General features: G+C 73.6%; 31 protein-coding genes. 6 read left to right on the top strand and 25 right to left on the bottom strand.

From position 1 onward, the window contains the following. Positions 1-257: 257 nt before the first annotated feature. From ADK60_RS33745 to eccD, 9 genes are all read right to left on the bottom strand, one after another. Positions 258-1,943, bottom strand: a complete 1,686-nt coding sequence (locus ADK60_RS33745; protein ID WP_045941327.1) for a ribonuclease J — start codon at positions 1,941-1,943, stop codon at positions 258-260. A gap of 171 nt (positions 1,944-2,114) precedes the next feature. Beyond that, complete coding sequence (gene dapA, locus ADK60_RS33740; RefSeq protein WP_045941328.1) at positions 2,115-3,014, bottom strand: 4-hydroxy-tetrahydrodipicolinate synthase; 900 nt, start codon at positions 3,012-3,014, stop codon at positions 2,115-2,117. A gap of 260 nt (positions 3,015-3,274) precedes the next feature. Beyond that, positions 3,275-4,006, bottom strand: coding sequence for an FAD-dependent thymidylate synthase (gene thyX, locus ADK60_RS33735; RefSeq protein WP_045941329.1), 732 nt, complete (start codon positions 4,004-4,006; stop codon positions 3,275-3,277). Continuing rightward, positions 4,003-4,506, bottom strand: a complete 504-nt coding sequence (locus tag ADK60_RS33730; RefSeq protein ID WP_053650726.1) for a hypothetical protein — start codon at positions 4,504-4,506, stop codon at positions 4,003-4,005. The genes thyX and ADK60_RS33730 overlap by 4 nt, the downstream gene beginning before the upstream one ends. A gap of 7 nt (positions 4,507-4,513) precedes the next feature. Then, on the bottom strand, positions 4,514-5,260 hold the full coding sequence (gene dapB, locus ADK60_RS33725) for a 4-hydroxy-tetrahydrodipicolinate reductase (RefSeq protein ID WP_053650725.1): 747 nt from the start codon (positions 5,258-5,260) through the stop codon (positions 4,514-4,516). A 14-nt stretch (positions 5,261-5,274) separates the two neighbouring features. Then, the gene (locus tag ADK60_RS33720) at positions 5,275-6,663 is read right to left on the bottom strand and encodes a M16 family metallopeptidase (protein WP_079008913.1); all 1,389 of its coding nucleotides are present in this window, start codon (positions 6,661-6,663) and stop codon (positions 5,275-5,277) included. A 69-nt stretch (positions 6,664-6,732) separates the two neighbouring features. Next, positions 6,733-8,940, bottom strand: coding sequence for a polyribonucleotide nucleotidyltransferase (locus tag ADK60_RS33715; protein ID WP_030397712.1), 2,208 nt, complete (start codon positions 8,938-8,940; stop codon positions 6,733-6,735). Between the two features lie 464 nt (positions 8,941-9,404). Then, positions 9,405-9,695, bottom strand: coding sequence for a 30S ribosomal protein S15 (rpsO, locus tag ADK60_RS33710; RefSeq protein WP_030397713.1), 291 nt, complete (start codon positions 9,693-9,695; stop codon positions 9,405-9,407). Between the two features lie 186 nt (positions 9,696-9,881). Continuing rightward, on the bottom strand, positions 9,882-11,345 hold the full coding sequence (gene eccD / locus ADK60_RS33705) for a type VII secretion integral membrane protein EccD (RefSeq protein ID WP_053650723.1): 1,464 nt from the start codon (positions 11,343-11,345) through the stop codon (positions 9,882-9,884). A gap of 435 nt (positions 11,346-11,780) precedes the next feature. Here eccD and ADK60_RS33700 point away from each other — a divergent pair, with 435 nt between their 5' ends. Further along, the gene (locus ADK60_RS33700) at positions 11,781-15,728 is read left to right on the top strand and encodes a type VII secretion protein EccC (RefSeq protein ID WP_045941333.1); all 3,948 of its coding nucleotides are present in this window, start codon (positions 11,781-11,783) and stop codon (positions 15,726-15,728) included. A gap of 472 nt (positions 15,729-16,200) precedes the next feature. Further along, positions 16,201-17,613 (top strand): APC family permease, encoded by a 1,413-nt coding sequence (locus ADK60_RS33695; protein ID WP_045941334.1) that lies wholly within the window; start codon positions 16,201-16,203, stop codon positions 17,611-17,613. Between the two features lie 79 nt (positions 17,614-17,692). On the opposite strand, the gene ADK60_RS33690 is transcribed toward ADK60_RS33695, so the two are convergent. From ADK60_RS33690 to ADK60_RS33665, 6 genes are all read right to left on the bottom strand, one after another. Continuing rightward, on the bottom strand, positions 17,693-18,976 hold the full coding sequence (locus tag ADK60_RS33690) for a nucleotidyl transferase family protein (protein WP_053650722.1): 1,284 nt from the start codon (positions 18,974-18,976) through the stop codon (positions 17,693-17,695). A gap of 77 nt (positions 18,977-19,053) precedes the next feature. After that, positions 19,054-19,596 carry a SigE family RNA polymerase sigma factor gene (locus ADK60_RS33685; RefSeq protein ID WP_078896698.1) on the bottom strand — a complete coding sequence of 181 codons (543 nt, stop codon included), beginning with the start codon at positions 19,594-19,596 and terminating at the stop codon, positions 19,054-19,056. 132 nt (positions 19,597-19,728) lie between these two features. Beyond that, positions 19,729-20,964, bottom strand: coding sequence for a type VII secretion-associated serine protease mycosin (gene mycP, locus ADK60_RS33680; RefSeq protein ID WP_053650721.1), 1,236 nt, complete (start codon positions 20,962-20,964; stop codon positions 19,729-19,731). A gap of 89 nt (positions 20,965-21,053) precedes the next feature. Beyond that, positions 21,054-21,347, bottom strand: a complete 294-nt coding sequence (locus tag ADK60_RS33675) for a WXG100 family type VII secretion target (protein ID WP_053650720.1) — start codon at positions 21,345-21,347, stop codon at positions 21,054-21,056. 77 nt (positions 21,348-21,424) lie between these two features. Further along, the gene (locus ADK60_RS33670) at positions 21,425-21,727 is read right to left on the bottom strand and encodes a WXG100 family type VII secretion target (RefSeq protein WP_045941337.1); all 303 of its coding nucleotides are present in this window, start codon (positions 21,725-21,727) and stop codon (positions 21,425-21,427) included. A 206-nt stretch (positions 21,728-21,933) separates the two neighbouring features. Beyond that, entirely contained in the window at positions 21,934-23,622 is a 1,689-nt protein-coding gene (locus ADK60_RS33665; protein WP_053650719.1) for a type VII secretion protein EccB, read from the bottom strand. A gap of 169 nt (positions 23,623-23,791) precedes the next feature. Between ADK60_RS33665 and eccE the strand changes: the two genes are divergently transcribed. From eccE to ADK60_RS33650, 3 genes are all read left to right on the top strand, one after another. Continuing rightward, positions 23,792-25,189 carry a type VII secretion protein EccE gene (gene eccE, locus ADK60_RS33660; protein ID WP_079008912.1) on the top strand — a complete coding sequence of 466 codons (1,398 nt, stop codon included), beginning with the start codon at positions 23,792-23,794 and terminating at the stop codon, positions 25,187-25,189. Next, the gene (locus ADK60_RS33655; protein ID WP_078896700.1) at positions 25,189-25,962 is read left to right on the top strand and encodes a hypothetical protein; all 774 of its coding nucleotides are present in this window, start codon (positions 25,189-25,191) and stop codon (positions 25,960-25,962) included. The genes eccE and ADK60_RS33655 overlap by 1 nt, the downstream gene beginning before the upstream one ends. 173 nt (positions 25,963-26,135) lie before the next feature. Beyond that, positions 26,136-28,469 carry a MinD/ParA family ATP-binding protein gene (locus ADK60_RS33650; RefSeq protein ID WP_053650718.1) on the top strand — a complete coding sequence of 778 codons (2,334 nt, stop codon included), beginning with the start codon at positions 26,136-26,138 and terminating at the stop codon, positions 28,467-28,469. 82 nt (positions 28,470-28,551) lie between these two features. Here ADK60_RS33650 and ADK60_RS33645 read toward each other — a convergent pair whose 3' ends face one another. The 10 genes from ADK60_RS33645 to rimP all read right to left on the bottom strand — a co-directional run bounded on the left by ADK60_RS33645 (position 28,552) and on the right by rimP (position 42,110). Then, positions 28,552-29,496, bottom strand: a complete 945-nt coding sequence (locus tag ADK60_RS33645) for a bifunctional riboflavin kinase/FAD synthetase (protein ID WP_079008911.1) — start codon at positions 29,494-29,496, stop codon at positions 28,552-28,554. 65 nt (positions 29,497-29,561) lie between these two features. Further along, on the bottom strand, positions 29,562-33,326 hold the full coding sequence (locus ADK60_RS33640) for a hypothetical protein (protein WP_053650717.1): 3,765 nt from the start codon (positions 33,324-33,326) through the stop codon (positions 29,562-29,564). Positions 33,327-33,549: 223 nt separating this feature from the next. Next, entirely contained in the window at positions 33,550-34,479 is a 930-nt protein-coding gene (gene truB / locus ADK60_RS33635) for a tRNA pseudouridine(55) synthase TruB (RefSeq protein ID WP_045940975.1), read from the bottom strand. Positions 34,480-34,606: 127 nt separating this feature from the next. After that, the gene (locus ADK60_RS33630) at positions 34,607-35,719 is read right to left on the bottom strand and encodes a DHH family phosphoesterase (RefSeq protein ID WP_079008910.1); all 1,113 of its coding nucleotides are present in this window, start codon (positions 35,717-35,719) and stop codon (positions 34,607-34,609) included. 2 nt (positions 35,720-35,721) lie between these two features. Continuing rightward, complete coding sequence (gene rbfA / locus ADK60_RS33625; RefSeq protein WP_045940974.1) at positions 35,722-36,165, bottom strand: 30S ribosome-binding factor RbfA; 444 nt, start codon at positions 36,163-36,165, stop codon at positions 35,722-35,724. 153 nt (positions 36,166-36,318) lie between these two features. Further along, the gene (locus ADK60_RS33620; protein WP_045940973.1) at positions 36,319-36,615 is read right to left on the bottom strand and encodes a DUF503 domain-containing protein; all 297 of its coding nucleotides are present in this window, start codon (positions 36,613-36,615) and stop codon (positions 36,319-36,321) included. A 136-nt stretch (positions 36,616-36,751) separates the two neighbouring features. After that, positions 36,752-39,937, bottom strand: coding sequence for a translation initiation factor IF-2 (gene infB, locus ADK60_RS42635; RefSeq protein ID WP_079008909.1), 3,186 nt, complete (start codon positions 39,935-39,937; stop codon positions 36,752-36,754). A gap of 211 nt (positions 39,938-40,148) precedes the next feature. Continuing rightward, positions 40,149-40,394 carry a YlxR family protein gene (locus tag ADK60_RS33605; protein ID WP_045940966.1) on the bottom strand — a complete coding sequence of 82 codons (246 nt, stop codon included), beginning with the start codon at positions 40,392-40,394 and terminating at the stop codon, positions 40,149-40,151. 126 nt (positions 40,395-40,520) lie between these two features. Continuing rightward, positions 40,521-41,522: a transcription termination factor NusA gene (gene nusA, locus ADK60_RS33600; RefSeq protein WP_030397733.1), complete on the bottom strand. Its 1,002-nt coding sequence runs from the start codon at positions 41,520-41,522 to the stop codon at positions 40,521-40,523. Between the two features lie 57 nt (positions 41,523-41,579). Then, positions 41,580-42,110, bottom strand: a complete 531-nt coding sequence (rimP, locus tag ADK60_RS33595) for a ribosome maturation factor RimP (RefSeq protein ID WP_045940965.1) — start codon at positions 42,108-42,110, stop codon at positions 41,580-41,582. Between the two features lie 297 nt (positions 42,111-42,407). Between rimP and ADK60_RS47915 the strand changes: the two genes are divergently transcribed. Continuing rightward, a partial coding sequence (locus ADK60_RS47915; protein WP_053650714.1) for a ferritin-like domain-containing protein occupies positions 42,408-43,406 on the top strand: 999 nt, incomplete at its 3' end.

Raw genomic sequence — 43,406 nt, 5'->3', positions numbered from 1 at the left:
TCCTTCAGGCGGCTTTCACACCGGCCCTCCGGGCGCTTCGTTCTTTCGTGTTTCAAGCTTATCAGATGTTTTCCGCTCCGTTTTCCGGAGTTTCATTCATCGAATTTGCTTGGGCCTTTCGGCGCTCCCGAACTCTATCAGAGTTTCTCGGGCCGTTTTCCCGCTCCGTGCTCGAATTTCATTTCGAGGACTTCGACTGGGGGCCGTCCCGTGGGGCAACCCGGAGAACATTACGCACCGGGTTGCCCCACGTCAAATCACACCTCGACGACGACCGGCAGGATCATCGGGCGGCGGCGGTAGTTGTCCGCCACCCACTTGCCGAGGGTCCGGCGCACCAGCTGCTGGACCTGACGGATCTCCAGAACGCCGTCGCCCGCCGAGCGGTCGAGCGCCTCCTGGAGCTTGGCCGCCACCGGGACGAACGCGGCGTCGTCGATGCCGGAACCCCGGGCCTGGATGCTCGGGCCACCGACGATCTTGCCGTTGGTGGAGTCCACCACGACGAAGCAGGAGATGAAGCCCTCCTCGCCGAGGATCCTGCGGTCCTTGAGCGAGGCCTCGGTGATGTCGCCGACCGAGGAGCCGTCCACGTAGACGTAGCCGGCCTGCACCTTGCCGACGATGCGGGCGACGCCCTTCTCCAGGTCGACGCAGACGCCGTCCTCGGCGATGACGACGCGGTTGCGCGGGACGCCGGTGGCGATGCCGAGGTCGGCCGCCGCCCGCAGGTGGCGCCACTCGCCGTGCACCGGCATGAGGTTGCGCGGCTTGCAGATGTTGAAGAAGTACAGCAGCTCGCCGGCCGAGGCGTGGCCCGAGACGTGCACCTTGGCGTTGCCCTTGTGGACGACCTTGGCGCCCCAGCGGGTCAGGCCGTTGATCACCCGGTAGACGGCGTTCTCGTTGCCGGGGATCAGCGAGGAGGCGAGCACGACGGTGTCGCCCTCGACGATGCGGATCTGGTGGTCGCGGTTGGCCATCCGGGACAGCGCGGCCATCGGCTCGCCCTGCGAACCGGTACAGATCAGCACGACCTCCTTGTCCGGCAGGTCGTCGAGCTGCTTGACGTCGACGACCATGTTGCCGGGCACCTTGAGGTAGCCGAGGTCGCGGGCGATGCCCATGTTGCGGACCATCGAGCGGCCGACGAAGGCGACCTTGCGCTTGTACTCGTGCGCGGCGTCCAGCACCTGCTGGATGCGGTGCACGTGGCTGGCGAAGGAGGCCACGATGATGCGCTTGTCCGCGTTGGCGAAGACATTGCGCAGCGCCGCGGAGATGTCCCGCTCGGACGGGATGAAGCCGGGGACCTCGGCGTTGGTGGAGTCCACCAGCAGCAGGTCCATGCCCTCCTCCGCCAGCTTGGCGAAGGTCGGCAGGTCGGTCAGCCGGCCGTCGAGCGGCAGCTGGTCCATCTTGAAGTCACCGGTGGCGACGACCATGCCGGCGGGCGTGCGCACGGCGACGGCCAGCGCGTCCGGGATGGAGTGGTTGACCGCGATGAACTGGCAGTCGAAGGGGCCGATCCGCTCGCGGTCGCCCTCGGCGACCTCCAGCACGTACGGGCGGATGCGGTGCTCGGCGAGCTTGGCCTCGATGAGCGCCAGGGTGAGCTTCGACCCGATCAGCGGGATGTCCGGGTTCTCCCGGAGCAGGAACGGGACGGCGCCGATGTGGTCCTCGTGGCCGTGCGTGAGGACGATGCCGTCGATCTTGTCCAGACGGTCCCGGATGTAGGTGAAGTCCGGGAGGATCAGGTCGACGCCGGGCTGCTCGTCCTCGGGGAAGAGGACGCCGCAGTCGACGATGAGAATGCGGTCCCCGTATTCGAAGACCGTCATGTTGCGGCCGATCTCACCGAGACCGCCGAGCGGGGTGATGCGCAGGGCGCCCGCCTTGAGGGCCGGCGGCGTGCCGAGTTCGGGATGCGGGTGGCTCAAAAGACTCTCCTCACGACGCACGCCATATGTCCGGGGTCCTCCCCCGTGAGACATATGGCGTGCGTTCTCCGTGTCGGTTTTCCTACCAGGTCTGTGCTCTCGCGCCTTCGGTCCGGTCCAGCGGCGGGCCCGTGAGGGTCCGGCGAGCCGGGGCGCGCACGTCTTTGTCTGTTACAGGTCTACCCCGCCGTCGGCGAGATCCTTCTTCAGTTGCGCGATCTCCTCCGGAGTCGCGCCGATCAGGGGCAGTCGCAGCGGGCCGGCCGGCAGACCCTGGAGGTCCAGCGCGGCCTTGGCGAGAATGACACCCTGGGTGCGGAAGATACCGGTGAAGACCGGCAGCAGGCGCTGGTGGACGGCCGTGGCCTTGGCCACATCCCCGGCCAGGTGGGCCTCGACCATGGCCCGCAGCTCGCCGGCCACCACGTGCCCGACCACGCTCACCACACCCACGGCCCCGACCGACAGCAGCGGCAGGTTGAGGATGTCGTCCCCGGAGTACCAGGCGAGGCCGGAGCGGGCGATCGCCCAGGACGCGGCACCGAGGTCGCCCTTGGCGTCCTTGTTGGCGACGATCCGCGGGTGCTCGCCCAGCCGGACCAGCGTCTCGTGGCTCAGCGCGACACCGCTGCGGCCCGGGATGTCGTACAGCATGACAGGAAGTTCGGTGGCGTCGGCGATCCGCACCGTGTGCCGGTACAGGCCCTCCTGCGGGGGCTTGCTGTAGTACGGCGTGACCGACAGCAGGCCGTGCGCGCCGGCGGCCGCGGCCTGCCGGGCCAGCTCGACGCTGTGGTGCGTGTCGTTGGTGCCGACGCCGGCCACCACGTGGGCCCGGTCGCCGACCGCCTCCACCACGGCGCGGACGAGCTGGGCCTTCTCGGCGTCACTGGTGGTCGGGGACTCGCCGGTGGTGCCGTTGACGACGAGGCCGTCGTTGCCGGAGTCGACGAGGTGCGCGGCGAGGCGCTGGGCGCCGTCGAGGTCGAGGCCGCCGTCGGCGGTGAACGGTGTCACCATCGCGGTCAGGACCCGGCCGAAGGGCGTCTGGGGGGTGGAGGTCGGAGCCATGTGTCCAAAACTACTCGTAGGCGGTGGGGCGACACCCAGGCCGGTCCAGTGTTCGGACGGCCGTGCCTCCGGAACGGTCCCGGATCGTCCCGGTACGGCCCCCGCGGAACCGGTGCCAGCAGCGGAAACATGGGATTCCGGTGCTGCGTGCTCGGGGGTTCAAGCAGCACCGGAATCCGTGTTCACGAGCGTAGGGAGAGGTCAGAAATGCCGCAATCCAGACATGCCCGGCACTGCCCCCGGATGCTCGTCGTCGCAGGTCAGGGCGCGACCCGGCCGTGCTTCTCGAAGGCCGCATGGGTGAGCGGCATGAGCTCCGCCCACTGCTCCTCCATCCGCTCGGCGACCATCTCGATCTCGCGCTGCGGGAACGACGGTACCGCCGCGTACTCCCGCTTGGTGCGCAGTGACAGGAAGTGCATCAGCGAGCGGGCGTTGCAGGTCGCGTACATCGAGGAGAACAGCCCGACCGGCAGCACCGCGCGGGCGACCTCGCGGGCCACGCCCGCCGCCAGCATCTCCTGGTAGCGCTCGTAGGCCTCGCGGTAGGCGGCCTCCATCGAGGCCGTGACGGTCCGGTGCTGCTCCGGGGTGCCGTCGACGAACTCGTAGCGCCCCGGCCGGCCCTGCTGGACCAGCTTGCGGTCCTCGGCGGGCACGTAGAAGACCGGCTGCAGCTCGCGGTACCGGCCGGACTCCTCGTTGTAGGACCAGCCGCTGCGGTGGCGGTGGAACTCGCGGAAGACGAAGATCGGCGCGCTGATGAAGAAGGTCATCGAGTTGTGCTCGAACGGCGTGCCGTGCCGGTCGCGCATCAGGAAGTTGATCAGGCCAGCGGACTTGTCCGGGTCCTGCTGGAGGGCCTCCAGGGACTGTTCCCCCGCCGTCGAGACCCGGGCCGCCCAGATGACGTCCGAGTCGGCGGCGGCGGCGCGGACCAGGTCTGCGGTGATGTCGCTGCGGAACCGGGGGGCGGTCGTGTCCTCGCTCAAGCGTTGCTCCTCGCGGGCTTGCCGATGGTGCTGCCGGCGCCTCCCGTGGCGGGGTCGGCGCCGGTGGTGCGGTGCAGCCGGATCGCGTGCTGCATGGTCCTGCGGGCGCGCGGCACGTCGCCGGCGTCGGCGTAGGCCACCGCGAGCCGGAAGAAGACCCGCCAGTCGCCCGGGGCGGCCTCGGCCTCGGCCTTGCGGCGGGCGAACACCGCGTCGGCCGAGGCGCGGTCGATCCGGCCGCCGTCGGTGCGCTCCAGCTCGTCGACCGGCAGACCGCCCTCGGCCTCCAGCTCGCGGGCGAGCCGCTCGCTGTCCCGTCCGAAGCGGACCGTCTGGCGCAGGAACCAGAAACCGACGACCGGGATGACGAAGGCGCACAGGCCCAGGCCGATGCCCAGCGGCTTGCCGGTGGCGACCAGTTGGACGCCCTCGCCGACGCAGATCAGCGCGACCAGGGCCAGGACTCCGGAGAGGACGAAGAAGCCGGTACGGGAGGTCATGCCGGGCTCACAGGTCCAGGAAGTGTTCGAGGCCCAGGGTGAGCCCGGGCGTCTCCACGACCTTGCGCACACCGAGCAGGATGCCCGGCATGAAGCTGCTGTGGTGCAGCGAGTCGTGCCGGAGGGTGAGGGTCTCGCCCTCGTCGCCGAACATCACCTGCTGGTGGGCGAGCAGACCGCGCAGCCGGACCGAGTGCACCGGCACCCCGTCGACGTCGGCGCCGCGGGCGCCGGGCAGGCCGTGGGTGGTCGGGTCCTGCTGCGGCGCGCGGCCGGCCTCCGCGCGGGCGGCGGCGATCAGCTGGGCGGTGCGGGTGGCGGTGCCGCTGGGGGCGTCCGCCTTGTGGTCGTGGTGCAGCTCGACGACCTCGACCGACTCGAAGTACTTGGCCGCGGCCTGCGCGAACTTCATGCCGAGCACGGCGCCGATGGAGAAGTTCGGCGCGATCAGCAGACCCAGCTCCGGCGCGGCGGCGAGCAGCCCCCGGACGGTGGCGAGCCGCTCCTCCGTCCAGCCGGTGGTGCCGGTGACCACGTGGATGCCGTGCGACAGGCAGTGGTCGAGGTTGCCCATCACCGAGTCGGGGTGGGTCAGTTCGACCGCGACCTGCACCCCGGCGTCGGTCAGCTCGGAGAGCGCCGAGCCCCGGCCGAGGGTGGCGACCAGTTCCAGGTCCGGGGCGGCCCCGACGGCCTTGACGGCCTCCGAGCCGATCCGGCCCCGGGCGCCGATCACAGCGACTCGCAGCGTCATGGTGAGTAGTCCCTTCAGGCCAGCAGGTCGGCCAGCTTGGCGGCCCGCTTGTCGGTGATCGGGCCGATCAGCGCGAGCGAGGGCCGGTACGCCCCCAGCACATCACGGGCGACCTCGTGCACGTCGTCCAGGGTCACCGCGGCTATCCGCGCCAGCATGTCGTCCACCGACAGGTGGTGGCCGTAGCTCAGTTCGGCCTTGCCGATCCGGTTCATCAGCGAGCCGGTGTCCTCCATGCCGAGCACGGTGGAGCCGGAGATCTGGCCGATCGCCCGCCGCAGCTCCTCCTCGGTGATGCCCTCGGCGACCACCTTGGCGAGCTCCTCGCGGCAGATCCGCAGCACCTCCTCGACCCGCTTGGGCTGGCAGCCGGCGTAGATGCCGAACAGGCCGCTGTCCGCGTACGAGGAGGAGTACGAGTACACCGAGTACGCCAGGCCGCGCTTCTCCCGCACCTCCTGGAACAGCCGCGAGCTCATCCCGCCGCCGAGGGCCGCGTTGAGCACGCCCATCGCCCAGCGGCGCTCGTCGTGCCGGGGCACCCCGGGCACGCCCAGCACCAGGTGGGCCTGCTCGGTGGAGCGGTTGAGCACCTCGACCCGGCCGGCGGTGCGCAGCGCCTTGACGCCGCGGCGGGCCTCGGTGGGGGCGGCCTCGGACTTGGCGAGCAGCGGTGCGAAGGCCCGCTCGACCTGCCGGACGACCTTGCGGTGGTCCAGGTTGCCGGCCGCGGCGACGACGAGGTGCTCGGGCCGGTAGCGGCGGTGGAAGAAGTTCGCGATCTGGTCGCGGGTGAGCGACCTGACGGTCTCCTGGGTGCCGAGGATCGGGCGGCCGAGCGGGCCGTTGCCGAAGATCACCTTGGCGAAGAGGTCGTGGACGACGTCACCCGGGTCGTCCTCGGCCATCGCCATCTCCTCGAGGATGACGCCGCGTTCGGCCTCGACGTCCTCCGGGCGGATCAGCGAGCCGGTGAGCATGTCGCAGACCACGTCGATGGCCAGCGGCAGGTCGGTGTCGAGCACCCGCGCGTAGTAGCAGGTGTTCTCCTTGGCGGTGAAGGCGTTCATCTCGCCGCCGACCGCGTCCAGGGCGGCCGAGATGTCCAGCGCGCTGCGCCGCTCGGTGCCCTTGAAGAGCAGGTGCTCCAGGTAGTGCGTGGCGCCGTTGAGCTGGGGGGTCTCGTCACGAGAACCGACCCCGACCCAGATGCCGAAGGTCGCGGAGCGCACCGTCGGCAGGGTCTCGGTGACGACGCGCAGGCCGCCGGGAAGGACGGTGCGGCGCACGATTCCGGCACCGTCCGCGCCCTTCAGCAGGGTTCGGGTCGTGCCGGGGCGCTGCGTCGCCGCCGAGGCCAGAGCCACGGGGGTACCTCCGTAGAAAGCAATCCGTCGAAGCATGGGGGGACAACAGGGTGCGGCCCGCACGCCGCTGGGGGCGTGCGGGCCGCGGGATCAGCTAGCGGCGCTTCACTCGGAAGCGGCCTCGCCGTTCTCCTCGCCCTCGACGACCGGGATCAGCGAGAGCTTGCCGCGCGGGTCGATCTCGGCGATCTCGACCTGCACCTTGGCGCCGACGCCGAGGATGTCCTCGACGTTCTCCACGCGCTTGCCGCCGGCCAGCTTGCGGATCTGCGAGATGTGCAGCAGACCGTCCTTGCCCGGCATGAGCGAGACGAAGGCACCGAAGGTCGTGGTCTTGACCACGGTGCCCAGGTAGCGCTCGCCGACCTCCGGCATGGTCGGGTTGGCGATCTGGTTGATCGTGGTGCGGGCGGCCTCGGCGGCCGGGCCGTCGGCGGCACCGATGTAGATGGTGCCGTCGTCCTCGATCGTGATCTCGGCGCCGGTGTCCTCCTGGATCTGGTTGATCATCTTGCCCTTGGGGCCGATGACCTCACCGATCTTGTCCACCGGGATCTTGATGGTGATGATGCGCGGCGCGTTCGGGGACATCTCGTCCGGGGAGTCGATGGCCTCGTTCATCACGTCGAGGATGTGCAGACGGGCGTCGCGGGCCTGCTTCAGCGCGGCGGCGAGCACCGACGCCGGGATGCCGTTGAGCTTGGTGTCCAGCTGCAGCGCGGTGATGAAGTTGCGGGTACCGGCGACCTTGAAGTCCATGTCGCCGTACGCGTCCTCGGCACCGAGGATGTCGGTGAGGGTCACGTAGTGGGTCTCACCGTCGATCTCCTGGGAGATCAGGCCCATGGCGATACCGGCGACGGCGGCCTTCAGCGGCACACCGGCGTTCAGCAGCGACATGGTCGAGGCGCAGACCGAGCCCATCGAGGTGGAGCCGTTGGAGCTCAGCGCCTCGGAGACCTGGCGGATCGCGTACGGGAAGTCCTCGCGGGACGGCAGCACCGGCAGGATCGCCCGCTCGGCGAGCGCGCCGTGGCCGATCTCGCGGCGCTTCGGCGAACCGACGCGGCCGGTCTCGCCGACCGAGTACGGCGGGAAGTTGTAGTTGTGCATGTAGCGGCGACGGGTCTCCGGGGAGAGCGTGTCCAGCTGCTGCTCCATGCGGAGCATGTTCAGCGTGGTGACACCCAGGATCTGGGTCTCGCCGCGCTCGAACAGGGCCGAGCCGTGCACCCGCGGGATGGCCTCGACCTCGGCGGCCAGGGTGCGGATGTCGGTGACACCGCGGCCGTCGATGCGGACCTTGTCCTTGATGACGCGCTCGCGGACGGTCTTCTTGGTCAGCGCGTTGTAGGCGGCGCTGATCTCCTTCTCGCGGCCCTCGAACTCGGGCAGCAGCTTCTCGGCGGCCAGCGCCTTGACGCGGTCCAGCTCGTTGTTGCGCTCCTGCTTGCCCGCGATGGTGAGGGCCTGCGCCAGCTCGTCCTTGACGGCGGCGGTCAGCGCGGCGAGCACGTCGTCCTGGTAGTCCAGGAAGACCGGGAACTCGCCGGTCGGCTTCGCGGCCTGGGCGGCCAGCTGGGCCTGGGCGGCGCAGAGGACCTTGATGAACGGCTTGGCGGCGTCCAGACCGGCGGCGACGATCTCCTCGGTCGGCGCCTCGGCGCCGCCCTCGACCAGCTTGATGGTCTTGTCGGTGGCCTCGGCCTCGACCATCATGATCGCGACGTCGCCGTCCGGCAGGGTCCGGCCGGCCACGACCATGTCGAAGACGGCCGACTCCAGCTCGCTGTGGGTCGGGAAGGCCACCCACTGGCCGTTGATCAGCGCGACGCGGACGCCACCGATCGGGCCGGAGAACGGCAGGCCCGCCAGCTGGGTGGAGGCGGAGGCGGCGTTGATGGCCACCACGTCGTACAGGTGGTCCGGGTTGAGCGCCATCACGGTGACGACGACCTGGATCTCGTTGCGCAGGCCCTTGACGAAGGACGGGCGCAGCGGGCGGTCGATCAGGCGGCAGGTGAGGATCGCGTCCTCGGAGGGCCGGCCCTCGCGACGGAAGAACGAGCCGGGGATCCGGCCCGCGGCGTACATCCGCTCCTCGACGTCCACGGTCAGCGGGAAGAAGTCGAAGTGCTCCTTCGGCTGCTTGGACGCGCTGGTGGCCGACAGCACCATGGTGTCGTCGTCCAGGTAGGCCACGGCGGAGCCGGCGGCCTGACGGGCCAGACGGCCGGTCTCGAAGCGGATGGTACGGGTGCCGAAGGAACCGTTGTCGATCACGGCTTCGGCGTAGAACACGTTCTCTTCCACCTGGAAGATCTCCTCTTTCGTACGTCTCCGGGAGAGCGTCCCCGCGTAATCGCCTGCGTGCTGACCCTGGACGGTCCGGGCCGGTCTTCGATCGAAGCCTCCGGCGGTCCCCGCTTCGGTCTGCGGGGCCTCCGGCGGCCACTACCGAGGACCGGCGCCTCTCGGCCGGCCGGGTTTCGGACGGGCGGTCCGCGTCTGGACGCTCTCTCGGATGCGGGCGGCTTCCGTTTGAAGCCTTCGTCCCGCGGGGGGTCGGGTCCTGCTGCCCGGTGGCGCGCTTTCGGCGCCATCACCCGGCATTCCCACAACCCTACGGTGCAATCCTCGGCCACCTGGGGAGGTGCGCGCGAGTTGTTATCCCCGGCCGGTGGGCGCGGGCGCCGTGGTGGGCACCCGGGTCACCGGTCGCGGCATACGCGCGAGGGGCGGCTCCCCGGTGTGGGGAGCCGCCCCGAGCGGCGTTCTCAGCGGGCGCCGCCGGCGGCACCGCGGCGGATGCCCAGGCGGTCGACGAGCGTACGGAAGCGCTCGATGTCCTTCTTGGCCAGGTACTGCAGCAGACGGCGACGCTGGCCGACCAGGATCAGCAGGCCACGACGCGAGTGGTGGTCGTGCTTGTGGGCCTTGAGGTGCTCGGTCAGGTCCGAGATGCGGCGGGAAAGCATGGCGACCTGGACCTCGGGGGAGCCGGTGTCGCCCTCCTTCTGGCCGAACTCGGCGAAAATCTGCTTCTTGACGTCAGAGGCGAGAGCCACTGCAACTCCTTCGAGGTGATACCGAGCGTTCCTGGTCTACGGCACAGGACTCTGCGAGAACTCGGTGTCGTGTGACGGGCGCGGCCGACGGGCGGCGTCCCACCCGGGGACGGACACACGGCTGCGCTCGGATGCCAAGCGTACCAGTGCCGCCGACGCCGACGGTCGGCGGCCCCGGTGCGCGGATCAGCCGGTGGCGCCGCGGACCAGCCGGTAGACGTCGAGGACGGCCAGCACCAGCGGGACCAGTGACATCAGGGTGAGGCTGTCGACCAGGTCCAGGATGCGCCCCCAGAACGGGGAGACCCCGAGCCGCGGCACCACCAGGGCGATCGCGGTGAGCACGGCGGCACCGAAGGCGATCGAGGCGGTCAGCCAGACGGTGCGCAGATCGGCGTCGGTGGAGCCGAGGCCGACCCGCAGCACGAACTGCGGGGTGTGCAGGGAGAGTCCGACGATCAGCAGCGACAGGCCGAGCAGCCCGGCGACGGTGAGCGCGAAGACCTGGGCGCTGTAGCGGAACAGCCGGGCCCGGAGCATGGCGGCCAGTCCGAGGACGAGGGCCAGCAGCTCGGGGAAGGTCCGGTCGGTGAAGCCGAGCACCGCGCAGGAGCCGACGACCACCGCGGCGCAGCCGCCGACCAGGCCGACCAGCACCTCGTGGCCGCGGCGGGCCTGGTGGGCGATCCGCTCGTACTGGACCAGCTCGGCGCGGGCGGCGTCCTCGTCGTGGTCGCGGCCCCGGGCGCGGGTCTGGCCGGGGGCGCTGTAGCCGACCGGCAGCCGGGCGAAGCGGGCGGACAGGCCGGGCAGGAAGCCGATCACGGCGATGGCGGCGACGCCGGTGACGGCCGCGATGTGGTGGGCCGGGGTGCCGGGCAGCAGGACGGCGGCGAAGGTGGCGAGCGCGCCGGCCGCGGCCAGGAAGGCGGCGGCCACGAACAGGGAGTCCTTCTCCGGCAGCAGGCCGACCAGCAGGACCGCGACCACCAGGACGGCGACGCAGCCGGTCAGGAACTGGAGCCGGCCGGGGCCGTCCAGCGGGCCGCCGGTCGGCGCGAGGAGGCCGCTGCCGGCGATCAGGGCGTGCGGCAGGGCGCCGAGGCCGAGCGCGAGGCCGGCCCAGGCGTCCCGGTAGACCCGGGCGCGGACGCCGGCGAGGGCGGTGAGCACCACCGCGACGACGCCGGAGAGCACTCCGGGCAGGCCGTGCATGTCGTGGCGCAGGTCGGCGAACCAGAGCGCGAAGCCGAGCAGGGTGAGCAGCACGCCGGCGCCGACGAGGCCGAAGGCGCGCATCAGCTCGGGGCTCCAGAACCGGCGGTCGGTCTCGCCGGCGGTGGCGATCGCGTCGGCGACGTCGTCGTAGACGGCGGGCGGCAGCGACTCGGCGAACGGGCGCAGGTTGAGCAGGTCGCCGTCGCGCACCTGCTGGGCGGCGAGCGAGCGGCCGCCGTCGAGCACGGTGCCGTCGCGGCGGACCAGGTGGAAGCCGGTGGGGACGCCTTCGGGCTGGGTCTGGCCGGACAGTCGCAGCACCTCGGGGTACACGTCCGCGAGCGGGACGTCCTCGGGCAGGGCGACGTCGATCCGGCTGTCCGGCGCGACGACGGTGACCCGGCAGAAGCCGGTGGTCGCGGGCGTCGTCATGCCCGCACCTCGTTCGCTCGACGCACTGGGCGCTCCCCCTTGATGACGGTGTTCGGTGACGGGTGCTCGGCGCCGGCGCGCGGTGCCGCCGCCCCCACGGTGCCGGCTCGGCACCGGCGGTCGGCCGGTCCGGCCCCCGCGCGGGCGCCGTCCGGCGGAACCGGCCGGGCGCGGCCACGAGTTGGCGCGGCGTTACCCTACCCGCTCGGTTCGTGCCCGGCCCCGCGGAGGGCGGGCGGGGCCGCGGGCGCGGGCCCCAGTAGGATCGGCCCCTGCGCAGGGCGGCGGGGGCGGTGCGCTCCTCCCCGGATGCCTGCGGTCGGCGGAGCGGGGGCGGCGTCACACGGGGCGTCCTCACCCGTACGGATCCTGTTGCGTGAGGGCTGATGCCGTAGTGATCTTGCGAAGCGTTCGTGGTCGGGGGGTGGGACGCGTATGGGCGTGATCATGGTCAAGCGGCCGCCCCGGGCCTATCCGCCCGCGGTGCCGGACGAGCCGGTGGAGCTGGTGACCCCACCCGAGCTGCCCCGGTCGGGCGGCGAGGACTGGGTGATGAGCATCCTGCCGATGCTCGGCATGGGCGGTTCGGCGGTGTTCTTCTTCGCCCCCGGTGCCCAGGCCCCGATGAAGATCATGGGCGGTCTGATGATCGTCTCGACGGTCGGCATGGCGCTCGCCCAGATCGTCCGGGCCCGCAAGGGCGGCTCCACGGCCACCGCGGACGAGCGGCGCGACTACCTCAAGTACCTCCAGCAGATGCGCCGCCAGGTACGCCGGACCGCCGAGCGCCAGCGCGGCGCGCAGCTGTTCCTCAATCCCGAGCCGGACCAGCTCTGGTCGATCGTCGCCGACGGCCGGCGGCTGTGGGAGCGCCGGGCCGCCGACGCCGACTTCGCGCAGATCAGGGTCGGCCGCGGACCGGTCCAGCTGTCCACCCCGCTGGTCGCGCCGCAGACCGCGCCGATGGACGAGCTGGAGCCGCTCTCGGCGGCCGCGATGCAGACCTTCCTGAACGCCCACGGCACCCTGCAGGACCTGCCGTTGGCGATCTCGCTGCGCGCCTTCTACCACATCACGGTCTGCGGCGACCCGGACACCGTGTACGGGAACGTCCGGGCGATGATCGCCCAGCTGACCACCCTGCACTCGCCGGACGACCTGCTGATCACGGTCGCCGCGGCACCCGGCGCGGTGGACGAGTGGGAGTGGACCAAGTGGCTCCCGCACAACCAGCACCGCAAGGAGAACGACGGCGCCGGCTCCCGCCGGCTGATCGCCACCGGGCTCGGCGACCTGGAGCTGCTGCTCCAGGACGAGCTGGCCGGCCGGCAGCGGTTCGTCCGGGACGCGGCCCCGGCCGCCGACCAGCCGCACATCGTGGTCGTCATGGACGGCGCCTCGGTGCCGCACGACTCGCTGCTGGCCGGCGCCGAGGGCGTGCACGGGGTGACCATCGTCGAGGTGGTCCCGGGCGACCTGGACGAGCCGAGCGGGCACCTGGTCGTCACCGTCTCGCCGGACGCCCTGGTGCTGCGCTCCGCCTCGGGCGCCACCTACACCGGCAAGCCGGACACCCTCGGCGCCTGGCAGTCCGAGGCGCTGGCCCGGCAGCTGGCGCCGTACCGGGCCTCGGCCGGCGGCGACGACGAGCCGCTGCTGTCCAACCTGGACTTCACCGATCTGATGAACTCCGGCGACCCGGGCTCCTTCGACGTGACCCGCAGCTGGCGGCAGCGGGCGCAGCACGAGCGGCTGCGGGTGCCGATCGGCGTCGGGGCCGGCGGCGAGCACGTGTACCTGGACCTCAAGGAGGCCGCGCTGGAGGGCATGGGCCCGCACGGCCTGTGCGTCGGCGCGACCGGCTCCGGCAAGTCCGAGCTGCTGCGCACCCTGGTGCTGGCGCTGGCGATGACGCACTCCTCGGAGACGCTGAACTTCGTGCTCGCCGACTTCAAGGGCGGCGCGACCTTCGCGGGCATGGCGGACATGCCGCACACCTCGGCGGTGATCACCAACCTGGAGGGCCAGCTCACCCTGGTCGACCGGATGCGGGACGCCATCGAGGGCGAGCTCAACCGGCGCCAGGAGCTGCTGCACCGGGCGGGCAACTACGCGAACATCCACGAGTACGAGCGGGCCCGGGCGGCCGGCGCGGCGCTGGACCCGCTGCCCTCGCTGGTGCTGATCATCGACGAGTTCTCCGAACTCCTCACCGCCAAGCCCGACTTCATCGACATGTTCATCCAGATCGGCCGGATCGGCCGGTCCCTCGGGGTGCATCTGCTGCTGGCCTCGCAGCGCCTGGAGGAGGGCAAGCTGCGCGGCCTGGACACCTATCTCTCCTACCGGATCGGTCTGCGCACCTTCTCGGCGGCCGAGTCACGGGCGGCGATCGGTGTCCCGGACGCCTACCACCTGCCGCCGGTGCCGGGTGTCGGCTACCTGAAGTTCGGCACCGATGTGATGGAGCGGTTCAAGGCCGCCTACGTCTCCGGGGCCTACCGGGCGCCGGGGCAGCAGCGGTCGACCGGCGGCCGGCTGGTGTCCGCGCGTCCGGTGCGGTTCACTGCGGCCGAGGTGCCGGTGACCGAGCCGCTGGTGCAGGAGGTCGAGCCGCTGGTCGAGGAGCAGGACGACGCCCTGGCGGACACCGTGCTGGACGTGTTCGTGCAGCGGATGGCGGGCCAGGGCCCGGCCGCGCACCAGGTGTGGCTGCCGCCGCTGGACGCGCCGCCGAGCGTGGACCAGCTGCTGCCGCCGCTGCAGGCGACCGCCGAGCGCGGGCTGACCGCGCCGCAGTCCGGCACACTGGGCCGGCTGCGGGTGCCGGTCGGCATCGTCGACAAGCCGCGCGACCAGAAGCGCGACATCCTCGAGCAGGACTACGCGGGCGCGGCCGGCCACGGTCTGGTGGTCGGCGGCCCGCGCTCCGGCAAGTCGACCATGATCCGCACCACGGTGGCCTCGTTCGCGCTCACCCACACCCCGCTGGAGACGCAGTTCTACCTGCTGGACTTCGGCGGCGGCGGCTTCCAGTCGCTCCAGGACCTGCCGCACGTCGGCGGGGTGGCCGGGCGGCTGGACGCGGAGAAGGTGCGCCGGATGGTCTCCGAGGTGCACGGGGTGCTCAACCGGCGCGAGGAGCTCTTCCGCAGCACCGGGATCGACTCCATCGGCACCTACCGGGCCCGCCGGGCCGCCGGCGCGCTGCCGGACGAGCGGTTCGGCGACGTCTTCCTGATCGTCGACGGCTGGAACACCTTCAAGCAGGAGTTCGAGGCACTGGAGCCGGTCATCGGCGACATCGCCCAGCGCGGCCTCGGCTACGGCGTCCACCTGATCGTCACCGCGACCCGGTACGCCGAGGTCCGCCCGGCGCTCAAGGACCTGCTGCAGAACCGGACCGAGCTGAAGCTCGGCGACGCGATGGAGTCCGAGGTGGACCGCCGGGTGGCGCAGGCCGTGCCGGCCGTGCCGGGCCGGGGCGTCACCGTGGACCGGCTGCACTTCCTCACCGGCCTGCCCCGGCTGGACGGCTCCGACTCGGTGGAGGACCTGCAGAACGGTGTGGCCGGGCTGGTCCAGGCGGTCGCCGGGGCCTGGACCGGTCCGCGCGCGCCTCAGGTGCGGATGCTGCCGACGGTGCTGGACGGGCAGTCGCTGCCGAAGGGCTTCGAGCACCCGGAGCGGGGTGTCGCCTTCGGCGTGGACGAGGCGGAGCTGGCGCCGGCCTTCGTCAACTTCGAGACCGACCCGCTGTTCATCGTGTTCGGCGACACCGAGTCCGGGAAGTCCGCGCTGCTGCGGATGCTGGTCAAGCAGATCACCGAGCGGTACACCCCGGACCAGGCGGGGATCGTGGTCGGCGACTACCGGCGCGCGCTGCTCGGCGTAGTCCCGCCGGAGTACCTGGTCGAGTACGCCGCCGCGCAGCCGGCCATGAGCTCCGTGGTCGAGATGCTGCGCGGGGCCTGCTCGCGCCGGCTGCCCGGTCCCGACGTGACCGCGGAGCAGCTGCGCAACCGCAGCTGGTACAGCGGCAAGGACATGTTCGTGGTGGTGGACGACTACGAGCTGGTGGCGACCTCCTCGGGCAACCCGCTGGCCGCGCTGGCGGAGTTCCTGCCGTTCGCGCGCGACATCGGGCTGCGGGTGATCGTCGCGCGCAGCGCCGGCGGCGCCGGGCGTTCGCTGTACGAGCCGTTCATGCAGCGGATGCGGGAGCTGGGCGGGCAGGGCGTCCTGCTGTCCGGCAACCGGGACGAGGGTCCGCTGCTGGGCAACGTCAAGCCGCAGGCGCTGCCGCCGGGCCGGGGCGTGTTCGTCTCGCGCCGGGTGACCAGCGGGCAGATGGTGCAGACGGGCTGGCTGCCGGCGCCGTAGCGGCGACGGGCCGGTCGTCACGGAGCGTAGTGGAAGGGGTCGGATCCCAGGGTCCGACCCCTTCCGGCGTCCCGAGTGCCGAAACGTTACCTAGATCTTTCCGCCGGAGGGCTGCGGTTCCCGTACCCGGCCGGGGGCGGGCCGCACGAGCCGGGAGCTTCCGGACGACCTGCCTCCGCATTCGGCCGCAACCTTGGATTGAGGCGCGCAACACCACGTTCACCTTGGATTCAAGTGCGATGTGGCGAAAGTAACAAGTCGGACATGCATAGTGATGACGATAAGTGATCATCAGATCGCATGTCTGTACGCACAGCGACAACGGATTCCGAAGCAATTCCAGCATTGACGCGATCGATACGGCCAAGGTTCCATGGCGGCCCGGGAGCGACAGGACCAGAACCGAGCAGACAGCCAGCGGAGGCGATACCGCTCCCTCTCCAGGACCGCACAGAGCCGATCGGATGCCCCGATGACCGACACGCTTCGCCCACCGACCGCCGCAGCCCCCACCTCGGCCGTCGCGGGCGCCCCCGCCGCCCCGCAGACGCTCAAGCGTTCGATCGGCGTCGTGGGCGGCACACTGCTCACGCTGTCCTGCGTCACACCGGCCTCCACGCTCTTCGTGATCGTCCCGGAGCTGTTCTCCAGCATCGGCAGCGCCACCGCGCTGGCCATCGCGATCGGCTCGGTGCTGTGTATCGCGGTCGCCTTCTGCTACTCCGAGCTCGGCACCCTGATCCCCAGCGCCGGCGGCGAGTACGCCATGGTCGGCACCCTGGCCGGACGGCTGGCCGGCTGGCTGGTGTTCGTGCTCTCGCTGATCGTGGTGATGATCGTCCCCTCGGTCATCGCCCTCGGCACCGCCGACTACCTGGCCCCCGTCCTGCACGTGGACAAGCCGCTGGCCGGCGCCGCGGTGATGCTCGCCGCCACCCTGGCCGGCCTGCTGGACCTGCGCGCCAACGCCTGGATCACCGGCGTCTTCCTGGTGCTGGAGGTCGTCGCGGCCGGTGTGGTGTCGGTGCTCGGCTTCGCCCACGCCAACAGCGGCGCGCCCAGCATGCTGCACGGCGTGGTCACCGGCGAGGACGGCGTCACCACCACGGTGAGCATCGGCGCGATCATCGGCGCCCTCGGCATCGCGCTCTTCATCACCCAGGGCTTCTCCACCGCCGTCTACCTCTCCGAGGAGCTGGAGAACCCGCGCCGCAACGTGTCCCGCACCGTGCTGTGGACGCTGGCGATCTCCGCCGCCGTCATCCTGGTCCCGGTCGCCGCCATCACCATGGGCGCCCCCGACCTCGCCACCCTGAGCTCCGGCGACATCTCCGGCATGGTCACCGCCTGGAGCAACTCGGCCGTCGGCACCTTCATCAGCCTCTGCGTCGCGCTGGCCATCATCAACGCCGGCATCGTCATGGTCATCCAGAACTCCCGGGTGCTGTTCGCCTCGGCCCGCGACAAGGCGTGGCCCGGCCCGGTCAACAAGGCCTTCGGCACCCTGGGCCGGTTCGGCTCCCCGTGGGTCGCCACCCTGGCCGTCGGCCTCCCCGGCGCCGCGCTCTGCTTCGTCAAGGGCGAGCTGCTGAGCGAGATCACCGGCGTCGCCGTCACCGGGATGTACCTGCTGGTCGCGATCGCCGCACTGCTCTCCCGCCGCAACCACCACAAGCACGCCGCCGCCTGGCGGATGCCGCTGTGGCCGGCCGTCCCGGCGGTGCTGATCGTGGTGCTGGTCTACGTGATCACCCAGCTGGACACCGTGCCGCTGCTGTGGACCGGCGGCATCACCGCCGTCGCCACCCTCTACTGGCTGCTCTACCTGCGCCCCCGGCAGGACACCCGCTGGGTGATCACCATTCCCGAGGACCAGCAGGCCTGAGCCCCCACGACCCCCACCCCTCCCCCACACGGCAGTGCCCCGGGCTCCCCCTGGCCCGGGGCACTGCCGCGTCCGCGTGCTACTTCCTGAGCTTCCAGTCCGGGGCGAGCGCGATCGTCCGCAGCTGCTCGACCGTGAGCGCCGGGTTCGTCCGGGTGGCCGCGGTCACCTGGCTGCCGCTGTTGAAGGCGCTGACCACCACCCGCAGGCCGGCCGGGCGCAGGGTGTCGACCGTCCACCTCACCAGCTTGCCGGGCTGCTTGCGCACGACCACCCGGGTGCCGTCGGGGAGCGTCTCGGCGCCGCCGAAGATCCCGCCGCCCGACGGGTCCTTGCTCCAGTCCTGCACATTGATCTCCACCAGGGACTTGCCCCTGCCGTCGTTCACCACGAAGTCGGCGAAGCCCGGCTGGCCGCCGGTCTCGGTCTGCTTGAGCCCGGCCGGGAGCAGGCCGGCGGTGATCGCCAGGATCTCCTCCTGGGTGTACTCCTTGCCGGCGCCACCGGGCCGGACCGGGACCGGCTCCGCGAGGGCCGTGACCACCCGGTCCCAGGCCGTGTCGACGACGACCGCCCTCAACTGCTCGGGGGTCAGCGGCGGAGTGGCCCGGGAGACCGGGCCGCCCTTCTGCGACACGGCGTTCCACTCGTTCAGCTCGATCAACCGGCCGTCCTTGCCGAGGAGGGTGGCGAACCACCGCTTGGTGGCGACCCGGCGGTCCGGGTACTCGTAGCCCTGGAACACGGTCAGCCGGCCGCCGTCCGGCAGCGTGCTCTCGGTGCAGGCGTCGTACGGGACGTACTTCTTGTCCGGGCAGCCGGCGTCCTTCCGGCGCGGGTCGTCCTCGGCGAGCCTGGCGATCGAGATCGTGATGTGGGCCCCGCCCCTGCCGTCGTCCAGGACCAGCGCGGCACCCGGCGACCCACCGCCGCCCGGACGGTCCTGGAAATCGGTTCCGGCCGCCGACGCGTTACTGACCCGGCCCTCGGGCAGCAACGCCCGGAACGCGGCCAGCACCTCTTCCCCGCTGACCCCCGCAGCGCGGGCGGGGCCGGCGGAGGTGCTCGGGGACGAGCCCGGCGTGGGCGAGGCCGTGCCGCCGGAGTCCGGGGCGCCGCTGGCCGCCGGGGCCGGCCGGGAGGCGGCCGGGGAGCCGTCGGTCAGGTACACCGCGCCGGTGCCGACCAGGGCCAGCGCGGCCGCGCCGCCCACCGCGGCGGCGGCCGAACGGCGGCGCCAGCGGCGGCGGCCGCGGGCCAGTCCTCGGGCCGCCAGTCCGGCCGGGCCGTGCGGGCCGAAGCCCTCGCCCGTACGCGCCATGGCGTGCAGCAGATCATCCTCGAAGCCGTCCGGTGCGGACATGCGTGATCACCGTTTCCTTCGGTCACGGGACGGGGGCCGGTGGCGGCACCCCGTGGGAGGCGGTCGGGCGGACCGGGTCAGCGGAAGGCCAGCTCGGCCAGCGAGTCGCCGAGCTGTTCGCGCAGTCGCGCCAGCGCCCGGGTGCTGCGGGTCCGGACCGCGCCCGAGGACAGCCGCAGCACCTCGGCGGTCTGCTCGACGCTGCGGTCCTCCCAGTAGCGCAGCACCAGCACCGCGCGGTCCTTGGCGGGCAGCCCGCCGAGCGCGTCGAGCAGGGTGAGGCGCAGCGCGCCGTCCGGCTCCCGGCCCTCGATGTCGGGCAGCCGGTCGGTGGGGTGCTCGCCGCTGGAGCGGCGGCGCTTCTGGGCGAGGAAGACCCGCACCATCACGGTGTGGGTGTACGCGCCCGGGTTGTCGACCCGGTGCCGTCCACCTGTCCAGGCGCTGCGGCGCCAGAGCACGTACATCCGGCCCAGGGCCTCCTGGACGAGGTCCTCCGCCTGGTGGGTGTCACCGCCGGTGAGCAGACAGGCCGAGCGGTACAGCCGCCCGGTGTGCCCCGACACGAGTTCCAGGAACTCCGCGTCCTTCGCCTCGCGCGCGGCCCCGATCCGCACCATCCCCCACACCCCTCCGGCTCACCGCTGTCGACACCTTCTTGATGCGGTGAGCGGGAGGGGATGTTACAGCGGGCACGAAGAAGTTCCGGACGGCGCCGCCGGGTTCGGCGGCGGCGGTTCAGGGACTGCGGTTCAGGGGCGGCGGCGGTGGTCGCGGAGGACGATGCCGCCGCCGATCAGCAGGGCGACCAGCAGCGCCCCCACGCCCAGGACATAGGTCGCGGTCCGGCCGTCGCGGTCGGCCTGGGTCTCGCCGAGGCCGAGCGGGCGGGGCACGATCGGGGCGGACGCCAGCTGCACCGGCGGGTCCTCGGCCGGCTTGTCCGGCGGCGCCGCGGGCGCGGTGGTGACGGCCTTCACCGGGTCGACCACGCCCCAGCCGATGTACTCGTTCGCCTTGTGGTCGGTGCGCTGCGCGGTCTGCTCGATCCAGGCGCGCACCTGGCTCGGCTTCCAGTCCTTGTGCGCGCCGACCAGCAGCGCGGCCAGCCCGGCCACGTAGGGCGCGGCGAAGCTGGTGCCGTTGTCCACGCACTGCCCGCCGCGCGGGACGGTGGAGAGCATGTCGACGCCGGGGGCCGCGACGTCCACGAAATCGCCGTACTGGGAGAAGTAGGTGCGCTCGTTGTTGCGGTCGGAGGCGCCGACGGCGAGCACGGTGCGGAAGGCCGCCGGGAAGGTGTCGCCCTTCTTGCCGTCGTTGCCGGAGGAGGCGACCACCACCACGCCCCGGCTCTCCGCGTTGTCGACCGCGGCCTTCAGCTCCTCGTAGCCGACGAAGCGGGTGTCGGCCGCGCCGCGCACGTCCTGCGAGATGTTGATGACCTTGGCGCCCTGGGCCACGGCCGAGTTGACGGCCTCCACCAGCGAGTGCACATCGCCGTTGCCCTCGGCGTCGTTCTGCCGGATGGACAGCACGGTGGCGCCCGGGGCGATGCCGACGAAGCCGGTCCGGTCGCTGCGGGAGGCCGCGATGATGCCGGCCACCTTGGTGCCGTGGCCGACCAGGTCGTCCTTGCCGCCGCCCTCGACCCGCTTGCCCTCCTTGTCCTTGAGCAGCGAACCGCCGTCGAGGACCTTGTCGGCCAGCTGCGGGTTCTGGTCGTCCACCCCGGTGTCGATGACCGCGACCAGGACGCCCGCACCGGTGGTCGCGCCGCCCTGCCAGAGCTCGTCCAGCACCATCCGCTGGAGCGACCACGGCACGGCCTGCACGTTCTGCGCGTTCTTGCCGCACTCCCCCGACGCCGAGACGCCCGGCCCCTCGGCCGCCGCCGGCACCGTCAGCGGGCCGCCGAGCAGCGTGAGTGCGGCCACCGCCGCGGCCGCCGTCCGGTACCTGACCACCGGCACCCTGCCACCCCTCATGTCGTCCACCTGGTCGTGCGGTCGCGCCAAAGGCGGGTGCCCGCCCGGGGCACCCGCCCTTCGGCGCGTGGTACTGGGGCCGTGAACCGTCAGCCCGTCCAGAGGGTGGCGTTGCGGTTCTCGGTGCTCTGGTAGCTGGAGGCCGCGCTGTCCAGGGACTTGGCGATCGACTCCAGCACCTGCTGGAGGTGCTCGGCGCGCTGGTCCCACTTGGCCTGGTGGGCCTGGTAGCCCTGCTGCGCGGCACCCTCCCAGCTACCGGAGATCTTGGTGACGCCGGCCTTCAGCTCCTCGAGCTGGGCCTTGATGGTCCCCGCGGTCCGGCGGACCTCCGAGCTGGCGTTCTTGATGGTCTCGAAGTTGACCAGAATGTGTTCGGCCACGATGTCTCCTAGTCGAGGCTGCGAAGCACCCCATCACCCGAGGGGTGCTTCGCCGGGTGAACGGACAGAGCTGAGGATCAGGACGCGGCGGCGGAACCGAAGATCGCCTGCTGGTCGGCGTCCGCCTGCGAGTACTTCTGGGTCGTGAGCTCGATCGCGTCCTTGATGGCGCGCAGCGACTTGTTCAGCTCCTGGGCGTCGGTGTTGAACTGACCCTGGAGGTTGGTGTACGCCTGCGCGGCCTGGCCCTGCCAACCACCGGTGATCGAACCCACCAGGTTGTTGAGACCGTTGATCTCGGTGTTGATCTGGTTGATGACCTCGTCCATGTGCTTGGCGAAAGCCAGCATCTCCTGAGCGGTCGTCTTGAACTGACCCATGCTCTACCGTCCCCCATGAGACAGACCTTGAGTCCGGAGGGATCGTTTCCGGCCCCCCGGGCACCACCGGTGTGATGTCCTGCAGCACTGTAGTCGGCACACGCAGCTCGCCCAACACCGGGCGACGGTCGGTTACCAAGCCATGACATCGTGGCCAATTCCTTTGCAAGCAGCGGTGGGAGGCCCGGGAAGGCCGCCGCGCTGTGCTAGGCGTTCTGCTGCTGGGCCGCACTCCTGGCGTTGAGCGCCGGGCCGACCGGCACCAGGTTCGACCACTGCTGCGGCACCGGCGCCGGCTGCAGCCCCTGGTAGCCCAGCCGGGCCTGGTTGCCGCCCAGCTCCTCGGGCTGCGGCGGGCCGGACGGGGTGGCCGGCTGTCCGGACGGCCCCTTCGCCGCGCCGGGCTGGGCGGGCGCCGGGACGGACGGCTGGCCGGGCTGGGCGGGGGGCGTGGTCTGGCCGCCCTTGCCGCCCTCGCTGCTGGCCGGCACCGCGTAGCGCAGACCGGTCTCGGTGATGAGGAAGTCCGTGCCGGAGCCGTCCGTTGCGTTGTCCAGCGCGCGGTAGAACAGGCCGTGACCCGGGGTCACGTGCGCGGTCGACGTGCCGTTGCCGTACCGCACCGGGTACTCGGTCCCGGCCCAGACGCTGCGCCGCGGCGTCCGGCCGTCCTCCGCGACCCCGTCGAAGGTGCTGCAGACCACCGCCCGGGCGTCCTTCGGCGCCTGCCAGGAGTTGGCCGGCGCGCCCGTCCGGGTGGGCCAGTCCGCGGCGCCCTCGGCCATCAGCGGCACACTGCTGTTGACGGTGGCGTGCTCGGCCGGGGTGAGGTCGTCGATCCGCGGGCTCTTGTTGGCGTCCTGGTTGTACAGCGGCTGAAGCAGCGGGTTCTGCCGGACGAGCTCCGCCTGGAACTGGCTGACCAGCAGCAGCTGGCTCTTCCCCACCACGTAGTACTTCTCGCCGAACCGCACCAGCCGGCCGACCTTGCGGTCCTCCGGGTTCTGCAGCGGCACCGAGGAGTTGGCCGTCCTGGTGTCCGGGACCAGCCCGTCGATCCGCGGGAAGACGATGTCACTGCCCGGCGCCAGGGTGTCCAGCCAGTCCTTCTTCACCTTCTGCGGGACGGCCGTCGACCCGAAGACGGCCCACATCAGCTGCGAGCGGGTGGTGTCGGAGTCCTCCGGTCCGCCGATCGCGTGCCGGCGGCCCTTGCTGTCCACCAGGAACACCCGCAGCTTCCCCTGGCCCGCGGCCGGACCGGAGGCGGTCACCTGGGGGTCGTCCGCCTGCTGCACCAGCAGCGCCTGGCCGACGTCCAGCATCCGGTCCTTCGCCCCGAGCACGTCCGCGTCGGCGCCGCCCGCCACGAACACCGCCTGGTCGACGGTGCTCCCCTGCTCGTCGCCCGGCCGGTCGCAGACCGACCACTTCATCGGCCGGCTCGCGTTCTCCTTGCTCGGCAGCTTGTCCGGCGCGTACGGGATGCCGATCGTCGGGCCGTGGTTGGGATAGCGGTCGAGCACGCCGTCGTCGACCACCACCACCTTGCTGTCGACCGGCAGCACCAGCCGCGCCGAGGCCATGTTCAGCACCTGGTGCAGCCGCTTGGTCTTCCCGTCCGGGTCGACCAGCACCACGTAGCGGGTGGTGCTCTGCTTGCCCTGGACGATGTACTTGCCCTCGTCCCAACCCACCGGCGCGCTCGGCTTGAACACCCCCCACAGGCCGAAGCCGCCGATCACCAGCGCCCCCACCACCACGCTCGGCAGGATCGCCTTCACCGGACGCGGCGCGTCCTCGTCGCTCCCCCCGCCGCCGGGCAGCAGAAAGGCCCCGACCGTGCGCTTGCGGGCGAAGGTGTAGGCGTTCAGCTCGTCCCGGCGCGATGCCATGCTCGTCGTCTCCCCTGTCGGACCCTGCTCCCCGTGGCCTGCCACCCCCCGGGCGAGAACGGGCTCGAACCCTCTACGATGCGGCAGCAGACGGTGAGTACGGTACGGGTACGGTTCACGCACCGGCCAGCCGGGCCGCGACAACCGACCAGAGAGGGGCACTCGGGGGATGCCGAACCAGACCGTTCCGGGGCGCCGGAGCACGTCACGGGGCAGTGGTTCGCGCCGCTCCGCGCGGCGCGACGGGACCGACACCGCGGGCTCCCCGGCCCCGGGACGCGCCGACGGACCCCAGGGGCCCGTCGCGGTCCGCGTCCACCCCCGGCCCGGGCTGCTCGGCAGCCGGCTGAGGCTCCAGCAACTCGTGCTGGTCGAGGTCGCGGTGGCCCTGGTCGCGGTCGGCTGGACGATCAGCAGGCCGGTCGCCGCCGGCTTCGGCGCGGTCGCCCTCGCCCTGGTCGCGCTGGCGCTGGTGCCGCTGCGCGGCCGCACCCTCCCCGAGGCGCTGCGGGTGCGCGCCGCGCTCAAGGCCCGCCGCAAGCGGGCCCGCGCCCACCTCCCGCCGCCCGGCACCGACCCGGCGCTCGCGCCCGCCCTGGAACTCGAACCCGCGCTGCGCACCTGCACCCACGCGACCGAGGCCGACCTCGGCGGCCGCCCGGTGCGCCGGGAGACCGGCATGGTCGGCGACGGCACCTTCCTCAGCGCCGTCCTGCTCGTCCAGGCCAAGGACCTGCCGCTGCGTCCGGACCGCACCGCCCGGCCGCTGCCGCTGGACGTGGTCTGCTCGGCGCTGCGGGTCGACGACATCGCCCTGGAGTCGGTCCAGCTCGTCCAGCACACCCAGCCGGCGCCCGCGCCGCACCTGCCCGAGCAATCGCTGGCCGCCCGCGCCTACCGGGAGCTCGCCGACGGCACCGCCACCCCCGCGCTGCGGCTCACCTGGGTCGCGCTCAAGCTCGACCCTGAGCGGGCCGCCACCGCGGTGCGCGCCCGGGGCGGCGGCGAGGCGGGCGCCCGCAAGGCGCTCCAGCGGGTCACCGACCAGCTGGCCGGGCGGCTGAACAGCGCCGGGTTCGACGTCACCGTGCTCGACGAGCGCGAGCTGATCGCCGCCCTCGCCATCTCCACCTGCGTCAACCCGCTGGCCACGGCGGTCCGGCAGGGCACCGGCAGCGGCGGCGGCAGCGGACGGCGCACCCAGGAGACCAACCGGTTCTGGCGGGTCGACGACCGCTGGCACAGCACCTACTGGATCTCCCGCTGGCCGCAGCTGGGCCGCCCCGGCGGCGCCCCCGGCCGGATCGCCGTCCCCGACCTGGTGAACCTGGTCACCGGCGCGCCCGCGCTGGCGAGCACCTTCAGCCTGACCGCCGGTCACGGCACCGGCGGCTCGGTCACCCTCAGCGGCCACGTCCGGGTCACCGGGCGCAGCGAGAGCGAGGCCGTCGAACTCGGCCGACAGCTGGAGGCCCGGGCCCAGAGCGCCGGGCTCGGCCTGGTCCGGCTCGACCTGGAGCAGGCGCCCGGCGTGCTCGCCACCCTGCCGCTGGGAGGTGCGTCCTGATGACGCAGCAGTCCTATCCCGCCCCCGCCCCACGGGCCGGCGCGGAGCCGCCGCCCCGGACCGGGCGCCGGCTGCTGCCCGGCTTCGGGCTGCGCGGACCGCGCCGGGAGAAGCACGTGCTCACCCTCGCCGAGCTCGACGCGCTGTCCTTCCCGGTCGGCGACGACGGCGTGCTGATCGGCGAGGACGTGCACCGCGCCCGACCCGCCGTGCTCGGCCTGTTCCGGCCCAGCTCCTACGACCTGGTGCTGGTCGGCGGCCTCTGGACGGCGCAGGTCATCGCGCTGCGGGCGGCCGCCACCGGCGCGCGGATCGCCGTCGAGACCGCCCGCGGCCACCTCTGGGGGCCGATGGCGCAGGCCGCCGGCGGCGGACAGCCGTGCGTGACGGTCCACCAGCCCGGCCGGCTCGGCCCGCAGGGCGCCTCGGTCACCTCGCCGGTGCTCGTGGTGCGCGACCTCGGTGCCCGCCCGCCGCGCAGCCGGCTCTCCGCCACGCCCTGGCAGACGGTCCTGACGGTGGTGCCGCACCTGGGGCCGAACGCCTCCCGGGTGCTCAACGCGGCCGACCTGGTCGGGGTGCAGCGGGTGATGCCGGAGGAGGCCGAGCTGATCGGCCGGGTGCTCTCGCTCGGACCGGCCGAGACCGCCGCCCTGCCGTCGCTCCCGGACGACCTGACGCTGTGGACGACCCGGATGAGCCGTCAGTACGTCCGGGTGGTCACCGGGCAGGCCGAACGGCAGGTCCTGGGCGGCCCGCGCCGGCTCGACTGACCCGCGGGGGTCCGGTCGGGACCAGGTTGGGACCCGGTCGGGGCCTGTGTGCGGCCCGTGTGCGGCCCGGTCGGAGATGAGACACCGCCTTCAGCCGGGGGTGGCTCACGGCCTAGGCTGTGGGACGGCAACGGCACCGCGAACTTGCGGCGGCGAACACGAGGGAGCCCTAGGTGAGCAGCGATCGGGACGGCGTCTACGTCGGCGACAACGCGGCGGAGGACGACGACGACTGGTCCGACGCGCCCGACTACACTCCCCCGTCCTGGTACGTGCAGACGGACGCCGCGGGTGCTCCGGCGGCCGCGCCGGGTGTCGGGGTGACGCCGACGCCGGACGGTGCAGCCGCACCGGCGGCGGTGCCCGCCCCCGCGCCTGCGGCCGCGGCCGTACCTGCGCCCGCCCCGGCCCCTGCACCCGTTCCCGCGCCGGACGCCGTGGCGCCGCAGGTCGCGGCCCAGCCGCACGCGCAGCCGCTCGCGCCGTCGCAGCCCCAGGCGCCGGTGCAGCCCTCGACGTACCCGCAGCCGCAGCCGCAGCCGCAGCCGGGCGAGGCTGCCGCCCGGGGGGCAGCCCGGGCCCGGCCCCCGGCCCCGGCACCGGCTCCGGTCCGGGGGGCCCCCGCCGAGCCCTTCGCGGTGCCGCCGACCGCCCCGGCACCGGCCCCCGCACCCGCCCCGGCCCCCCTGCCCGGCTGGCCGCCGGCCGACCCGTCCGCCGCCGCCGCCGCGCAGCCCGGCCCCGCCCAGCCGCCGGCCGCCGCCCCGGCGCCCCAGCCGTACCCGGCCGCTCCGCAGCAGCCCTTCGCAGCGGCACCGGGCCAGCCCCAGCCGTTCGCCCAGGAGCCGCAGGCCTTCCCGCCGGACCCCCAGCCCTTCGCGCAGGACCCGCAGGCCGCCGCGTGGGCGGCCGCCCAGCAGGCCCAGGCCGGCCAGCCCCAGCCCCACCCCGGCCAGCCCCAGCAGGCCGCGCCGCAGCAGGCCCAGCCCCAGCAGCCGCAGCCGCAGCCACAGCCACAGCCGCAGCCCGGACCGGCCTCGCCGCCCGCCGGCGCCGACCCGCGCGCCGGCGGCTGGCCGCAGCCCGCCGCCTACCAGCAGCCCGCGCAGCCCCAGCCGAACGCCCCGCAGTGGGGCCAGCCGCCGACCGCGCCCGCCGCGTTCCAGCAGGCCGGTGCCCCGCAGCAGACCGCGCACGGCGCGCCGCTCGGCTACACCGCCGCCGTCGAGCTGTCCTCGGACCGGCTGCTGCGCAGCCAGCCGAAGCAGCAGCGGCAGCAGCCGCGGTTCCAGTTCGGCGGCAAGGCCGCGGCCGCCGAGAAGGCCCGCCGGCTGGAGATCATCCGCACGCCGGTGCTCAGCTGCTACCGGATCGCGGTGATCAGCCTCAAGGGCGGCGTCGGCAAGACCACGACCACCACCGCCCTGGGCGCCACCCTGGCCAGCGAGCGCCAGGACAAGGTGATCGCGATCGACGCCAACCCGGACGCCGGCACGCTCGGCCGCCGGGTCAAGCGGCAGACCGGCGCGACCATCCGCGACCTGGTGACGGCCATCCCGCACCTGCGCAGCTACATGGACATCCGTCAGTTCACCTCCCAGGACCTCCACTCCGGTCTGGAGATCCTGGCGAACGACGTCGACCCGGCCGTGTCGACCACCTTCAACGACTCGGACTACCGCCAGGTCATCGACGTGCTGGGCCGCCAGTACCCGATCATCCTGACCGACTCCGGCACCGGTCTGCTGTACAGCGCGATGCGCGGGGTGCTGGACCTCGCCGATCAGCTGATCATCGTCTCCACGCCCAGCGTGGACGGCGCCTCGTCCGCCTCCACCACCCTGGACTGGCTCTCCGCGCACGGTTACGCCGACCTGGTGCAGCGGTCGATCACGGTGGTCTCCGGGGTCCGCGAGACCGCCAAGATGATCAAGGTCGAGGACATCGTCGCGCACTTCCAGACCCGCTGCCGCGGCGTGGTCGTGGTGCCGTTCGACGAGAGCCTGGCGGCCGGCGCCGAGGTCAACCTCGACATGATGCGGCCCAAGGTCCGCGAGGCCTACTTCGAGCTGGCCACCCTGGTCGGCGAGGACATCGTCCGGGCCCAGCAGGCCGCCCAGCAGACCGGCTGGCAGCAGCAGGTCCAGCCGCAGCCCGCCCAGCCGCAGCCCCCGGCACCGGGCTACCCGCAGCCCCAGCCCGGACCGCAGGGCCAGCCCCCGTACGGCCAGCCGTACCCGTACGCCCAGCCGCCGCAGCCCGGCCAGCACGCCCCGCAGCCCGCGCCCGGCACGCCGTGGACGCCGCAGCCCGGGCAGGTCCCGCCGCCCCCGCCGGGCTACGGCTACCCGCCGCAGCAGAGCGCCCCGCCGCAGCCGCCGGCGCCCGAGTGGCAGCAGCCGCCCGCCCCGCCGGCCGGCGGTGGCTACGGCCACCCCCAGCCCGAGGAGGGCCACCAGCCGCCGCCCGGCTACGGCTACCCGCCGCCGCCCGCGCAGCAGCAGTAGCAGCAACAACAGCGACGACGAACGCCGAGGGCCCGCCGACCTCCATGGTCGACGGGCCCTCGCGCATGCTCCGGCGCGGCGGTCAGCCGACGTCCGTCAGCTCCCGGGCCCGCTTCACGTCGTCGGCCATCCGGTCCAGCAGCGCCTCGATGGAGTCGAACTTCTCCATCCCGCGCAGGTACACCAGGAACTCCACCGCCACGTGCAGCCCGTAGAGGTCCAGGCCGACCCGGTCGATGGCGTACGCCTCGACGGTGCGCGCGGTGTTGTCGAAGGTCGGGTTGGTGCCCACCGAGATCGCGGCCGGCATCCTCTCGCCGTCAGCCGTCAGCCAGCCCGCGTACACGCCGTCGGCCGGGACGGCGCTGTGCGGCACGGTGTCCACATTGGCGGTCGGGTAGCCCATCTCGCGGCCGCGCTGCGCGCCCCGCACCACCTCGCCCTCCACCCGGTGCGGGCGGCCCAGCACCTCCGCCGCCCCGGCCACGTCGCCGGACGCCACCAGCCGGCGGGTCAGGGTCGAGGAGAACGGCTCGCCGTCCCCGACGGTGCCGCGCACCTGGAGGTCGACCACCTCGACGCCGCAGTCCGCCGCCCGGCCCAGCTCGGCCAGCAGGGCGACGTTCCCGGCCGCGCGGTGGCCGAAGCGGAAGTTCGGCCCCTCGACCACCAGACAGGCGTGCAGCGCGTCCACCAGCACCTGCCGGAAGAACTCCTCCGGCGACTCCTTGGAGAACTCGGTGGTGAACGGCAGCACCAGCACGGCGTCGACGCCGAGCTCCTCGATCAGCTCCGCCCGGCGCGGCTGCGGGGCGAGCAGCGGCGGGTGGGTCCCCGGGCGGACCACCTCGCTGGGGTGCGGGTCGAAGGTGACCACCACCGAGCGCACCCCCCGCTCACGGGCGCGCTCGACCACCCGGTTGATGATCAGCTGGTGTCCGCGGTGCACCCCGTCGAACGAGCCGATGGTGACGACGCTGCGTCCCCAGTCAGCGGGGATCTCCTCCAGGCCACGCCAGCGCTGCACCTGACCGCTCCTTGTTCCCTACGGCGCGTACCTTCTGTACGCTCAAACGCTCAAAACCCGAACCCCTATAGCGTGCCATGCGCCTGTCCGGAGTTCGGCACCGGAAGGCAGGTTGGCCGAACCGCCGGGTACCGGGCTCCCCCGCCCGGCGGCCGGGCGGCCCCGGCGCCGCCGGCCCGCTCGGCCTCCGCGGCCGCGTACTGCGGGTCCCGGCCGGCCGCGACCAGGGCGCGCAGCCGGTCCAGCCGCGGCCCTACCGGCCGGGCCGGCCGCTCGTCCTCCGGCCAGCGCGCCAGCAGCGCGGCGAACGCCGCCGACCGGCCGGCGCAGCGCACCAGCAGCCCGTCCGCGCCCGGCAGCGCGGCCGCCGCCCTGACCACCACCGCCCGGGCCCGGGCCGGCCGCTCCGCCGCGCAGTGCTCGGCCAGCCCCGCGAGGGCGGCGGCCAGCACCTCCGGGTCCCTCTCGGTGGCCAGCAGGGTGTCCAGCAGCTCGCAGCGCAGCGCATCCGCCACCGGGTCGGGCACCGGGCGGGACAGCACCTCGGCGAACGGCCGCCGGACCGCCGCCGCGCGGGCCGCCAGGGCGCCGCTCAGCAGCACCCGCAGTTCCAGCCGGGCGACGGCGCCCTCGACCGCGCCGCGCGCCAGCCGACGGCCCAGATAGTCGACGGCGACCGGACCGGCCAGTTCCGGCCGCTCGCGCAGCAGCCGGGCGGCGAACTCGGCACCCCGCCGGGCGGCCAGCGGCGCCCGGGCGTCCGCCAGCACCCGCAGCGTCCCGGCCACCGGCGCGCCCGGCCGCGCCGCCGCCCCGGGCCCGCCCAGGCGGTCGGCCAGCGCGGCCAGCACCGGCTCCGGGTCGCTCTCCAGCGCCGGGGCCAGCGCCCGCGCGGTCAGGAAGCGGTCCTCGCCGCCCCGGTACACGGCCAGCGCCGCCGGCAGATGGACGGCCCGGCTCCCCGGCTCCCGCAGCAGCAGGGCGAGCGCGGCGCCGTGCAGGGCCGGCTCCTCCTCCCTGGCCAGCAGGGCCAGCGCGGTGAACCGCAGCAGCTCCGGCCCGGCGCCGCGGGCGTACGGGGCGGCGTGCAGCGCGTGCACCGCGGCGGCCACATGGCGTTCGGGCCGGGGGTCGTGGCTCCAGCGGTCGACCGCCCGGCAGAGCGCCGAGGGCTCCTCGACCGCCAGTACGGCGAGCAGCGCGTCCGCCCTCGGGTGCGCGGCTCCGGCCAGCACCTCGGTCAACTCGTCCAGGGCCAGGGCCCGGTGGGCGAACAGCAGGTCCTGCGCGAGGTCGGCGACGGTGCTTCCGGGCCGGGCCGGCAGGCCGCGCGGATCGTCGAACCACCCGCACAGCAGCGGCAGCACCCCCGGCGGATCGGCGCGCAGCCGGCCGGCCACCGCGGCGAGGAACGGCCGGTCCGGCCCGTCGGCGGCCACCAGCCGCCGGAACAGCGCGAGTTCGTCCTCCGCCGGCAGCCCGAGACCGGACCAGAAGGACGGCCCGAACCGGCCCAGCCCCTCCGCCGGAAGGCGCTCGAACCCGCCTGCGGCGGCCGCCCGTTCGACGATCCGCTCGGCCAACTGCTCCAGCAGCGGCCGGTGTTCGGCGAGGTCCTGACCGGCGGCCAGCCCGGCGACCAGCAACCGCCCGGCCCACCAGCCGGGTTCGCTTCCGGCGGGGCGCAGGTCCACGGCCCGCCAGATCCGGTGCAGCCACGGATCCAGCGCCGGGGCGCCCCAGGCGGTACCGACCCGCCGCAGCGCCGCGACCACCGGGCCGATCCGGTGCCGCGGCACGGTCCGGACGCCCACGGGCGGACCCCCGCCGGGCCCGGGGGGAGTGTCCTCGGCCTCGCCGAGCAGCAGCCGCAGCGCCGCGTCCAGGTCCAGGTGCAGGCCCTGCAGCCAGTCGGCGAACTCCCCGTGCGCGAAGCGGTAACCGGGGCCGGCCGGTACGAACAGCCTTTCCGCCAGCACCGCTGTCGCCCAGCCGCCCGCCACCGGGAACAGTTCCTCGAACACGGCCCGGGGCAGCGCGCCCTGCTCGGCGCCCAGCATCCGCCGCGCCGCCTCGTGCACCCGGCCGGCCACCGCCGCCGCCGTCCGGCGCACCCGCCCGGCGGACACCCCGGCGGGCCGGACGGCGCCCCGGCGGTGGGCGCCCGGCCGCCGGGGGCGACCGTCCTCGGCGAGCCGCTGGGCCACCCGCAGGCAGCACAGGTCGAGATGGGCGGCGAACAGCCCGGTGCGGCCCACCGGTTCCCCGCGCAGCCCCTCCGCCCACAGCTCCCCGGCCAGCCGGACCGCCAACGGGTGCCGGGCGTCCTCCGCGGCCGGCCAGCCGGGCGGCACCCCGTACCGCCGCCGCACCCGCTCCGCCGCCTCGGCGGGCAGCGACCCCAGGCGCCGCACCACCACCCGGACGGCGCCCGCACCGCGCCCCGGCCCGCCGGCCGACGAGCCGAGCGGCGTTCCGGGCGACGGTCCGACCGGCGTTCCGAGCGGCATTCCGACCGGCACCAGGAACTCGCCCTCGGCCCCGCCCGGCGCCAGCCGCTCCCAGGCCTCCTCCCCGCAGGCGGTCAGCAGCCGGGCCCCGCCCGCCGCCAGCCAGTACGCCGAGGCCCGCAGCCAGTCGGCGTCCAGCGGCACCGGCGACTCCTCGGGACCGTCCAGCACCACCAGCAGCGGCCGCCCGGCCGCCGCACAGAGCGCGGCCACCGCCCCGGGGCCGGGCGGTGCCGGCACCCCCAGCTCCGCCGAGGCCGACCCCAGGGCCCGCTCCACCGCGTCGGCGAGGGAGGCGTCCCCCGGCCCGAGGTCCGCCCCGCGCAGCCACACCGTGGGCCGGGGGCTCTCGCCGTCCCCGCGGCGTACGGCGACGGCCGCCGCCTCGGTGCTGCGGCCCGTACCGGCCGCCCCCACCAGCGCCACCACCCCGGCCTCCGCCGGGCCGTCACCGCCGGAGGGACCGCCGTCCACCAGCAGGTCGGCCCACTCCGCGAGCCCGTCCGGCCGGTCCACCCGGTCGGCCGCCAGCGCGGCGACCCGGTCCGGCCCGGCCCCCGCCGCGGCCAGCTGGGCGGCGGCCAGCCGCAGCACCCCCGCCAGATTGAGCGCGCTCCCGTACGCGGGCACCCCGGCCGCGTTGCGCGCCAGCGCCTCGGCGAGTTCCGGCACGTCCACTCCGACGGCGGTCACCGGAACGGCGGTGGGCGGCCCCGGCCGCCCCGGGGTCCGCAGGCCGGGCGCGACCACGGCCACCACCGTGCCGCCGGCGGCGTCCAGCACCGGCGCCCCGGCCGGGACCACCGCCGCGTCGGCCGCCGAGGGCACGTCGAGCTGCAGCACACCGTCGATCAGGTGGAAGCGGTCGGCCTGCGGGTACACCGCCCCGGTGGTCGCCGCGAGGCCGCAGCGCAGCAGTACCGTCCGCCCGTCCGCGCGCCCCTCGCCCCGGACCGGGACGGGCACCAGCAGCACACCGCCGTCCCCGGCCGCCGGCGGCGGGCCGACGGGCAGCGGCGGCACGGGCAGCCCGCCGACGGTGTGGGTGTGCAGCAGGGCCAGCCCCTGCCCGGGCAGCGGCCGCACGTGTTCCGGGCCCAGGACCCTGGTCTGGCCCCCGAAGAGGTGCAGGACGATCCCGTCGAGTCCGGCGACCGTCTCGTGCGCGGTGAGGACGGTGCCCAGCGGGTCGAGCACGAAGCCCAGCCCCCGCGGCCGGCCGTCCCGGTCGTGGATCCGCAGCAGCCGACGGCCGGGGTCGCCCGCCGCCGTGCCGTCGTCCTCCCCCGGCAAGCCCCTGAAGCCCAGCAGTCCCGGCATGCCCGCAGCCCTCCCCGCAGGGCCGGCCGGCCCTGGAGTGGACGCGTCGCGGCGACCTGCGCGCCGCGGGGGAGCCTGCCCGGCGTGGGCGCGGACCGACCGCGCCCACGCCGTTCACGACCGCGGTTCACCTCGTGCGCTCCCCCGCGCGGGTGAACTTCCCCCCGACGACGCCCGGTACCGCACCGGTACCGCGCCGGTTCAGCCCCGGTTCAGCCCCGGTTCAGCCGACGAAGACGGCGACCGGCCGGGCCTGGCCGGCCTGCTCCTCCACCAGCGCCAGGAAGGTGCCGTCCGGGCCGAACACCGCGATCGGCCCGTCCACGCCCATCCCCGGGGCCTTCAGCCGGGCGCCGTGGGACAGCTGCTTCGCCTGGTCGGCGTCGAGGTCCCAGCGCGGGAAGGCGGCCGCCGCCGCGGCGGCGATCGGCAGCACCTCCAGCCCGGTGGCCGCCTCGCCGGTCACCGAGGCCTCCAGCTGCTCCAGGGTGTGCGCCGACTCCACCCCGTACGGCCCGACCCTGGTGCGCCGCAGCGCGGTGAGGTGCCCGCCGACGCCGAGCCCGGCGCCGAGGTCCCGGGCCAGCGCCCGGATGTAGGTGCCGGAGGAGCACTCCACGGTGACGTCCAGGTCGACCACCGGCGTGCCGTCCTCCGCGACCGCGGCGCGCCGCTCGTGCACGGTGAAGGAGTGGACGGTGGTCGGGCGGGCGGCCAGCTCGAAGTCCTCGCCCTCGCGCACCCGGGCGTAGGAGCGCTTGCCGTCGATCTTGATCGCACTGACCTTGGACGGCACCTGCATGATCTCGCCGGTGAGCGCCGCGACTCCGGCGGCGATGGCCTCCCCGGTCACCCCGTCGGCCGGGGTCGAGGCGGTGACCTCGCCCTCCCGGTCGTCGGTGACGGTGGTCTGGCCGAGCCGGACGGTCGCCTCGTAGGTCTTGGCGGTGAGCATCAGATGGCCGAGCAGCCGGGTGGCCCGCTCGACCCCGATCACCAGTACGCCGGTGGCCATCGGGTCGAGGGTGCCGGCATGGCCGACCTTCCGCGTCCCGGCCAGCCACCGCAGCTTCGCGACCACCCCGTGCGAGGTGATGCCCTCCGGCTTGTCGACGATGACCAGGCCGTCCGGACCGGTGCCTTTGCGCTTCATCAAGTTCTTTCTGTCAAAGCCCTGCACAAAACGATCAACCACAGGCTGCCAACCTACCGACCGCACGGCCCCGCCGACCACGCAGCACGGCTGGCAGCCGGCGGCGGGCGGCGGAGGCGCCGGCGGATCAGTCCCGGCGGGCCCGCAACGCGGCGCGGAACCGCTGCACCACCACGTCGACGTCCTCCCGGGCGGAGAACCCGGCGGCGTAGACGTGGCCGCCGCCGCCCAGCTCCGCACAGGCGGCCGCGACGTCCACCGCACCCTTGGAACGGGAGGAGCCGCGCAGGGTGCCGTCCGGGTCCTGCTTGAGCACCAGCGCCACCTCGGCCTCGGCCGGGCGGCGCAGGATGTCGATCAGGCCCTCGATCTCCTCGACGGTCACGCTGAACAGCACCAGCTCCTGGTACGGCACCCAGGTCCACACCAGACCGAGGCCCTCCGCCGCCTCCGGCTCGTAGACGGCCCGGTCGAGCGCGCCGGCCAGCACCTTGAGGTAGCCGAAGGAGGAGGTGTCCCACAGCTGCCGCGAGATGAGGTCGTGCCGGATGCCGGTGGCCAGCAGCCGCCCGGCCAGCTCGTGGGTGGCGGGCGTGGTCGCCCGGTACCGGAACGAGCCGGTGTCGGTCGCGACACCGGTGTACAGGCAGGTGGCCAGGGACTGGTCCAGTTCGACGCCCAGCCGGCGCAGCAGCTCGTCCACCAGCACGGCGGTCGCCGGGGCGTCCGGGTCGATCAGCTGGTGGGTGCCGAAGCCGGGGTTGGAGGCGTGGTGGTCGAGGACGACCAGCACCGGGGCCGCGAAGGCCTTGTCGTGCAGCAGGCCCAGCCGGCTCTCCGCGGCGACGTCGAAGCAGAGCACCAGCTCGGGGGTGTCGGGCACCGCCGAGGCCGGCACGATCAGCTCCTGGCCGGGCAGGAAGGCCAGCGACTCGGGGACGATCTGCGGATCGTCGCCGAAGGAGACCCGGACCTCCTTGCCGAGGCCCTTCAGGGCCAGCCCGGCCGCCAGCGCGGAGCCGAGCGCGTCGCCGTCCGGGCAGATGTGGCAGATCAGGTCGATCGAGCGGGCCCGGCCGATCTCGGCGACCACCTGCTGCCACAGCAGCTCGAATCCGCTCTCCTCGGCGCGCGGCCCCGGAAGCACCGCGAGGGCACCCTCCACCATCTCGGTGGAGGATGCCCCCGTGGTCGAACCGGTACCGGCTGCCGAACCGGCCGCCGCCGGCTCACCCGCCATGACTACTCGTCCTCGTCGTCACGCTCGGACGCCGGAACCTTGTACGGGTCCGCGTCGCCGGCGAAGGCCGCGCCCGCGGCGCTGGTGCGCACCGCGGCGTCGATGGCCCTGGCCCGGTCGAGCAGGTCGTCGATGTTCCTGGCGTTCTCCGGCAGGGCGTCCGCGACGAAGGTCAGCGTCGGGGTGAAGCGCACCCCGGTCTGCTTGCCGACCTCGGAGCGGAGCACGCCCTTGGCGCTCTCCAGCGCGGCGGCCGTGGCCTCACGCTCGGTGTCGTCGCCGAAGACCGTGTAGAAGACGGTGGCCTCGCGCAGGTCCCCCGTCACCCGGGCGTCCGTGATGGTCACGAACCCGAGTCGCGGGTCCTTGATCCGGCGCTCCAGGGTCTGGGCGACGACCACCTGGATGCGGTCGGCGAGCTTGCGCGCCCTTGCGGTGTCGGTCACGTTGCCTCCTCGTGCAGTGGGCCGAGTACTCGGGCGTGCTGCGCGCCCATCGGGGCCCATGCCCCAAAGTACCGGCCCGCGCCCAGCCTTGTGGGCGCTCTCGGTCCTGATCTGTGTGAGAACGGCGACTCGCGCCGTCCGCGTCCACAGTTCTCATTCGTCGTCGTCGTTGTGGTAGCGCCTCCTGGCGGAGAGCAGCTGAACCTCGGGGCGGCCGGCGACAAACCGCTCACAGCTGTCCAGGATCTCGGTGATGTACCCGGCTTCGCCGGACACCACCGCGAGGCCGATCTCGGCCCGGCGGTGCAGATCCTGGTTCCCGGTCTCGGCAGCGCACACGCTGTACTTGCGCTGCAGTTCGGCCACGACGGGCCGCACGATCGACCGCTTCTCCTTGAGCGAGTGGACGTCGCCCAGCAGCAGGTCGAAGGTGAGTGTTCCCACGAACATGTGTGACAGGTCAGAGCCGACCTGGAAGGCCTCGGGGAGCGGTTCCCGAACGGGACCGCTCCCCGGACCCTACACAGCAGGACCGGGGCCGGTCGACGGAAATACCACCCGTCGACCGGCCCCGGCAGCCACTCGCTTACGCGCGCGGCTTCTCGCGCATCTCGTAGGTCTCGATGACGTCGTCGACCTTGATGTCGTTGAACGACCCCAGGGTCACACCGGCCTCGAAGCCCTCGCGGACCTCGGTCGCGTCGTCCTTGAAGCGACGCAGACCCTCGATGGTGAGGCTCTCCGCCACGACCTTGCCGTCGCGCAGCAGGCGGGCCTTGGCGTTGCGGCGGAGGATGCCGTCGCGGACCAGGACACCGGCGATGTTGCCGAACTTGGAGGAGCGGAAGACCTCGCGGATCTCCGCGGCGCCGAGGCGCACCTCCTCGTACTCCGGCTTGAGCTTGCCCTTGAGGGCGTTCTCGATCTCCTCGATCGCCTGGTAGATGACCGAGTAGTACCGGACGTCCACGCCTTCCTTGTCGGCCGCAGCGCGCGCACGGCCTTCGGCGCGCACGTTGAAGCCGATGATGATGGCGTCCGAGCCCATCGCCAGGTCCACGTCGGACTCGGTGATGGCACCCACACCGCGGTGCAGGACCCGGAGCTCGACCTCCTCGCCCACGTCCAGCTTGACGAGGGCGTCCTCGAGGGCTTCCACCGAACCGGAGACGTCACCCTTGATGATGAGGTTGAGCTGCTCGATGGAGCCGGCGGCGATGGCCTTGTCCAGGTCCTCCAGGGACACCCGGACCCGACGCTGCGCGAAGGCGGCGTTGCGGTCGCGGGCCGAGCGCTTCTCGGCGATCTGACGGGCGGTGCGGTCCTCGTCGACGACGATGAAGCTGTCGCCGGCGCGGGGCACCGAGGTCAGACCGAGCAGCAGCACCGGGCGGGACGGGCCGGCCTCGGCGAGGCTGTTGCCGTTCTCGTCCAGCATCGCGCGGACGCGGCCGTAGGCGTCGCCGACCACGATCGAGTCGCCGACGCGGAGGGTACCGCGCTGCACGAGGACGGTCGCCATGGCACCGCGGCCCTTGTCGAGGTGGGCCTCGATGGCGATACCCTGCGCGTCCTGCTCGGGGTTGGCCCGCAGGTCGAGCGAGGCGTCCGCGGTCAGGACCACGGCCTCCAGCAGCTGCTCGATGTTGAGGCCCTGGCGCGCGGAGATGTCGACGAACATGGTGTCGCCGCCGTACTCCTCGGCCACCAGACCGAACTCGGTCAGCTGACCGCGGACCTTGGTCGGGTCGGCACCCTCGACGTCGATCTTGTTGACGGCGACCACGATCGGCACACCCGCGGCCTTGGCGTGGTTGAGCGCCTCGACCGTCTGCGGCATGACACCGTCGTTGGCCGCGACCACCAGGATCGCGATGTCGGTGGACTTGGCACCACGGGCACGCATGGCGGAGAACGCCTCGTGACCCGGGGTGTCGAGGAAGGTGATCGGGCGCTGCTCGCCGTTCACCTCGGTGACCACCTGGTACGCACCGATGTGCTGGGTGATGCCACCGGCCTCGCCGGCCACCACGTTGGACTTGCGGATGGCGTCCAGCAGGCGGGTCTTACCGTGGTCGACGTGACCCATGACGGTGACGACCGGCGGGCGCGGGGCCAGCTGGTCCTCGTCGCCCTCGTTGGCACCGAAGTCGATGTCGAACGACTCCAGCAGCTCGCGGTCCTCGTCGTCCCGGCTGACGATCTCGAGCTGGAAGCCCATCTCGTCGGCCAGCAGCTGCAGCGTCGCGTCGGAGACCGACTGCGTCGCAGTGACCATCTCACCGAGGTTGAACATGACGGAGACGAGCGCGGCCGGGTTGGCGTTGATCTTCTCCGCGAAGTCCATCAGCGAGGCGCCGCTCGACAGGCGAACGGTCTGGCCGTTGCCGCGAGGCAGCATCACACCGCCGACGGACGGGGCCTGCATGGCCTCGTACTCCTGGCGCTTCGCCCGCTTCGACTTGCGACCACGGGCCGGACGGCCACCGGGGCCACGGCCGAAGGCACCCTGCGTGCCACCACGGGCACCCGGGCCACCGGGACGGCCGCCGAAGCCACCCGGACGCGGACCGAAGCCACCGCCGCCGCCCGGGGCACCGCCACCGGGACGGGGGCCGCCGAAGCCGCCACCGGCCGGACGCGAGCCCGGACCGGCCGGACGGCCCTGGAAGCCCGGACGGGCGCCACCGGCACCCGGACCACCCGGACGGCCACCGGGGCCACCCGGACCACGGCCACCGGGGCCGGGACGCGGGCCCGGACCGGCCGGACGCTGCGGCATCATGCCCGGGTTCGGACGCGGCATGCCCGACGGGGTCGGACGCGGGCCGGCCGGACGGGGCATGCCGTCGGGACGCGGAGCACCGGCACCGGGACCACCGGCACCCGGGGCACCCTGGCCACCGGGACGGGGACGGTCGCCACCCGGACGGGGAGCACCGGCACCCGGAGCACCCTGACCACCCGGACGCGGACGGTCGCCACCGGGACGGGGACGGTCGCCACCCGGACGGGGAGCACCGGCACCCGGAGCACCCTGACCACCCGGACGCGGACGGTCGCCACCCGGACGGGGACGGTCGCCGCCCTGGCCGGCCGGAGCACCCGGACGCGCGCCCGGCGCGCCGGGACGACGGTCGCCGGGGCGGGCCATACCGGTGGCACTGCCCGAGGTGAACGGGTTGTTGCCCGGACGCGGACCGGCCGGACGCGGGCCCGGACGGGCGCCACTGCCGGCGGCGGGAGCACCGGCGGCGGGGCCGCCGGCGGAGCGCGGGGCCTGGGTGGCCGGGCGCGGAGCCTCGGTCTCACCGGACACGGGGGCCGGCGAGGAGAACTCGGCCGCCGGAGCGGCCGGGGCCGCAGCCGCGGGACGCGGCGCCGGGCGCGGGCCCGGTGCCGGAGCACCGGCCGGCTTGGACGCGGCGGCGGGCGCGGCCGGAGCCGCGGGGGCCGCGGCCGCAGGGGTCGGACGGGGACCGGGGGTCGCGCTGGGGCGCGGACCCGGGGTCGGTGCACCCGGCTTGGGTGCGCCCGCGGCCGAACCGGCCGAGGGCTGGGGCGCCGCGGGCTTCCGCGGGCCCGGCTTGGCAGCAGAGCCACCACCGGTGGGGGCAACGCCAAGCGCGTCAGTCAACTTGCGCACGACCGGCGCCTCGATCGTCGAGGACGCCGAACGGACGAACTCGCCCAGCTCGGTGAGCTTGGCCATGACGGCCTTGCTCTCCAAACCAAGCTCCTTGGCGAGCTCGTAAACCCGGACCTTAGCCACTTCACTCCTGTCTTGAGTCCGGGGGTCTCGTCCGCCGGACTGTCGCTACTTCATGGGCGTACCCATCGCGTACTCATCGCGTACTCATCGAGTGCTCATCGCAATCTCGACCTACTTCCACATCGCGAGGTACCTGACTGGTGGCACGACGTACGGCTGCCCGTGCGCCGTGCTTGTTGCGGTGGTTCTCCGCCGCGCGAGCGGCGCGCTGTCACGGGGAGCTGTCGCTCACCCGCTCCTCGATGAACTCACGGAGCCGCTCGGTGTCGAGCGCGCCCTGGAGCCGGAAGGCCCGGGGGAACGCCCGTCGGCGGACCGCGAGGTCGAGACAGGCCGGTTCGGGATGCAGATGCGCTCCCCGGCCCGGCAGTGCGCCACGTGGATCAGGGACGCAGACGCCCTCGACCGCCGTGACACGCAACAGCTGGTGCTTGGCCGCGCGCTTGCGGCAGCCCACGCAGGTGCGTTCCGGGCGTGCTCGGACATGCGTCCGGCCAGACGAAGGCAAGTCTACCCCTCCGGAGGGACATGGCGCCGCCCCGCCGATTCCGGGGGGAACGGCGGGGGGCTCCGACAACAACGACTACTCGGCCGGGGACTCCGGCTCGGCGCCCTCGGTGTCCGGTCGGATGTCGATCCGCCAGCCCGTCAGACGGGCGGCCAGACGGGCGTTCTGCCCTTCCTTGCCGATCGCCAGCGACAGCTGGTAGTCCGGCACGATCACCCGTGCGGAGCGCTGCGCCAGGTCGACGATCTCCACACTCGTCACCCGAGCGGGGGACAGCGCCGCGGCGACCATCTCGCGCGGGTCCTCCGACCAGTCGACGATGTCGATCTTCTCGCCGTGCAGCTCGCCCATCACCGCGCGCACCCGGGCACCCATCGGGCCGATGCAGGCGCCCTTGGCGTTCAGCCCCTGGCGGCGCGACCAGACCGCGATCTTCGTCCGGTGGCCGGCCTCACGGGCGATCGCAGCGATCTCCACACTGCCGTCCGCGATCTCCGGGACCTCCAGCGCGAACAGCTTCCGGACCAGGTTGGGGTGGGTGCGCGACAGCGTCACCGACGCCCCGCGGACACCCCGGCGCACGGCCACGACGTAGCACTTCAGCCGGGTGCCGTGGCGGTAGTCCTCGCCCGGGACCTGCTCCTGCGGCGGCAGGATGGCCTCCAGCTTGCCGATGTCGACCAGCACGTTCTTCGGGTCGTTGCCCTGCTGGACGACACCGGTGACGATGTCGCCCTCCTTGCCCGCGTACTCGCCGAAGGTCTGGTCGTCGGCGGCGTCGCGCAGCCGCTGCATCATGACCTGCATGCCGATGCTGGAGGCGATCCGGCCGAAGCCGCTCGGGGTGTCGTCGAACTCCTTCGGCTCGACGCCCTCGTCCAGCTCCGACGCGTCCTCGGTGGCCCAGACCGTCACATGGCCGGACTGGCGGTCCAGCTCGACCCGGGCGCGGCGGCGCGAGCCCTCGGTGCGGTGGTACGCGGTGAGGAGGGCCGACTCGATCGACTCGACCACGAGGCCGAAGGGGATGTTCTTCTCGCTGACCAGCGTGCGCAGGGCACTCATGTCGATGTCCACGGCTACGCCTCCTCGTCTTTCGTCACGTTCTTCATGGTGCGGTCGGTGCGCAGGTCGTCACTCCGCACCGTCGTCCCCCTCTTCGAGCAGCTCGTCGAGCTGCTCGTCGTCCTTGCGGTTGAACTCCACCTGGACGCGAGCACGGGCGACCTCGGCGTACTCCAGTCGGCGCTCCTTGGCCCGGCCGCGGCCCTTGACCGGCTGCACCTCGACCAGGGCGCCGTCCTCGTCGGCCGACAGCACCCGGGCGACGATCTCCCCGCCGTCGACCAGGTGGATCTTGGCCAGCCGGCCCTCGGCGCGGATCCAGTGCCGGGGCAGGTCCAGCGGACGCTCCGCACCCGGCGAACCGACCTCCAGCACGTAGGCGCCGGAACCCATCACGTCCGACTCGTCCAGGGCCTCGCCGACCAGCCGGCTGAACTCGGCAACGGTGTCCAGGTCCACGCCGCCGTCGGCGTCCACGTCGATCTGCACCTGGCGGCGGCTGCCCGCCTGGGTGACCTTGACGTCCTCCAGGTCCAGGCCCGACTGCGCGGCCAGCGGCTCCAGCAACGCACGCAGCCGGTCGATGTGGGTGGTGCTCATCCGGGTGGACTCCTCGGCCGCGTCTGCTGTTGTCGGAAGGTCGCACCGCACCCACCGGCGCCGTTCCGGCGCGCGGCCGGGTCGCGGCAGCTCGGCCCAAAGCCTAGCCGGTGAACCGCCCAACCACCGATTCCGCCCCCGGCAGCGCCACCCCCGCCCGGCCCGGTGCGAGCAAGCTCACACGGGCCGCCCGCGCCCGCCGGGAGGGCAATCCACGCCCACACAGGTGAGGATTCTGTAATCATTCACGCCAGCGAGGGCAGGCCGTCCTCCCGTACCCGCCCCGGAGTGACACCCATGCAGCCGCGCAGCCGCCGGACCTTCCTGGCCCTCGGGCTGCTCCTCGTCGGCGGAGCGCTGACCGCCTGCACCGACACGCACCCCCAGGACCCGGGCCGCCCGGCCGGGGACCACCGGCGGCCCGACCCCGACGAGCCGGTCCGCCGGCGCGCCCTCGACGCCACCGACGCCCTGCTGGCCGCCTACGACGCCCTGCTCCCGCAGGCCCCCCAGCTCCAGCCGCTGCGCGAGGACGTCGCCCGCCACCGCGCGGCCCTGGACACCGCCACCCCCGCGCCGACGCCCTCCACCGGCACCGGCACCCCGGGCGCCACCGCTTCCGGCACCACCCCCGGCGCCACCGCGTCCACCGCGGCCGCCGCCGCACCCACCACCGCCGCGCTGGCCTCCCTCGAACGCCAGACCGCCCAGGCCCGGCTGGCCGACCTGGGCGCCGCCTCCCCGCCACTGGCCCGCCTGCTGGCCTCGGTCTCCGCGGCCGGCGTCCTGCACGCCGTGGCCCTCGGCGACGCCGCCCCGGCCGCTGCCGCCGCCCCGGCACCGTCCGCCTCCGCGTCGCCGTCCGCCTCCACCTCCGCGTCCGCGTCCCCGTCCGCCGGCGGCGCGGCCGCCCCCTTCCAGGACGCCCTCGGCGCCGAGCACGCCGCCGTCTACGGCTACGGCGTGGTCGGTGCCCGCCTCTCCGACGACGGGCAGCGCACCGCGGCCCGTACCGCCCTGGCCGCCCACCAGGCCCGCCGCGACGCCTGGCAGCGCCTCCTCGCCGGCGGCGGCGCCACCCCCGACCCGGCGGCCGCCGGCTACCGGCTCCCCTTCCCGGTCACCGACGCGGCCTCCGCCGGCCGCCTCGCCGCCCACCTGGAAACCCGCCTGGCCACCGTCTACGCCGACCTGGTCGCCGCCGTCCCCACCCCCCAGCGACCGCTGGCCGCCGACGCCCTGCGCGAATCCGCCCTCCGCGCCCACCAGTGGGGCGCCGCCCCCACCGCCTTCCCC

The organism is Streptomyces sp. XY431, from assembly GCF_001279805.1.
In the GTDB taxonomy this organism is placed as follows: domain Bacteria; phylum Actinomycetota; class Actinomycetes; order Streptomycetales; family Streptomycetaceae; genus Kitasatospora; species Kitasatospora purpeofusca.
The sequence above is the reverse complement of the archived record's forward strand: the minus strand, read 5'-3'. Positions and strand labels throughout refer to the sequence as shown.

Coding starts and splice junctions, on each gene's coding strand:
- eccE (WP_079008912.1), top strand. CDS start 23,792: ATGCCGAACCAGACCGTTCCGGGGCGCCGGAGCACGTCACGGGGCAGT.
- ADK60_RS33685 (WP_078896698.1), bottom strand. CDS start 19,596: ATGGTGCGGATCGGGGCCGCGCGCGAGGCGAAGGACGCGGAGTTCCTG.
- rimP (WP_045940965.1), bottom strand. CDS start 42,110: ATGAGCACCACCCACATCGACCGGCTGCGTGCGTTGCTGGAGCCGCTG.
- ADK60_RS33620 (WP_045940973.1), bottom strand. CDS start 36,615: ATGTTCGTGGGAACACTCACCTTCGACCTGCTGCTGGGCGACGTCCAC.
- dapA (WP_045941328.1), bottom strand. CDS start 3,014: ATGGCTCCGACCTCCACCCCCCAGACGCCCTTCGGCCGGGTCCTGACC.
- eccD (WP_053650723.1), bottom strand. CDS start 11,345: ATGACGACGCCCGCGACCACCGGCTTCTGCCGGGTCACCGTCGTCGCG.
- ADK60_RS33690 (WP_053650722.1), bottom strand. CDS start 18,976: ATGTCCGCACCGGACGGCTTCGAGGATGATCTGCTGCACGCCATGGCG.
- ADK60_RS33720 (WP_079008913.1), bottom strand. CDS start 6,663: ATGCTTCGACGGATTGCTTTCTACGGAGGTACCCCCGTGGCTCTGGCC.
- ADK60_RS33640 (WP_053650717.1), bottom strand. CDS start 33,326: ATGCCGGGACTGCTGGGCTTCAGGGGCTTGCCGGGGGAGGACGACGGC.
- ADK60_RS33730 (WP_053650726.1), bottom strand. CDS start 4,506: ATGACCTCCCGTACCGGCTTCTTCGTCCTCTCCGGAGTCCTGGCCCTG.
- ADK60_RS33700 (WP_045941333.1), top strand. CDS start 11,781: ATGGGCGTGATCATGGTCAAGCGGCCGCCCCGGGCCTATCCGCCCGCG.
- ADK60_RS33695 (WP_045941334.1), top strand. CDS start 16,201: ATGACCGACACGCTTCGCCCACCGACCGCCGCAGCCCCCACCTCGGCC.
- dapB (WP_053650725.1), bottom strand. CDS start 5,260: ATGACGCTGCGAGTCGCTGTGATCGGCGCCCGGGGCCGGATCGGCTCG.
- ADK60_RS33630 (WP_079008910.1), bottom strand. CDS start 35,719: ATGGCGGGTGAGCCGGCGGCGGCCGGTTCGGCAGCCGGTACCGGTTCG.
- ADK60_RS33670 (WP_045941337.1), bottom strand. CDS start 21,727: ATGGGTCAGTTCAAGACGACCGCTCAGGAGATGCTGGCTTTCGCCAAG.
- ADK60_RS33665 (WP_053650719.1), bottom strand. CDS start 23,622: ATGGCATCGCGCCGGGACGAGCTGAACGCCTACACCTTCGCCCGCAAG.
- truB (WP_045940975.1), bottom strand. CDS start 34,479: ATGAAGCGCAAAGGCACCGGTCCGGACGGCCTGGTCATCGTCGACAAG.
- mycP (WP_053650721.1), bottom strand. CDS start 20,964: ATGAGGGGTGGCAGGGTGCCGGTGGTCAGGTACCGGACGGCGGCCGCG.
- ADK60_RS33655 (WP_078896700.1), top strand. CDS start 25,189: ATGACGCAGCAGTCCTATCCCGCCCCCGCCCCACGGGCCGGCGCGGAG.